Genomic DNA, 46,088 nt, shown 5'->3' with positions numbered 1-46,088 from the left:
GGTCGACGCGGTTGCCCAGGAAGACCAGCTTCCACGGCCACGCCGCCGAGAAAGACCCCGAGCGCACGATGAAGATAGCCGATTCATTAAATGGCGGGGCGTCGTCGGGCGCCAGGCCGTAGAGGTTCAGGTAGTCGAGATCGCGGAAGGTAAAGGTGTCGTCGCCCTGGCGGATCTGCACGCGGTCGTAAAGGCCGCCGCGCACAAAGCCCGACCCCTTGAACGATTCCTTGCCGGCCGTGCGAATCACGAAGATCGCATTTTCTCCAGAACGCAGGCTTTGCCGCAGGTTCTGCCATCCGCGCTCACCCAGCACGCTGCGTCCCACGTCAGGATGGTTCAGGTCACCGAACCAGAGTTCGATGAACGGCTCGCTCGACTTTTCAAGGCCCACCTGGCTGGTGTCGATGCGCAGCGTCTTGACGAGGCCCTGGTCGACCAGGGCCTTCCAGGTCAACTGCGGATTGCCAGCCGCGAACTGTGCGGCTGCGCGCTGTACCGGCGCCAGGATGCCGACCTGCCGCGCCACGGCCGCGCCGGACGTCATCAGCACCTGATTCTGGGCGATGACGGTCACAGTGGCGCCCGAGATGGCATCGACGCCAAGCACGCCTTCGTCCGGGCGCGCACTGCCGATCTCGATCTTGTCGGTGACGGACTTCCCGACGTACTGCGCGTTGAAGCGTGGCAGCGCGGTTTCGGGAATGCCAAGCAGCAGGATCGGCTCGGAGTGCTTGAGCACCTTGATGCCGACAAAGCGGCCCGCGTTGTCCATGCCGATCAGCGTCACCACGGGCTTGCCGGAGTAGGCCGGCGTGTCGGTGATATCGGTCGACAGCATCACGTAGCCCAGCAGCGGGCGCTTGCCATCGGCGCCAGCAGGTCCGTAGGCCTCGACGTATGGCGGCTGGCCCTTGCGTACGGAAAACGTATCCGCGCCAGGAAAGACTTCCTTGCAGGGGGCCCGGGCGCACAGGTCGGGCACGGTGGCCAGGTCGTCGGGCAGATGCGCCTCGTAGGCCGTATCGGCCAGGGCGGGGTGCCACGCGTGGGCGGCAAGCAGCAGCGCGGCCAGCAGGGCCGCGCGCAAGACGGAGAGAATTGACATGGCTCGGGGGCGTCGCCCGTCCGCGCGCGTGGGGACTGCGCGGACGGCGGGGCGGGCGTCAGGCTTCGACGATCATGCGGGTACGCATTTCCAGGTGCAGCGCGTGGCAGAAGTGGGTGCAGTAGCACCAGAAGACGCCGGGCTTGTCCGCGATAAACGTCACGGAGGCCGTTTCCTGCGGGTTCACGATGAAGTTGACGTTGTACTTCGGGATCGCAAAGCCGTGCGTCAGATCCTCGACCTTGTCCAGGTTGGTCAGGATCAGCGTGACCTCGTCGCCCTTCTTCAGCTTGAACTCGCGCAGGCTGAACACGGGCGCCTGCGACGTCATGCGCACCGTCACCTTCTTGCCTTCGCGCGTGACGCCCGACTTGTCCGGGCTGACCGCCAGCGGGAAGTCGTCCATCGCATAGACCTGCTTCGGCTTCACCAGGTCGCGCTTGAAGATGACGAAGTCATGCGGCTCGCCGCGCACCGGGTGGTCGGCCAGCAGCACCATCTTGTCGCCGGAGATGTCCACCAGCTGTTCGTTCTCGGCGTGCAGCGGGCCCACCGGCAGGAAGCGGTCCTTCGAGAACTTGCAGCCCACGGCCAGGTACTTGCCATCGGCCGCAATCGTTTCCGACTGCGAGGCGTTGACGTGGCCGGGCTGGTATTGCACGTCGAGCCGGTCCACCACGTACTTGGCGTTCTTGTCGCCGCCGTGGAAGCGGATGGCCGCGTCGACGTTCCACTTCACGAGCTGGCTGTCCAGGAACAGCGTGGTGTAGGCATTGCCGCGCCCGTCGAACGCGGTATGCAGCGGCCCCAGGCCCAGTTCGACTTCGGCCACGATGGCGTCGTCGATCTTCTCCATCTTGCCGTCGAACCAGTCGAGCACCTTCGACAGCTCGATTACCGTGCAGGTTGGCGACAGCTTGCCGGCGCAGATGAAGTACTTCTGGTCGGGGCTGGCGTTCACGCCGTGCGGGTTCTTCGGCACCGACACATACGCGGTCAGCGCAGTCTTCGGGTCCGGGTTGGCGGCGTGCGTGCCGTCCACCACCGGCACCTTCGAGTCGCCGTAGGTCTTGAACTTGCCGGCCTTGACGGCCGCCTCGATACGGGCGATGTTGAAGAACAGGCAGGCGTCGCGCTCGGCCGACATCATCTCCTCGAAGTGCGCGCCGTTCTCGGTGTTGTACTGGTTGGTAGCGGCCAGCTTGCCGTCATACGACGTGGCCACGAGGTCGCAGTTGCCGTCGATCAGCACCTGCCAGCGCACGGCCATGGTCTCGGCGTCGACGCACGAGAACAGGCTGCGGTACTTCGTGCCGTCGTCGGTCGGCGTGTTGGGCAGCGGAATGGCGAACTCGGCGCCGCAGAACACGCGCGTGGTGTAGTTGATGGCCGGGTCCACCGGGTCGCGCTTGTCCGGGAAGATACCGTGGAAGCCCTGCACATTGGGCAGCTCGGTGATCTTGTCGCAGATGAAGTAGTCGAGCCGGATGCGTGCGATGCGCGAGTTGATCTTATCGTTGATCCACGCGTAGCGGCCGTCGTAGTTGCCGTCCTTGTACGACGCGTGCGTGTGGTGCGTGTCGCCGACGGTGTAGCGCAGCGAGCCGTCCGGCTTGGTGCCCATGACCTTCTTCGACTCGTTGGTGATGCCCCAGCCCACCAGCGCATCGGGCACGAAACACGGGATGCGCAGCAACTCGCGGCCCGACGGCAGGCCCAGCACGCGCATGTCGCCGGTGTGGCCGCCGCTCCAGAGGCCGTAGTACGTATCGAGTTCGCCCGGCTTCAGGTGGATGTTGGCGGCGCTGCCGCCGTGCGCCGTCGCCGGTGCCGCCTTGCCTTCGCTGCTGGCGCTCGCCACGGCGGCGCCCTTGTCGGAACATGCTGCGATACCTGCCAGGCTGGCCATGGCGGCCGTGCCCAGGAACTGGCGGCGACCAATTCCGCCTGCAGCGTTCCTGTTCTCGTTCTGCTTGCTCATCGAGACCCTCGGGATAGTAATGACCGGCAGTTCCGGCCAGAAATGAAATCGCACTGGAATTGACGAGATATTCCGGGCTCTTTCCAAAGAGGGGATTGATGGCGGTCAACGAATCAAAGAAATTATGATTCTCAACAACAGTTTGATTTGTTCCAACGCGCGGGGCTTGCAGCATTTCTAGAATGGCTGTTTTGCGATACGAGGGGAACGGATCATGGAGCAGGCCAACATTTTCCGGCCGGAGACGGCGGGCATGTCCGCGCACGGCGCGGCGCGGCGCCGATGGGTGCAGGCCGTGCCGTTGCTGGCCACGGCGCTGTGGCTGCGCCCAGTGCTGGCGGGCGTGGGCGTGGCGCAGTCATCGCGCACGCTGATGGGGACGCGCTTGGACATCACCGTGGATGGCGTGGACCAGCGCACCGCCGACGCGGCCATGCAGGCGGCCTGGACGGAGATGACCCGCCTGGCGGACATGATGAGCCGTTACCGCCTGGGCAACCCCGTTCACGCGATGCAACTGTCGGCAGGGCTGCAGCCGGTGCCGGTGCCGCCCGAGATGCTGCGCGTGTTGACGATGGGGCAGGCCGTCTCGGCGCGCAGCCGTGGCGCGTTCGACATGACGGTGGGGGCCTTGACCGGATGGCGCTTTGATCGGGCCGAGCCGGTGGTGCCGGCCGCCGACGAGATCGCGCGTGAACTTCGGCTTGTGGATTACCGCGACCTGTTGCTCGACCCGACGCGGCAGACGGCGTTCCTGCGCCGGCGCGGCATGCGGGTCGACCTGGGCGGCATCGCCAAGCTGACCATCCTGCAGGCCGGCATGGCCGTGCTCAAGGCGCATGGCGTGGAAGCGGCAATGATCAACGGCGGTGGCGACGTGCTGGTCAGCGGGCAGCCGCAGGGCCGCACAGGGGCACATCCGGGGAGCCATTCGCACGAGCAGGACTGGCGCATCGGCGTGCGCGACCCGATGGCGCCTGCCACGCTGATCGGTGTGCTGCGCCTGCGCGGCGATGCCGTGGTGGCCGCGTCGGGCGACTACGAGCGCAGCTTCACGGTGGCGGGCAAGCGCTACCACCACATCCTCGATCCCGACACCGGCATGCCGGAACAGCGCATGCGCGGCGTGGTGCTGGTGGCGCGCCATGCGGATGCGGTCAACGGCATGGGCCCGGCGATGATGGTGGCGGGGCAGGGGGCAGGGCAGCGCTGGCTGGGCGCGATGTCGGGCGTGGACGCGCTGACGGTGGATGCGGCGGGAACACGGTGGATGTCCGCCGGCATGCGCGAACGGCTTGGCGCTTGCAGCGGAGAACCTGTCTGCACGACCTGACATGCAAGCATTGTCCCGAGGGGCCGAAATGCCTCGTTACACGGCTTACAGAACGGGCGTCCTCCTGCGGGTGGGCTGCGGCATTACTGGAGGCAGGGCAACGGCCCTGACAACACAAACCAGCAAACGCCATCCATCGGAGGAAATCATCATGAAGCGCCATTCCGTCTTGCTCGCCGGGCTGTTCGTCGCGGCATTTTCCGGTATCGCCAGCGCACAGACTGGCGCGGTCATCCATGACACGCAGCGGGACATCAATCAGCAGCAACGGATCGAGAGCGGCCTGCAATCGGGGGCCCTGACCACGCACGAGGCGGCGGGCCTGGAAAAGCAGGAGGCGCGCGTGGATCGCATGCAGGCCAACGCGGAGCGCAGCGGCCGCGTGTCGCCGCAAGAGCAGGCGCGCATCCAGAACGCGCAGAACCGTCTGAGCCAGGACATTGCACACGACACCCACAATGGTGCGCTCGGCAATCCGAACAGTGTGTCGTCGCAACGGATGCAGGCCGACGTCCAGCGCAATGTCCAGCAGGAAACGCGAATCCGCAATGGCGTGCAGAGCGGCGCGCTGACCAATCGGGAGACCGCGCAACTGGAACGGGGTGAAGCGCATGTGGACCGCACGGAAGCCCGCGCCGGCCGCAACGGCCATGTGGGCGCCGGCGAGCAGGCCGCCGTGTCGCGTGCGGAGAGCCATGCCAGCGGCAAGATCTATCGGGACAAGCACAACGGCCGCGTGCACGGGTAAGGCTGGGCAGGGCCCCTCTGCCGTGCGCCGGGAGAGGGGCTTGCTGGTTAGCTGGCCACCGCCACCTTCACCTGCTTAAGCGCGTGAAACGGTTCAAGCTGGGCCGGCGTGGCCTCGGCGTCGGTGACCAGCGTCCAGGCACGCTCCAGCGGGGTCCAGTGCTGCTGGCGGGCGCGCCCTAGCTTGGTGGAATCGACCAGCACGAAGATGTCGGCGGCCTGGCGGATGATGCATTCCTTCAGGTAGGCCTGCTCCGCGCTGGCTTCGCACAGGCCCACGCCGGCCACCACCCCGTCGGCACCCAGGAACGCCTTGTCGACGCTGATGCGTGACAGCGCCACCTGCGCCAGCGGCCCGAACGTGCCCATGCTCGACGGGCGTACATCGCCGCCGATCAGCGTAACGCGAATTCTGGGCAGGCCCGCCAGCGCGGTCACGGCCAGCAGGTTCGTGGTGTAGACGTGCAGGTCTTCGCGCGCGGCCAGCAGGCGGGCCAGCGCGGCGGCGGTGGTGCCGCTGTCCAGCAGCACCGCATCGCCGTCCTGCACGAAGCTTGCCGCCAGGCGCGCGATGGCTTCCTTCTGGTCGCGCTGCAGGGCCTTGCGTTCCTCGAGCGATGCCTCGGGTTCGTGCCCGCCCACCTGCATCAGTGCGGCGGCGCCGCCATAGGTGCGCACGATGCGGCCTTCGCGCGCCAGCGCGGTCAGGTCGCGGCGCACGGTGGCCTCGGACACGCCAAGGCTGGCGGTCAGGCGGTCGACGTTGGCGTCCTCACCCGCAAGCACGAGTTCGAGGATGGCGCGGCGGCGGTCGGCGGCTTTCATGACGGAGACAAGAAAAAGGGGATCAAAAAACGATCCCCGATCTTACAGCAGTGCAGGCGCGGTCAGATGCGCGCCCCGGCGACCGGGCGCGACCAGACGCGATCAGGCGCGCCGTGTGGCCAGTTCCGCGCCCTGGCGCAGGGCTTCCAGCAGGCTGCGCTCGTCGGCGATGCCCTTGCCGGCGATGTCGAACGCGGTGCCGTGGTCGACCGACGTGCGGATGACCGGCAGGCCGACGGTGATGTTCACGCCGGCTTCCAGACCCAGCACCTTCACGGGGCCATGGCCCTGGTCGTGGTACATCGCCACCACCAGGTCGAAGTCGCCCCGGCCGGCGCGATAGAACAGCGTATCGGCCGGCAGCGGGCCTTCCACATCCACGCCCTGCGCGCGCAGGGCCTCCACGGCCGGGATGATCTTCTGTTCTTCCTCGCCCTGGCCGAACAGGCCGTTCTCGCCGGCGTGCGGGTTGATGCCGCACACGCCAATGCGCGGCGCGGCAATGCCGGCGCGCTTGAGCGTGGTGTTGCCGCGGTCGATCGTGCGCTGCACCAGGCCCGGCTCGATCTTGCGGATGGCGTCCATCAGGCCGATGTGGGTGGTCACGTGGATCACGCGCAGCTTCGGCGCCACCAGCATCATCGATACCTCGGGCGTTCCGGTCAGGTGCGCCAGCATCTCGGTATGGCCCGGGAACTTGTGGCCGCCGGCGTGCAGCGCTTCCTTGTTCAGCGGCGCGGTGCAGATGGCGTCGATCGTTTCCTGCTGCGTCAGTTGCACGGCGCGCTCGATGTAGCGGAACGCGGCGTCGCCGGCCACGGCCGACAGCTTGCCGAAGGGCAGGTCTTCCGGGATCAGGCCCAGGTCGATGCAATCGATCGTGCCCAGCTCGAAGCGGGCTTCCGCAGGCGATGCAATGGCGCGGATCTTGAGCGTCGAGTTGACCAGGCGGCCGGCCTGTTCCAGCCGGCGCGCGTCGCCGATGACCAGCGGGCGGCACTGGGCGTAGACGCTTTCGTGCGCCAGGCTCTTGACGATGACTTCGGGGCCAATGCCCGTGGCATCACCCATCGTGATGCCGATAACCGGAATGTAGTCGCTCATTTGTCCATGTCCCGTTTGGTGGGGAAATCAGTCTTGGCGCATGGCTTGCCAGGCAAGCCATAGCGCGGCGTCGGTGCCGAACGCGCCCGCCTTGGTGGCGATGCGGCGCGTGGGGCCCGTGAGGGTTTCGGATAGCGGCACGCCGGCTTCCACCTCGCGCTTCAGCGTGAGGGCGCCGATGCTGGCAGCCGCCAGCATCGCACGTGCGGTTTCGCCGCCGGTGGCGATCAGGCCGCCGACGTGCGCAAAGTAGGGCAATACCAGCTTGGCCAGCGCAGTGGACAACTGCGGCCCTTCGGCCGGGTCGAATGCGTCGTCGCGGCCGATGCTGACCAGCAGGTCGCGGCCGTCTTTCAGGCATTCGGCAATCGACTGCTGCGACGCGATCCATGCCGCGTGATGCGCGCCGTCGCGCAGCGCCTGCGGCGGCACCACCAGCGCGTCGATGCCGGCCTGCTCGCAAAGGTACGTGGCCTGCCGGCCCGACACGCCGGACATGCTGCCCACCAGCGTCAGCACCGGGCCTTCGTGGCGGGGCGCTGTGGTCGGGGCTTCCACGCCACGCACGGGTGCCGCCGTCGACAGCGCGCGTGCCAGGCCGCCCGAGCCCACCCAGAACACCGGCGTGGCCAGGTCGATGGACGCCTGGGCCAGCGTGAGCAGGTCGGCTTCGATTTCGGCGTCGCAGACCACGGCGTGATAGCCCTCGGCCTGCCAGGTTTCCAGTTGCGACTGCACGGCGGCCATGCCGGCGTGCAGCGTGTACAGCGAAATGCGCGCGGTGCGCAGGCCCTGGGCTTCGAGCAGCGCCACCATGTCGGCGGGGCCGCTCAGGCCTTCCAGGTGCCAGATGTCGGTGTCTTCAAGCGGCTGGCCGTTCACGAACATCCGGCCGTCGCGCGTGATGCGGCCCATGGCCGGGAAGGCCGGGGCGACGATGGCCAGGCCGGCCACCGGCTGCAGCGCGGCCGTTTCGGCGGCCCAGTTGCCGCGCAGGGTGGAATCGATCTTCTTGTAGAGCCGGCGGTGCGCGGCAGTGCCGCAGCGCCAGGCTTCGAGATTGCGTGCCGCGGCGTCGGCCGGCGCCAGGCGGCGGCTGTCGACGTCGGCGGCCACCACATCGGCACCGCCGACTTCCGCGGCTGCCGCTGCATCCAGCGTCACCACCGTGCGCGCGCCATGCGCGGCAAAGCCGATCGCACAGTCTGCCGCGCCGGACAGGTCGTCGGCGATGATGAGCCAGCTCATGCGGCGGTCCTGGCCATGGCGGCGTTGGACTTCTGCGCCACGCGGCGCGCCACGAAGGCGGTCAGCAGCGGGGTCAGCACGGAGGTCACCACCACGCAGGCCGCCACCAGGATCGTGGCGTGCTTGGCGGCCTCGGTGTAGGCCGGGTTGGCCGCCGCTACCAGCGTGGGCACGGCCGCGGCATTGCCTGCGGTACTGGCGGCGGCAACGCCCGCCACGCCGGTGCCGCCGCTCAGGCGGTCGGCGATGTAGAGCGCGAAGCCGGTGATCACCACCACGGCAACGCCCAGGCCCAGGCCCAGCATGCCGGCCTGCCACACCTTGTGCAGGTCCAGCCCGGCGCCCAGCGCCAGCGCGAAGAACGGAATCATCACCGGCACGGCCTTGCTCAGGAATTCACGCATCTCGCGGTCCAGGTTGCCCAGGATCATGCCCAGCATCAGCGGCAGGATGCTGCCGACCAGCGTCGGCCACGGAAAGGCCGACAGGCCCGCCACGCCCAGCGTGACCATGGTCAGGAACGGACCCGATTCCAGCGACATGATCGTGTAGGCGCCCACGTCTTCGGGCTTGCCGTACTGGCCCATCAGCGCCATGTACAGGCCGCCGTTGGTGTCGTTCATCGCCGCCACCACGGCCAGCGTGGACAGGCCGGCGAACATGCCGGCGCTGATCGGCGCCTCGCCAAGGAAGTGACCCAGGATCACGCCCAGCAGGATGGCCGTGCCAACCTTGGTGGCAAACAGCACGCCGCCTTTCTTGACGATGTAGGGGGTGGCCTTGACGCTGATGCTGGCGCCCATGCAGACGTAGAACACGGCCAGGATGGGCAGCGCGCCCGTGAACAGGGCGTTGGTGAACGACCCAAAGAACTTCGGACCATCGGGGGCAAACGTTGCAACCAGCGAACCGATCAGCAACGGCACGATCATCATGCCGCCCGGCACGCGCTCGATGGCGCGCTTGATATGAATCTGCATCATCGTCTCCTGCCGCGTGGGGTGCGGCAACTGTGTGTTTTGCGCAGGCGTTTGATCGAATCGATCAAACGTGGGGCGAAGTGTAGGCCAAACGATCAATCTTGACCAGTTCGGTCACAAAAATGATTGAATTGGTCAATTATGTGCCGTCGGGTCGACCGGTGACGGTCTCATGTGATCGATGCACTGCAACAACACCCCTCTTGCGCAGGCCAGTGCATCACACGTCTTCTCGATAGACTTCGATGCCGGCCGACACAGACGGCCGCGATGACAGCTAAAAAAACAGGGAAGGGTCATGAAAACCAGACATCCGCTTGCCGTGGTGATCGGCAAGATCACGTGCGCTGCCGCCATCGTCCTGGCTTTGCCAGTGTGGGCGCAGATGCCGGCCGATCGCAAGGCCGAACTGGAGCAGGCCTGGCGCGAGGCGTCCGACAAGGCCCAGACCGGGCCGGTCAGCATCAAGCTGCGCGACCAGGCAACGCTGCAGGTGCCTGCGCACGAGGCGTTCATCCCGCAGCCTGCCGCCGGCAAGCTGATACGGGCGATGGGCAACAGCAATGACGAGCGGCTGCTGGGGCTGGTGATGCCCACGGGCGATGCCGACTGGATGGTGATCGCCAAGTACGAGCCGTCCGGCTACATCCGCGACGACGACGCTCGCGACTGGAATGTCGACGATCTTTTCAAGTCGCTGAAGGACGGCACCGACCAAGGCAATATCGAACGCGAGAAGCGCGGCATCCCGGCGGTGGATCTGCAGGGCTGGGTCGAGCGCCCGCACTACGATGCCGCCACGCATCGGCTGGTCTGGTCGATGGCCATGAGCGAGCGTGGCGCGCCGGCCAATGCGCCACAGGGTGTCAACTACAACACCTACGCGCTGGGCCGCGAAGGCTATGTCAGCCTGAACCTGGTCACCCCCCGCCAGAACGTGGAAGCCGACAAGCTCAAGGTGCAGCAGCTGCTGGCGAACCTGGATTTCGACGACGGCAAGCGCTACGCCGACTTCAACGGCAGTACCGACCGCGTGGCCGAGTACGGGCTGGCGGCGCTGGTGGGCGGGGTGGCTGCCAAGAAGCTGGGCCTGCTCGCGGTCATCGCGGCGTTCGTGGCCAAGTTCGCGAAGGTGATTGGCGTGGCGGTGGCCGGATTCGGCTACGCGGTGTCGCGCCGGTTCAAGAAGAACAAGAGCCAGGCATGACCAAGCTGCTGCTGTTGCTGTTCGGTGGGCTGAAGCTCGGCAAGCTGGCGGCGACCGGCGGCACGATGCTGGTGTCGCTGGTTGCCTATGCGTGGATCTACGGCTGGCGCTACGCTACCGGCTTTGTCGGCCTGATCCTGGTGCACGAGATGGGCCACTACCTGGCCGCGCGCAAACGCGGGCTCGACGTGGGCCTGCCGACGTTCATTCCGTTCGTGGGCGCGTGGGTGGAACTCAAGCAGTTGCCGGCCGATGTCGAGACCGAGGCCTATGTCGGCCTGGCCGGTCCCGTGCTGGGTACGGTGGGCGCGCTGGTCTGCTATCTGCTGGCGCGGTCCTACGACAGCCAGTTGCTGCTGGCGCTGGCCTATGCCGGGTGCTTCATCAACCTGTTCAACCTGATCCCGCTGTCGCCGTTCGATGGCGGGCGCGTGACGGCGGTGCTGTCGCCGCGCATCTGGCTGCTGGGGGTGCCGGTGCTGGTGGGACTCTTTCTGGTGCGGCCCAGTCCCATCCTGCTGCTGGTGGCCCTGCTTGCCGCGCCGCAGGTCATGAAGGCCTGGCGCTACGATCCGCAAGCGCCGGAGAATCGGCAGTACTATGCGATCGACGCCGAGGCACGGCTGACCTATATGCTCTGCTATCTCGGGCTCGTCGCGTTCCTGGCGATCATGACGCACGATCTGCACACGTCGCTGGGTGCCGCCCACATTCCCAACTGACACCACAAGGTAATTCCATGAGACTGATCGGCATGCTCGATTCCCCCTACGTGCGCCGCGCCGCGATCACGCTGCGGCTGCTGGGGCTGCCCTATGCGCTGGAGCAGGTGTCGGTGTTTCGCACGTTCGACCAGTTTCGCGCGATCAATCCGGTGGTCAAGGCCCCGAGCCTGGTGTGCGACAACGACATGGTGCTGATGGATTCGACGCTGATCATCGACTACGCGGAGGCACTGGCCGGCCGCAGCCTGATGCCGACGGACCTGGCCGCCCGCCAGCGTGCGCTGCGCATCGTCGGCCTGGCGCTGGCGGCGTGCGAGAAGGCGGTGCAGCACGTGTACGAGCACAACCTGCGGCCCACCGAGAAAGTGCATCAGCCGTGGGTGGAGCGCGTGGATGGCCAGTGCGCCAGCGCGTTCGCGCTGCTGGAGGCCGAGATAAAGGCCGTGCCTGTGCCATCGGCCGAGCAGGATCTCGATCAGGCGGGGCTGACAGCGGCGGTGGTCTGGACGTTCACGCAGGCGTTGCTACCGGGCCGCTTGGCGCCGGCGGCGCATCCGGCGCTGGCCGGATTCACGGCGGCCGTCGACGCATTTCCGGCGTTTCAGGCGTTGCCGCACGCCTGAACGTCAAATGTGATGTGTTGACTGAACAAGTTTGGGCGAGTCATCCGTCTGCTGTGCGATACCCCACCAAATCCCCCACAAACGGGTGATGTGGCGCTAGTCGCGTTGCATCACGATAGGCAACGGGGCGACAGGATCCTTGCCCCGCTACCACTTCAGCCCCGCGACCTCCCCGGCCAGCGGGGCTTTTTCCTTGTGGGGCCGACCGGCACTTATCGCGCCTTCAGGATGGTTTCGATCTGCGCGGCCGCGTGGCGCAGCGGCGGCAGGTAGTGCTGTTCCAGATACGCCTGGTCGCGGCTACCCAGCACCATGCTCAGGCCCAGACCGGCCACGACCTTGCCGGTCTGGTCGGTCAGCGGCACCGAGATGCCTGCGAAACCATCCACCAGTTCGCTGACCAGCGTGCAGTAGCCATCGGCGCGCACTTCTTCCAGCTTGCGTGCCAGCGCGGGGCGGGAGCTGATCGTGAAGGGCGTCAGCTTGCGCAGTTCGGCACGGTCCAGGTAGGCGGCCAGTGCGTCGTCGTCCAGCCCGGCCAGCAGCACGCGCCCCAGCGAGTGCGCATAGGCCGGCATGCGGCGGCCAATCGCCATGTCCACGCGCAGCAACTGGTTGGGCTCCTCGCGCGCCACCAGCACGACGGACTCATGGTCCAGCATGCCGATGGAACAGCTTTCGCCCGCCTCGGCGCACAGGGCCTGCAGATAAGGGCGCGCAAGCTGCGGCAGGTTCATCGACGCAAAGTAGGCATAGCCCAGGTCCATGACCTTGGGCGTCAGCACGAACTGGCGGCCTTGCTGGGCCACGTAGCCGTTGTGCGCCAGGGTCAGCAGCAGGCGGCGCGCCGCGGCCCGCGTCACATCTAGCTGTTCGGCCACGTCCTGCATCGTCAGGCGATCGGTACCGCCGGCGAACAGACGCAGCAGGGCCAGGCCCTTGGTCAGGGAATCGAGCAGTTCTTCCTTTCTGGGCGTCTCGATGGCGTCCTCGGTGACGGCGTCGGTCACGGGTTCGGTGGCTTTGGCGTCGCTGCGCGGCATGTCGGATCGAACGAATCGAAATAGGGGGTTTCTGCGGGTCAGACCTGACTTGCGTCCGGCCGCCCGATCCGTATGATAGATGTTCCGCGAACATTTGTTCGCAAAATGTGGATCGGTAGAAACCACGACAGCAGAAGACTCAGGAGACGGCAATGAAGGTGATCACCACCGCGCAGGCGGCGGAACTCGTCCAGACCGGCTGGACCGTGGCCAGCGCGGGGTTTGTGGGTGCCGGCCATGCCGAGGGCGTGACCGAGGCGCTGGAGCAACGCTTTCTGCGCGATGGCCTGCCGCGCGACCTGACGCTGGTCTATTCCGCAGGGCAGGGCGACCGCGGCGCGCGCGGAGTGAACCACTTCGGCAACGCCGGCATGACGCGCGCCATCGTCGGCGGGCACTGGCGTTCGGCCACGCGCCTGGCCACGTTGGCCATGAACGAGGATTGCGAAGGCTTCAACCTGCCGCAGGGCGTGCTGACGCATCTGTATCGCGCCATTGCGGGTGGCAAGCCTGGCGTGCTGACGAAGATCGGCCTGCACACGTTTGTGGATCCGCGCACGGCGCGGAACCCGCGTTACCACGGTGGCGCCGTCAACGGGCGGGCCCGCGACGCGATCGCGGCGGGCACCGCAAACTGGGTGGAGGCGGTGGACTTCCGTGGCGACGAATACCTGTTCTATCCAAGCTTCCGCATCGATTGCGCGCTGATCCGCTGCACCGCGTCGGACCCGCGCGGCAACCTCAGCACGCATCGCGAGGCGTTTCACCACGAACTGCTGGCGATGGCGCAGGCGGCCCACAACTCGGGCGGCATCGTGATCGCGCAGGTGGAGTCGGTCGTCGACTATCACGAGACGCTGCAGGCGATTCACGTGCCCGGCATCCTGGTGGATTACGTGGTGGTCAGCGAGCAACCGGCGCACCATCAGATGACGTTTGCCGAGCCGTACAACGACGCCTACGTGCGCCCGTGGCGTGGCGAGCGTGCCGATGCCGCCGAGAAGGCGAAGGAAGCCCAGTCGCTGCCGGCCACATCGGCTGCGCTGGACGCCCGCACCATCGTGCAACGCCGCGCCGTGATGGAACTGGCCGCGCGCCGGCCGCGCGTGGTGAATCTGGGCGTGGGCATGCCGGCCGCCGTGGGCGCGCTGGCGCACCAGGCCGGGCTCGACGGCTTCACGTTGACCGTGGAGGCGGGTCCCATCGGTGGCACACCGGCCGATGGCCTGAGCTTTGGCGCGTCGGCCTATCCCGAGGCCGTGGTCGACCAGCCCGCGCAGTTCGATTTCTACGAGGGTGGCGGCATCGACCTGGCCATCCTGGGCCTGGCGGAGCTTGATGGCCACGGCAACGTCAACGTGAGCAAGTTTGGCGAGGGCGAGGGCGCGCTGATCGCCGGCGTGGGCGGCTTCATCAACATCACGCAGAGCGCACGCGCGGTGGTGTTCATGGGCACGCTGACGGCGGGCGGCCTGGAGATCCGCGCCGAGGACGGCACGCTGCAGATCGTCAAGGAAGGGCGCGTCAGGAAGATCGTGCCCGAGGTCTCGCACCTGAGCTTCAACGGCCCGTACGTGGCGTCGCTGGGCATTCCCGTGCTGTATGTGACCGAGCGCGCCGTGTTCGAGATGCGCGCCGATGCCAACGGCGACGCGCGCCTGACGCTGGTGGAGATCGCGCCGGGCGTGAACCTGCAGCGCGACGTGCTCGACCAGTGCGCCACGCCCGTGGCCGTGGCCGACGACCTGCGCACGATGGACGCGCGGCTGTTCCGGTCGGCTCCGATGCGGCTTTGAGCGCGGCGAAAGATTCAAGAAATTACTAGAACGAAATTACTGGAACGATTACGAGAAAAGGTCCGCAGTACCGGGCCGATATTGGAGGAAGCACTGTGCAACACCGTCGTCAATCCCGTCGTCTGGCGCTTTCGGCGCTGGCTCTGGCAGCCGCGCTGCCGTTTGCATCGGCCGCTGCGCTGGCCCAGCAGAACTACCCGGACAAACCGATTCGCCTGGTGGTGCCGTTCCCGGCCGGCGGCCCGACCGACACCGCCGCGCGCATCATCGGCCAGAAGATGGGCGAGACGTTGAAGCAGACCATCGTCATCGACAACCGGCCCGGTGCCTCGGGCACCATCGGCACCGAAACCGTGGCCAAGGCCGCGCCCGATGGCTACACGCTGGTGATGCTGGCCACGCCCACGCTGCTGGCGCCGCACTTGCTGCCGCGCAAGGGCTACGACATCTTCAAGGACTTCACGCCGGTCGGTAACGCCTACGAGCTGCCGATCGTGATGGTCGTGAACCCGCAGTCGCTGCCCGATGTGACCGACCTGCAGTCGTACATCGCCCGCGCCAAGGCCGCCCCCGGCAAGATGAACTACACCAGCGCCGGCAACGGCAGCTTTGGCCATCTGTCGACCGAACTGCTGAAGAACCTGGGCCACTTCGACGTGCAGCACGTGCCGTACAAAGGCAGCGCACCGGCCATTTCCGACTTGCTGGCCGGCCAGGTGCCGATGATGTTCTCGGACATGATCGCCGCGCTGCCGCACATCAAGGCCGGCAAGCTGCGCCCGATCGCGGTGGGTTCGAGCAAGCGCGTCACGTTTGCGCCAGAGGTGAAGACCGTGGCCGAGCAGGGCTTCCCGGGCTTCGACGCGTCGTCGTGGGGTGGCCTGCTGGTGCCGGCCGGCACGCCGAAGGATGTGGTGGCCAGGCTGTCCGACGCGCTCAAGGGCGCGCTGGCCGATCCGACCGTGCAGCAGAAGATGCTGGGCGCCGGCACCGTGGCGTCGTACCTGCCGTCGGAGCAACTCGCCACGCGCATGCAGAACGACTATGCGAAGTGGGGCAAGGTCATCAAGGACAACGGCATCAAGAGCGACTGATGCTCGGGTAAAGACGGTGCGCCTGGTCCCGCTGCGGGGTGCGCGGGCCAGGCGTGCATCGTTAAATCTTCAATTTCAGGCCTGTACCGGCAGCGTCTGCTGGAATTGCGACACACCGTTCAAATCACGAAGGTCCACGGTCAGCGCGCGTGACGCGGGATCGATGTTGACCTCGCCAAAGAACTGGAAGCCGGCAAACGGCGACATGTTCTGGGCGGTGGGTGCCTTCTGGTAGACGACGCGCGGGCCGAACGTGTTGTCCAGCGGATTCGGCCCGAAGCTGCCCGCGTTGAGCGGCCCGGCCACGAATTCCCAGAACGGATCGAAATCCTTGTACACGGCGCGCTCGGGCGAGTAGTGGTGCGCGGCGCAGTAATGCACGTCTGCCGTGAGCCAGACCACGTTCTTCAGCCCGGCCTGCTTGATGCGGGTCAGAAGGCGCGCGGTTTCCAGCTCGCGGCCCAGCGCCGGGCCGTCGCCGTTGGCGATGGCCTCCCATTTGGCACGCCCTTCGGCATCCTTGCCGTCCGGTACGCCCAGGCCAATCGGCATGTCGGCGGCTATCACCTTCCACGTGGCCTGCGACGCCGTCATCTCGGCCATCAGCCAGTCCAGTTGCGCGTTGCCCAGGAAAGCGGTGGCGGCGCTTTCCGTGGTGTCGCGGTTGTAGCCGTTCGGGCCGCGATAGGTGCGCATGTCCAGCACGAACACGTCGAGCAGGGGGCCATAGGCAATCTTGCGGTGCACGCGCTCGGCCAGGCCCTGGCGGTGCCAGCGCATCGGCGCGTTCTCCAGGAAGGCGCGGCTGCCACGGGCCACCAGCAGGCGCACATCCTTTTCCTTGTAGCGGTTGTCGGCCGACAGGTCTTTCGCGTCCGACCAGTTGTTGGTCACCTCGTGGTCGTCCCATTGCCAGATCTGCGGCACCTGGCTGGCGAAGCGGCGCACATTGACATCCATCATGTTGTAGCGATGACGGCCGCGGAATTCCTTCAGTGTTTCGGCCACCTTGCTGACTTCCTCGGTCACCACGTTGCGCCAGATGCGGCCGTCTTCGGCTTTCTGCTCGGCGGTGATCGGGCTGTCGGCATAGATCGTGTCGCCGCTGTGGATAAAGAAGTCCGGGTTGCGCTGGCGCATGGCTTCGTAGATGCGCATGCCGCCCAGGTCGGGATTGATGCCCCAGCCCTGGCCGACGGTGTCGCCGGACCATACAAAGCGCACCGGCTTGTCGGTCGTCATGGCCCGAGTCCGGAAGCTGCCTTCCATCCATGCGCCTTGGCTGCGGCGCTGGCCCGGTGCCTCGAACGCCACGCGAACGTGATACTGCTGGCCCGGCAGCAGGCCGGTCAACTGGGTCCGTGCGGTGAAATCGGTCTCGCTGCTGGCCAAGGGGCCAGAGATGCGCATGGCGTTGCGGAAGCCGGGCGCGGTCGCGTATTCGACGACCATGCGCGCCGGCTGTCCGGCGCGTGCCCAGACCACCATGCCGTCGTCCGATGGGTCGCCAAGCTGGATACCGTCCGGCGCGTCCGGGCGGCCGGACGCCACCACGGCCGGTGCGGCCAGTGCCGACGGGCCGAGTAGGGTCAGGCCGGCCGCCATCCCGGCGCCCAGGCCCAGAAAGCGGCTGGAAGTGCGCAGGAAACTCCGGCGGGTGGCGTCGGAAGGCGGCGTGGCGGGAAGCGAGGGCAGGCGGGTCGTCATGGCGGAAAGCTTCGGATGTCAATGTATGTACATGGCCGGGGCGATATCGTCGCCAGCTTTTGTGACGCGTTGTTGACACGTCATTGACATGTCAAACGCCGATACTGCCCTTCAGTCCCCGTGTGCGTCCCCTGACTCTGGTGGTAGAATCCAAGTCTTTGATTTTCCGGGCAATTCATCTTTTCGCGTGTTTTCCGCCGCGCGCCGCCCGTTGAACCGTACCAGACGCGTGTCCGTTGCCTCGGCTCCGCGCCCTGCACCGACACCTCATTGATGACGATGACCAACACCCCAGACCAGACCCCAGCCGCAGAGCAGACGTTCGAGAGCTTCGGGCTGGATCCGCGCATTCTGCGTGCCTTGTCCGACCAGGGCTACACCAAGCCCACGCCAATCCAGGCGCAGGCCATTCCCGTGGTGCTGCTGGGCAAGGACGTCATGGGCGCCGCACAAACCGGCACCGGCAAGACCGCCGGCTTTGCACTGCCGATCATCCAGCGCCTGCTGCCGATGGCCAACGCCAGCGCATCGCCGGCGCGCCACCCGGTGCGCGCGCTGATGCTGACGCCCACGCGCGAACTGGCCGACCAGGTTTACGACAACGTGGCGCGCTACGCGCAGCACACCGACCTGCGCAGCACGGTGGTGTTCGGTGGCGTGGACATGAATCCGCAGACCGACGCGCTGCGCCGTGGCGTGGAAATCCTGGTGGCCACGCCGGGCCGTCTGCTCGATCATGTGCAGCAGAAATCGGTGAACCTGTCGCAGGTGCAGATGCTGGTGCTGGACGAGGCCGACCGCATGCTCGACATGGGCTTCCTGCCCGACCTGCAGCGCATCATCAACCTGCTGCCGGCACAACGCCAGACGCTGCTGTTCTCGGCCACGTTCTCGCCCGAGATCAAGAGGCTGGCGTCGAGCTACCTGAAGCAGCCGGTGACCATCGAAGTGGCACGCAGCAACTCGACCAACGAGAACGTGCGCCAGATGGTGTATTCCGTGCCGGACGGCCACAAGCAGGCCGCCGTGGTGCACCTGCTCAAGCAACGCGCCGCCGAGCAGCAGTCGAAGCAGTGCATCGTGTTCGTGAACAGCAAGATTGGCTGCTCGCGGCTGGCACGTCATCTGGAGCGCGAAGGCATCAACGCCGCCGCCATCCATGGCGACAAGACGCAGACCGAGCGCATGCAGACGCTCGACGGCTTCAAGAGCGGTACGATCGACGCGCTGGTGGCCACCGATGTGGCCGCGCGTGGCCTCGATATCCCGGCCATGCCGTGCGTGATCAACTTCGACCTGCCGTTCAGCGCCGAGGATTACGTCCACCGGATTGGCCGTACGGGCCGCGCCGGTGCCAGCGGCGACGCGCTGTCGATCCACGTGCCGGGCAACGACGACCGTCTGCTGGCCGATATCGAGAAGCTGATCAAGCGCAGCGTGCCGCGCGGTACGCTGGAAGGTTTCGATCCGACCGGCGAGCGTGCGCGTCTGGAAGAAACCGACCGCCGCCGCCAGCGCGCCGACGTGCGCCGTACGCGTGACAACGGTGCCGCCGGTAATACGGGTGGAACCGGTGGTGCGGGTGGCAACGGTGGTGCCGGTGGCCGCAGCGAGGGCGAGGAATCGGCCCCGCGCCGCCGTCGTACCGAGCCCAATGGCCGGCCGGCGTTCCGTCCGTCGGACGATCCGTTCTTCTCGCGTCCGTACGAGCCGTCGGGCAACTACACGCCGGCGCCGAAGGCCGAGGACCAACTGGCCGCCGCGCTCTCGCGTGGCCGTCAGGCGCCCAAGCGCCCGGTGGCGGCGCTGCTGGGCGGTGCGCCCCGCAAGTCGTAAGGATCGAAGCGCTCGCGGACATCGCCAGCGCTTGAAAAGTACAACGGTCCGCGTTCAGCGGGCCGTTTTCATTCCGGGCGAGGAGCGGATCGGGCTCGATGATCGCGTGGCTGCTTCACCGATCCAGCCACTGTTCCGCCCACTGCTCCGTGGCCGCAGCCAGCCAGGCCGCGACGGAGCCTTCCCCGTTCACGATGCCCAGGTGCGCACCGGCCTGCCGCAGTGGGTCGAGCGGCGCGGCCGTGTCCAGTGCCAGCGCGCCGCTTTGCTTGCTCAGTTTTTCGCCAACTGCGTTGACCACTACGGGCACGTGCAGGTACGACGGCATGGGCAGGCCGAGCAGGTGCTGCAAATGGATCTGGCGAGGCGTGGAGTCGAGCAGGTCGGCCCCGCGCACGATGTGGGTGATGCCCTGTTCGGCATCGTCGACCACCACGGCCAGTTGATACGCCCATAGCCCGTCGGCCCGGCGCAGCACGAAATCTCCAAGCTCCGTTTCCAGGTTCTGGCATTGCTGCCCCTGCCAGCGATCGTCAAAACAGATCGTGGCCGCAGGGCCGTCCGGCACGCGCACGCGCCAGGCGCGCGGCAGCTTGCCATGCAGGCCATTGCGACAGGTGCCCGGATACCCCAGCGTCTGGTGCCGCTCGCGCACGTGGATCAGCGAATCGGCGATTTCCTTGCGCGAGCAGCCGCATGGATACAGGCTTCCGGCGGCATCGAGTCGCCGCAGCGCATCGGCATAGCGTGACTCGCGGCGGCTCTGCCAGACCGGGGGCTCGTCGGGGTGCAGGCCCAGCGCTTCAAGCGTGCGCAGGATGCCAGTGTCGGCGTCCCTCACGCAGCGCGGGTAGTCGATGTCCTCGATTCGCACGAGCCAGTCGCCGCCATGGGCGCGGGCGTCGAGCCAGCTGGCCAGCGCGGTCACCAGCGAACCAAGGTGCAGCGGGCCGGTGGGGGAGGGGGCGAAGCGCCCCCGGTAGCGTTGCGGCATGGTGCGGCGGAGTTACTCCAGCGACTCCGGTTGCTGCGGTGTCTGCTGCATCAGCGCCTGCGCCAGGCGCGGGTCGTCGAGCTTGCTGGACCACCATTGCAGCGCCTTGCCGCGCGTGTTGGTGCGCCAGGCCACCTTGAAGTTGCCGGGTGCCCGCACTTCCACGGTTTCGCGCACCTGCAGCACGCCGCTTTCGATATGGGGCTGCGCCATCGGGGCCGGCAGCCAGCCGCAGCCCAGGCCGCGGATCTGCGCTTCGAGCTTGTCGCGCATGGTGGGCACCACCAGCACGTCCTGGCCGGCCAGCACGCCATGGGTGCGCGCGGGCAGGTTGCGCGAGGTATCGCCCACGGCCACGATGCGGTGCTTGGCGATCTGGATCGTCGTGAGCGGACCTTCCTCGGTGGCCAGCGGATGGTGCGCGGCCACGGCGAAGACAAACGGAATCGTGCCCAGCGGCCGCACCTGGAAGCCCTGGGTGCTCGGAATCTCGTACGCGCCGCCAATGATCAGGTCGGCCCGGTTGCTGACCAGCGCATCCCAGGTGCCGCCCAGTACCTCTTTGGAGAAACGCAGCCGGGTAGCCGTGTTCTCGGCGTAGAAATCCTGGATCACCGGCAGCAGGGCGCGGAAATTGACCAGATCGTCCACGGCGATGTTCAGGTTGGCCTCCCAGCCGGTGGCCAGCCGCTTGACGCGCCGTGCCAGGTCGTCGGCCGCGTGCAGCAGGTGGCGGCCTTCGTCCAGCAGGGCGCGGCCCGCCGGCGTCAGTTCGGCCCGGTGGCGCCGGCGGTCGAACAGCAGCACGTCGAGGTCTTCCTCGAGCTTGCGGACCACATAGGTCAGGGCGGAGGGCACCTTGCCCATCTCGTGGGCGGCGGCGGCAAAACTGCCCTTGCGCTCGATGGCGTCAAGGACTTCAAGGGATTCGAGTGACAGTGGCATATTCAGAATTTCTGAACAAGTGCTTCTAACGCGGTGCCCGCCAATATACTCCCGCTCCCCTAAACTGCCTAGCATCGAAACGCCGCTGAGCCCCGCAGCCAAGCGCTGAGGGGTTCGATTCCAGGCCACAAGGAGGGCCATCAAAATGATTGAAATCCGTAAGTCTGAAGATCGCGGTTATGCGGACCATGGCTGGCTCAAGTCGTACCATACATTCTCGTTTGCCGACTATTACGACCCGCGCCATATCCAGTTTGGCCCGCTGCGTGTGATCAATGAGGACCGTGTGGCGCCGGGCATGGGCTTTGGTACCCATGGCCACCGCGACATGGAAATCATCAGCTATGTGCTGGAAGGTGAACTTGCGCACAAGGACAGCATGGGCAACGGCAGCGTGATCCGCCCCGGCGACGTGCAGCGCATGAGCGCCGGCACCGGCGTGCGTCACTCGGAGTACAACCATTCGGCCGATGCAACCACGCACTTCCTGCAGATCTGGATCATGCCGAACCAGCAGGGCATCGAGCCGGGCTACGAGGAAAAGCGCTTCGACGCCGCCGACAAGCGGGGCCGCCTGCGCCTGGTGGGCAGCCCGGACGGCGCCGAAGGCTCGGTGGTGATCCATCAGGACGTTCGCCTGTTTGCCGGCCTGATCGACGGTGACGAGGCGGCCACGCTGGCGCTGCAGCCGGGTCGCCAGGCCTATGTGCATGTGGCGCGGGGCCGGGTGACGGTGAACGGCCAGCCGCTGGAAGCGGGCGACGCCGCCAAGCTCGCCGGCGAAAATGCCGTGAGCCTGGAAAAGGGCGCCGACGCCGAAGTGCTGGTGTTCGACATGCCGGCGTGATGGCCGTGTCTGGGGATGAGCCGGTGCCACGCGGCATCCGGCTCCACTGCCCCGCAGCCAGACGCCCGCCCCCGTGGCGGGCGTTTGCATGGTGGGGCCGTCATTCGTTTACCGTTTACCCGTAACCAGTGCTTACAGGTACTTGGAATGCTTGCCGCTATGCTATCGTCTGGCCTATCCGCCATGCGACCGCCGCGGCACACGCCGTGCGCCGATTTATCGTCACGCGATGACCTTCGTATCCATTCTCCTGGCGCTGATTGCCGAACAATTCCGGGCGCTCGGCCGGAACAATCCCATCTACGACATCGTGCGTGTGCTGGGTGACCGTGCCGAGCACGCCTTCGACACCGGACGCCCGCGCGATGCCGCGCTGGCCTGGCTCACCGTGGTGCTGCCGCTGACGCTGGCCGTGGTGTTCGTCCACTATCTGCTGGCGTCGATCAGCGTGGCCCTGACCCTGGTCTGGAACGTCCTGCTGCTCTACCTGACGCTGGGTTTCCGGCAGTTCAGCCATTACTTCACCGACATCCACGAGGCACTGAACCGGGACGATCTCCATACCGCCCGCACGCTGCTGCACGAATGGACCGGGCTCGACACGGTAGAAATGCCCGTCAGCGAGATCGTCCGGCACACGCTGGAGGCGGCCATCGTGGCCGTGCATCGGCATGTATTCGGGGTGTTCTTCTGGTTCCTGGTGCCGATCGGCCCCGGCGGCGTGGTGCTGTATCGCACGGCCGAATTCCTGAATCGGCAGTGGAACACGCCGTCGAACGAGCGCAGTCCGGCGCTGGGGCGTTTCGCGGCCCGCGCGTTCTATGTGCTGGATTGGGTGCCGTCGCGTCTGACGGCGATCGGGTTTGCCATCGTCGGCAATTTCGAGGACGCTGTCTACGCGTGGCGCAACCACGCGCGCAAGTGGAACGACGCGGTCAACGGCATCCTGCTGGCCAGCGGAGGCGGGGCGCTTGGGGTTCGGCTGGGCCAGCCGCTGGCCGAAGAGGATTCCAGCGTCATCCTGCGCACCAGCCTGGCCGGTGTGGACTACGCGCCGGGCATGAGCGAAGCCGAGCCGGTGCCCCCAGAATTTGGGGCGGACCCCGGCATCCGCACGCTGCAATCGGCGGTGGGCCTGGTCTGGCGTGCCGTGATCCTGTGGATGCTGCTGCTGGCGATGATCTCGCTGGCGCTCTGGGTGGGCTGACCCGCGACGGACGAAAAAAAGCGCCACGGTTGTGGCGCTTTTTTTTCGTCCTTGACTCGTCCTGAATAAGGTTGACACTTTTCTTGCAGTGATGAGGAGAGTGCCTTGGAGGCGGATCGGAAGCGAACCCAACGTGACTACACGCTGGCTTTTAAGCTGGCGGTGGTGGAGGCAGTAGAAAAAGGCGAACTGACGTACAAGCAGGCGCAACACAAGTACGGAATCCAGGGGCGGTCCACAGTGCTGGTATGGTTGCGCAAGTACGGATTGCAGGACTGGAGCGGCTCGTTGCCACAGGGCGCCCGGTACGCCACGATGAAAAATCAAGACAAGACCAAGCCGGGCACGCCGGAGCAGCGTATCAAGGAACTGGAGGTCCAGTTGCGCGAGGCGCAGGAGAAAGCGCGGTTGTTCGAAGCGGTGATCGACGTGATCCAGAAGGAGCACGGGGTTCGCATGGTAAAAAAGCCTTCGGGCAAGTCCTCGCGCAAGAGCTCGTCCAAGGGCTAAGCGTTAGCAGGGCTTGCCGTTACATTGGCATCAGCCGGCAGGCGTACTACAAGCGTCGCCACAGCGAACTCAAGCAGACCGCTCGGGATGCCAGTATTTGCGCCTTGGTCACCGAGGTGCGGCTGCGCCAGCCACGCATGGGCACTCGCAAGCTGCAGCAGGTCTTGCGAACTCCGCTGGAGAAGGCGGATATCCGGGTGGGCCGTGACGGGCTGTTCGACGTTCTGCGTGCGGCCAGGCTGCTGGTGAAGCCGCTTCGGGCCTATCACAAGACCACACACAGCCATCACCGCTTCCGGCGCCACCCGAACCTGCTCAAGGATGGGCCGCAGAAGGTAGTGCCCAATGCGGCCGAACAAGTCTGGGTTGCCGACATTACGTACCTTCCCACCGCCCGGCAGACGGTCTATCTGAGCCTGGTCACGGACGCCTACTCGCGAAAGATCGTGGGCTACCACGTCCATGACAGCCTGCAGACCGAGCAGGTGAGCCAAGCGCTGAAGATGGCACTGCGCTCGCGCCAGACGCGGCAACCACTGATACACCATTCGGACCGTGGAATTCAATACTGCTCCACTTACTACCAGGCCATCCACGAGCGGCATGGCCTGACCTGCTCGATGACCGACGGCTACGACTGCTACCAGAACGCTTTGGCCGAACGCATCAACGGCATTCTCAAGGGCGAATTCCTGCTGAACCGACCAAATGACCTGCAGCAAGCGACCCGCATGGTGAGGGAGTCTGTCCGGATCTATAACCGGGAACGGCCGCATCAGGCCCTGAAATACAAAACGCCCGATGAGATCCATCGGGCGTCGGTTGCCTTGGCCCAATAGGGGCCGGCCGCAGCCAAAAAAGCTGTCAACCTATGTCAGGACTTGACACCTTGCTCGTCCTGCCCGTCCTTACTCGTGATGGGCGCCGCAGTGCCAGCACGCGGCGAACTGCGCCTCGTGCCATTCCCCGCATCGGTGACATTGCCAGCGCGGCCCCGGCGTGGGATTGGCCGCCGCATTCAGGGCGGCCCAGGCGTCGGCTTCGGCCGCGTCGTCGAAAATCCAGACCTGCGGGGCGCTTTCATTGAGCGGGATGTCGCCCGCCGCGCCGGCAAGCCAGGTATTGCGGACTTCCGCGCGGATGCCCGCAGCATCCAGTACGTTCTGACAATGCGCGGCATGGACCAGCGAAGGCGTCCTTAGCAGCAGTTTCATGATGAAGCCGTGGCAGGCAGGGTGCTTTTACCTTACCACGGCCATTGCCGATTGCCAGCCGGGGCTTACCACGGCTTCTGCTGACGCGATTCGTGCAGCAGCTGCGTATAGAGCTGGTGGCGGCGCGGCGAGATCGTGCCGTTGTCGATGGCGCCCAGCACGCCGCAACCGGGCTCGTTGATGTGGTGGCAGTTGTAGAACCGGCATTCGGTCAGCTGCGGCCGGAATTCCGGGAAGGCGCGCTCCAGCATGCCTTCGCTCAGGTGGTGCAGGCCGAATTCCTGGAAGCCCGGCGAGTCGATCAGGTAGCCGGGCTGGCCATCGACCACAGCCCATTCCGCCGGCAGGTGATACAGCCGCGTGAAGGTGGTGGTGTGCTTGCCGGAGTCGAGCTTCGACGAAATCTCGCGCGTCTGGGCTTCCACGCCTGGAATCAGCAGGTTCAGCAGCGACGACTTGCCCATGCCCGACTGCCCGATCAGGATGCTCGACACTCCGGCCGTGCGCGGCTTCAATGCGGCCAGCGTCTCTTCGGGGCGGGCGTGGACGGATAGCTCCAGCGTGTCGTAGCCCAGGTCCTGGTACAGCTTCAGGCGGCGGCGGGCATCGTCGAGCCGCCCGGTCAGGTCGGTTTTGTTCAGGATCACCAGCGGGCGGATTTCCAGCGCCTCGGCCGACACCAGCGCGCGGCCCAGCAGATCCTCCGAGAAGCTCGGCTCGGTGGCCAGCACGATGATGACCTGGTCGATATTGGCCGCCAGCAGCTTCGACTTGAACTGGTCGGACCGGTAAAGCAGGTTCTTGCGCGGATCGATGCCGGTGATCACGCCCTGGTCCACCGCGGCCAGTTCGATGCGTACGTGGTCGCCCACGGCCGCGTCGCTCTTCTTGCCGCGCGGGAAGGCATGCAGATGGGAACCATCGGTGCGCTCCACCACGTAGTGGCGGCCATGCGCGGCGACGATCAGTGCGGATTCCGTGTGGGCTCCGTTGCCCTTGCCGGAGCCCTTGCCGGCGTTGTGATGGCGTGCGCTGCGGGTCATGCGTGCGACAGCAGGCGGTCGATCCGCTGGGCTGCAGGCGGATGCGAGTAGTAGAACGCGCTATAGATCGGGTCCGGCGTCAGCGTCGACGCGTTGTCCTTGTACAGCTTCACCAGCGCGGAGACCAGATGCCCGGCATTGGTCTGGTGCGCGGCAAACTCGTCGGCCTCGAATTCATGCTTGCGCGACGACTGGCTGGCCAGAGGCCCCAGGATGAACGTGAACACCGGCAGCGCCAGGAAGAACAGCACCAGCGCCAGCGCATTGTTGCTGGCGCCGAAGTTCGGGAGCACGCCCAGGCCCGTGAAGAACCACTCGCGCGTGGCCAGCCAGCCCAGGATGGCCAGGAACACCAGCGACAGCGCAAACGTGACGGCGATCATCTTGGCCACATGGCGGCGCTTGAAGTGGCCCAGCTCGTGGGCCAGCACGGCTTCCACCTCTTCGCCGTCCAGGCGCTCCAGCAGCGTGTCGAAGAACACGATGCGCTTGGTGGCGCCGAAGCCGGTGAAATAGGCGTTGCCATGCGCGCTGCGCCGGCTGCCGTCCATCACGAACAGACCCTTGCTGGCGAATCCGCACTTGCGCAGCAGCGCCTCGATGCGTTCGCGCAGGCCTTCGTCGGCCAGCGGCTCGAACTTGTTGAACAGCGGGGCGATGTACGTGGGCACGATGACCTGCAGCAGCAGGCTGAAGCCCACCCAGAGCAGCCACGTGTAGAGCCACCAGTAGGGGCCGGCGCGATCCATCAGCCACAGCACGGCCAGCAGCAGCGGCAGGCCCAGCACGCAGGCCACCGCGGCCATCTTGGCCAGGTCGGCCAGCCACAGGCCGAAGGTCATCTTGTTGAAGCCGAAGCGCTGCTCGATCACGAACTGGCCATACAGCGAGAAGGGCAGGTCGAACAGCCCGCCGATGACGGCCACGCTGGCGATCAGGGCCACGCCGTAGAAGTAGGGGCTGTCCGGGAAGGTATGGAGCCAGAGCTGGTTCAGCGCGTGCAGGCCGCCCAGCATCGTGAAGCCGATCAGCACGGCGGCGCCGGCCAGCACTTCGAGCATCGACAGCCGCGTGCGGGCAATCGTGTAGTCCGCCGCCTTCTGGTGGGCGGACAGGGCGATGGTGTCGGCAAACCGCGCGGGCACGGCGCCGCGATGGCGCGCCACATGGCGGATCTGGCGCGACGCGAGCCAGAGTTTGGTCAGCGCCATGATGACCAGGGCGGCAAGAAAGATCAGCGTGAACATCGGCAAGCCTTGTAGACGATGGCGCGGCGCAGCAACGGGAAAGCCGGTGTGCGCGGCATGCCATCCGGGGCAGATATGCGAGAATTATAAATTGTTCGCCCCCGGCCACCCGCCGATCCGGGGCAATTCTTCCGAAATCCATATCGAGCCGTACCGCCAGATGACAAGTCCCGCCGCATCCTCCGTCAAAAGTGAAAACAACCTTGTCTGGCTGGACATGGAAATGACCGGCCTGCAGCCGGATACCGACCGGATCATCGAGGTAGCGGTGGTGGTCACCGATTCCGAACTGAACATCCTGGCCGAAGGGCCGGTGCTGGTGATCCACCAGTCGGATGCGGTGCTCGACGGCATGGACAACTGGAACAAGGGCACGCACGGCCGCTCGGGCCTGATCGACAAGGTCAAGGCGTCGACGCTGACCGAAGCCCAGGCCGAGGCCGAACTGCTGGCATTCCTGAAGCGCTGGGTGCCGGCCAGCAAGTCGCCCATGTGCGGCAATTCGATCTGCCAGGACCGCCGCTTCATGGCGCGCTACATGCCCAAGCTCGAAGCGTTCTTCCACTACCGCAACCTGGACGTCTCGACGCTGAAGGAACTGTGCAAGCGCTGGGAACCGGCCATCCACAAGGGTTTCCAGAAGCGCCAGCTGCACACGGCGCTGGCCGACATCCTGGAATCGGTGGAAGAACTGCGCTACTACCGCCAGCACTTCATCAAGACGCCGGCCGAGGCGGCCGCCACGATGCCGGCCCCCGCCGCACCTTCCGCCCCCGCCGCGCCCTCGGCGTAACGCCCGCCTCAAGAACAAGAACCCGGCGGGCAGGCTCCACGACGGACCGGCCACGCCGCCCGAGTCTGTCCAGCCGCCCCCCGCCATGTTCACGCGCATCGTCTCGATCATCACGCCGGTCATCCTGATCATCCTGATCGGGTGGATATACGGGCGGCGAGCCCATCCGGACATGGCGGGCATCAACAAGGCGATGCTCGAGGTGATCGCGCCGCTACTGGTGGTATCGGCGTTCATCAGCAAGGATTTCGTGCTGGCGGACCACCTGGTACTGCTGGCCTGCGCCGTGGCCGTGGTGGTCGGCTCGGGCATCCTGGCCTGGGTGGTGGCGCGCGTGAGCGGCGCCAACCCGCGCACGTTCGTGCCCCCGATGATGTTCAACAACTGCGGCAATATGGGGCTGCCGCTGTCGGTCTTCGCCTTCGGGCAGATGGGCCTGGCGCCGGCCGTGGCGCTGTTCGCGGCATCGAACCTGATGCATTTCACGATCGGGATGAAGATCGTGAACCGGCATGCGTCGATGGCGCAGATCGCGCGCAATCCGATGGTGCTGGCCACCGTGGCCGGCGTGGCGCTGTCGCTGGCCAAGCCGGTATTTGCGCTGCCCGAGCCGGTCTATGAATCGATCAAGCTGCTGGGCGATTCCACGGTGCCGCTGATGTTGTTTGCGCTGGGCGTCCGCATGAAGGACGTGAGCCTGCGCAACTGGGGCATGGGCGTGCTGGGCGCCGTCGTCTGCCCGCTGGCGGGTATCGCTGTGGCGCTGCTGCTGGCGTGGTGGGTGCCGATGACCGACCTGCAGCGCGGGCTGCTGTTCGTCTTTGCGGCGCTGCCGCCGGCGGTGCTGAACTTCCTGGTGGCCGACCATTTCAGGCAGGAACCCGACCAGGTGGCGTCGATCGTGCTGCTCGGCAATATCGCCGCCGTGGTGTTCGTGCCGATCGGGCTGTATCTGGGGCTGAAATAAAAACGCCCTGCTCCCGGTGGGGCAGGGCGCGTTCGGGATCGGGGGGTCAGACCGTCGGGTTCGGCTTCGCGCGCAGCGCGCTTTTCGGCCGGAACGCCTTCACGATGGCTTCGTTGGTTTCGACATACGGGCCACCGATCAGATCGATGCAATAGGGCATCGCGGCAAACACGCCCTGCACGATCACGCGGCCTTCCACGTCGCGCAGGCCTTCGAGCGTCTCGCGGATGGCCTTGGGCTGGCCGGGCAGGTTGACGATCAGCGCGGCGCGGCTCGGCGTTTCTCGAATCACCGCCACCTGGCGCGACAGGATGGCCGTCGGCACGAAGTGCAGACTCACTTGTCGCATCTGCTCGCCAAATCCCGGCATTTCCCGCGTGCCTACGGCCAGCGTGGCCTCGGGCGTCACATCGCGGCGGGCCGGGCCTGTGCCGCCGGTGGTCAGCACCAGATCGCACCCGGCCACGTCGACCAGTTCGATCAGCGTGCGAGAGATCAGCGGCGCTTCATCGGGAATCAGCCGTTCCACGGCCTGCCACGGCGAGGTCAGCGTCTTGCCGAACCAGTCGCGCAGGGCCGGGATGCCTTCGTCCTGATAAGTGCCGGACGACGCACGGTCGGAAATGGATACAAAGCCGACCACCAACTCGTCGGCGTGGTGACGGGGGACGGGGGCGGTCAGCGGCGGGTTCATGCTTCGGGTTCCTTTGGAGTATCTGATGCAGCACTTTCGTCGCCATCATCGTCACTTTCCAGTGCCGCCTTGATGGCCTGGAACAGCTCGCGGTAGTACTTGGGCGGCTTGCCCAGTTCCTTTTCCTTGCGGGCGTTGCGGATGATGTTGCGCACCGACTGCACGTCGATGCCCGGGTGTTCGCCCAGGAACTTGGTCAGCATGGCGTCGTCGGCCAGCAGCAGGTCACGCCAGCGCTCCATCAGGTGCATCTTGGCCGTTTCGGCCTTGCTGGTGCCCTTGAAGCCTTCCAGGGCCGCGCGGATGGCGGCCACTTCGTCGTCGTCCAGGCTGCGCATGATCTTGCCGACAAACTGCATCTGGCGGCGCTTGCCTTCGTGGCTGGTGATCTTGCGGGCGGCCAGCACGGCGTCCGACAGCGATTCGGGCATCGGCACGCGTGCCAGGCGGTCTTTGGCCAGCGCCTCGAGTTCGGCGCCAAGGTCCTGCAGCTCGGTCATGTCGCGCTTGCGCTGCGACTTGCTCTTGGGCAGGTCGTCGTCCTCTTCCGGGCCGAAGGCGCCCGGGAAACGGCCGTGGGAGTTGTTACGGGTATTTCGCGTCATGGCCGCCATTTTATCTTGCTATGATTCCCGTTTGGACTTTTGATCACGCCCGCCCATATGAGCCAGACTGCCGAAAAGACCGCGCATTTCACCTATACCCAGGATCAGCTCAAGGCCATGGCGGCTGATGTGCTGCGCGTGGCACGCGAACTTGGCGCGACGGATGCCGCCACCGAGATCTCCGAAGGCGGTGGCCTGTCGGTGACGGTGCGCAAGGGGCAGGTGGAAACCATCGAGCAGAACCGCGACAAGGTGGTGGGTGTGACGGTCATGATCGGCCAGCGCCGCGGCAATGCCAGCACGTCCGATTTCTCGCCGGCCGCCCTGCGCGCCACGGCCGAGGCGGCGTACAACATCGCCCGCTTCACAGCCGAGGATGACTGCGCGGGCCTGGCCGAGGAAGGCCTGCTCGAACGCAATCCGCAGGACCTGGACCTGTTCCACCCGTGGGACATCGACGCCGAGGGTGCCATCGACATCGCGCGCCGTGCCGAGGCGGCGTCGTTCGCGGTGTCGCCGAAGATCAAGAACAGCGATGGTGCCAGCGTATCGGCCCAGCACTCGCAGTTCGTGCTGGCCACGTCGCGCGGCTTCGTGGGCGGCTATCCGTATTCGCGCCATTTCATTTCGGCGGCGCCGATTGCCGGCTCCGGCGGCGGCATGCAGCGCGACGACTGGTATTCGTCCAAGCGCTCGCCGCTGGCGCTGGCCGAACCCGAGGCCATTGGCCGCTATGCCGCCGAGCGCGCACTGGCCCGCCTGAATGCCCGCAAGCTGTCCACGCGCAAGTGCCCGGTGCTGTTCGAGGCGCCGCTGGCGGCCGGCCTGCTAGGTGCCTTCGTGCAGGCGGTGTCGGGCGGTGCGCTGTATCGCAAGTCGACGTTCCTGTACGACACGCTGGGCAAGGCCGTGTTTTCGCCGGATATCCAGATCCATGAGCAGCCGCACGTGCCAGCCGCCATGGGCAGCGCCCCGTTCGACGAGGAAGGCGTGCGCACGCAGGCCCGCGACGTGGTGCGCGACGGCGTGGTGCAGGGCTATTTCCTGTCGACCTATTCGGCGCGCAAGCTCGGCATGAAGACCACCGGCAATGCGGGCGGCTCGCACAACCTGACGCTGACCAGCTCGCGGACGCAGCCGGGCGACGACTTCGCCGGCATGCTGAAGAAGATGGGCACCGGCTTGCTGGTGACCGAACTGATGGGGCAGGGCGTGAACTACGTGACAGGCGACTATTCGCGCGGCGCGTCGGGCTACTGGGTCGAGAACGGTGTGATCCAGTACCCGGTGGAGGAAATCACCATCGCCGGCAACATGGTGGAAATGTTCAAGCAGATCGTTGGTATCGGCGCCGACGCCCTGGTGCGCGGCACCAAGGAAACCGGGTCGATCCTGCTCGAGCAGATGACCATTGCCGGCAACTGAGCTTCCGGCACTCGGCAAAACGGAAAACGACGCCCTGGGGCGCCGTTTTTCGTGGTCAGGCCGGCGTGGTCATTCCTCGCCCGAAGGCGGGCGCTCGTAGGTCACGAACGCATAGTCGAACGCGTTGGCCTCCGAATGGTGGGTCTCGCGCGAGACCTCCAGCCACGTCGACCGGTCGACGGCCGGGAAGTGGGCATCGCCCTCCACGTCGGCATCGATCTCGGTGACGATCAGGCGATCTGCGCTGGGCAGTGCTTCGGCATAGAGCTGCGCGCCGCCAATCAGGAACACCTGTTCCACGCCCACGCACAGGCGCTGGGCATCTTCCAGCGACCCCACCACCTCGGCGCCTTCCAGCTGCAGGTCGCGGTTGCGGCTTACCACGATATTGCGGCGGCCCGGCAGCGGCCGGCCGATCGAATCCCAGGTCTTGCGGCCCATGATGATCGGGGCGCCCAGCGTGGTGCGCTTGAAATGCTGCAGGTCCTCGGGCAGGCGCCACGGCAGCGTGTTGTCGCGGCCGATCACGCCGTTGCGCGCACGCGCGACGATCAGGGTCAGCAGCGTCATACGGCCACCGGTGCCTTGATGGCAGGGTGCGATTCGTAGCCCACCAGCTCGAAGTCGTCGTACTGGTAGTCGAAGATGCTGTCGGGCTTGCGCTTGATCTTCAGCGTCGGCAGCTTCATCGGCGCGCGGGAAAGCTGCGTCTGCACCTGCTCGAAGTGGTTGCTGTAGATGTGGCAGTCGCCGCCTGTCCAGACGAAGTCGCCCACGCCCAGGCCGCATTGCTGCGCAATCATGTGCGTCAGCAGCGCGTAGCTGGCGATATTGAACGGCACCCCAAGGAAGATGTCGGCGCTGCGCTGGTACAGCTGGCAGCTCAGCTTGCCGTCGGCCACGTAGAACTGGAAGAACGCGTGGCAGGGCGGCAGCTTCATCTGCGGGATTTCGCCCACGTTCCAGGCCGACACGATCAGCCGGCGCGAATCGGGGTTGTTGCGGATCTGCTGCACCACCTCGCTGATCTGGTCGATATGGCGGCCATCCGGCGTGGGCCAAGCGCGCCATTGGTAGCCGTAGACCGGACCGAGTTCGCCGTTGGCGTCGGCCCATTCGTCCCAGATCGTGACGCCGTTGTCCTTCAGGTACTTGATGTTGGTCGATCCCTGCAGGAACCACAGCAGTTCGTGGATGATCGACTTCAGGTGCAGTTTCTTGGTGGTGACGACCGGAAAGCCTTCGTTCAGGTCGAAGCGCATCTGGTAGCCGAACACCGAGCGCGTGCCGGTGCCGGTGCGGTCGGGCTTTTCGGTGCCATGCTCAAAAACATGGCGCATGAAGTCGAGATACTGTTTCATCGGCGCGGGGTAGAAATGTGATGTCGGCTGCGGGCCGTAAAGCGGGGATTTTAGCCTGAAAGCAAAAAGCCGCCCGAAGGCGGCCTTTTGCATTTCCGGCAATTCCGGTCAGCCGGGTCAGTGGCTTTCCGCCGGCTTCTGGTTGCCTTCGCGACGCTTCTGGGTCAGGTAGCCGGCACCCAGCACGCCACCGACGATCACCAGGTACAGGCCCCACTTGATGGCGGGCTGCGCCTCGAAGAAGGTCTTGGTGATCGGCTCGCCCAGGATCATCTTGACGGCGGTGAAGGCCAGCACGCCGGCACCGATGTAGATGATCGACGGGTAGCGCGACATCAGCTTGAGCACCAGGCTCGAACCCCAGACCACGATCGGGATACTGATCAGCAGGCCCAGCACCACCAGCAGGAAGCTGCCGTGGGCGGCGCCGGCGACGGCCAGCACGTTGTCCACGCCCATCACCGCGTCAGCGATGATGATGGTCTTCATGGCGCCCACCAGCGTGGCCGCGCCAGCGCCGTGCCCGTCGCCGTCTTCCTCGGCGGCCAGCAGTTTGTAGGCAATCCAGACCAGCGCCAGGCCACCAACCAGCAGCAGGCCGGGGATCTTGAGCAGCCAGACCACGCCAATCGTCATGGCCGAACGGACCACCACGGCACCGATGGTGCCCCAGACAATGGCTTTCTTCTGCAGGTGCGGCGGCAGGTTGCGCGCCGCGAGGGCGATCACGATGGCGTTGTCGCCAGCCAGGACCAGGTCAATGACGACGATGGACAGCAGCGCTGTCAGAAACTGCATCGTGAACAGATCGGTAAGCCACTCCATGTACGCTCCTCAGGTACGAAAAAAAGCTGCAGGCCATCGAGCCAGCAAGGGTTTTTTGTTGCACCTGGGATTTACGTCGAGCGCCGGAAGTGATCGGGGTCGCCTTTGCAAACCATAAAAACCAGGTGTGCAAAGGTCTTGCTCGACTGACTGGCGCGGAATGCGCGCCAGGGTCAGCACAACCGGAGACGAGCGATGCGTCTCGGAATGACGATTGTGCTAAGGGCATCGGATGCCCCCAAGCTACTCCCCTTTTACTTCCCTCTTTGGAAGGGATCGCGTCCGCCAGAAGCTCCGGCGATCACGTTGGAGGCGATTATAAGGGAACTACGAAAAAAATGTTGCGCTGCCGGGGTGGGGTTTGTATGTATCAAGTTTCAGACATGAATGCCGTGCAGTGCTGTTTGTAAAGTGATGCAACGTATCACGCACGCATAAGCGTATGCACCTATCCTATTTGGATCGGTTCGGCAGGTGTGCCCCAGACCTGACAGGCGCGCACCCCGAACCGGCCGCAGGCCCAGCGCCATCGCGGACGCTTTGAGAGGGATTCACCGTAGTGCCCATCGACAACAAGGAAACGTCATGCCGGCCCCCACTACGCTTCAGACGCCCGACACCCATTCGACCCGCAACAACTCCCATAACAACTCCCATCACCAGAACGGCCACGCCACGCCGGAGATTGCGCCGGAGCCGCGTATCGTCGTCGGCAATGGCCATGCCCGGCCCGGGGCGGCCCTGCACCCGGAATTCGTACAGCAATACCGCGAGGACAACGGCGCGCTGCGCGCCGAAATCGAGCAGGGGCTGCGCCTTGGGCAGGCGCGCATCAGCCCGAAGTTCTTCTACGACGTATTGGGCTCCCGGCTGTTCGAGGCCATCACCGACCTGCCCGAGTACTATCCCACCCGCACCGAAGCGTCGATTTTTGCCACGGCGGCGTCCGCCATCGCCGCACGGGCGGGCAGCGGCTGCGTGCTGATCGACCTGGGCGCCGGCAACTGCCAGAAGGCCGCGCGCCTGTTCCCGAGCCTGCAGCCGGCGCAGTACGTGGCGCTCGATATTTCGGTGGAATTCCTGCGCGGCACCCTGGACGCGCTGCAGCAGCAGAATCCCCAGATTCCCATGCTGGGGCTGGGGGCCGACCTGTGCGGGCCGCTGGACCTGCCCAGCAGTGTCAAACGCGGCCGCCGGCTGTTTTTCTATCCCGGCTCCAGCATCGGCAACTTTGCGCCGATCGATGCCTTGGCGCTGCTGCAACGGCTGCGTGCCGCGGCGGGCCCGGGCGACGGCGTGCTGATCGGCGTGGACCTGTACAAGGACCCGGACACGCTGGTGGCTGCCTATGACGATGCGCTGGGCGTGACGGCCGCGTTCAACCGCAACGTGCTGCGCAACGTGAATCGCATCGTCGGCAGCGACTTCGCGCTGGCCGACTGGCGCCATGCGGCCACGTTCGATACGCAGGCGTCCCGCATCCAGATGCATCTGCAGGCCGAACGCGATGTGACCGTGCGCTGGCCCGGCGGCGAGCGGCGGTTCGCCGCCGGCGACCGCATCCATACCGAGGACTCGCACAAGTATCGGCCGGACGACTTCGCGATTCTGCTCGAAGCGGCCGGCTTTACCGACCCGGTCAGCTGGACCGATCCGCGCGGCTGGTTCGCGGTGTTTCACGCGTGCGGCTGACGGATCGGAGGAACTGGCCGACCGAGGGGCAGACTGGCGGTAAGCCGCGCCGACAGCAGGGTGAAAGGGTGCGGGCCGGAACGCGTTGGCGCGCGGTGTCATAATGCGCGCAGCCGGCCGGGCCGGCACCGATTCCCACCCTATGTCACGGATACCTCGATGAGCGGCTTCTCCATGCTTCCCGATCTCCACTTCACCGGCGGCACCGCGGCCTGGCCCGACGCGCGCCGGTTGCCGCGCGAGGGGTTGGCACAGGCACTGGTGGATTCACGCAACCGCACGCTGGCATGGCTGGGTGCCTTCGGGGTGACCCGCAAAGGCTGGACGGTGCAGCGCCAGTACGATGCCAATCCGCCGCTGTGGACGCTGGGCAATATCGCGTGGCACGCCGAATGGTGGTGCCTGCGCGGTGTGCGGCACCTGGAGCAGGGCGGTATCCGCCTGCCGGTGGCCAGCGAGCCGTCGCTGCTCGATGGCGCCGACGAGTGGTTCGATCCCGAGCGGATCGGCCCCGATGAGCGCTGGGAAATCGCGCTGCCTGACGTGGCCGTGGTGAAGCAATACGCCACGAAGGTGCTGGATGGCCTGCTGCGCCGCATCGCGCTGTTGCCCGACGATGATGACACCACGCTGTATCCGTTCCGCCGCGCGCTGTACTACGAGGACGTGCAGGGCGAAACCGTGGCCACGCTGCTGCAGGCGCTGGAAGTGGCGCCGGTCGAGCCCGCATCGATTGCACCGGCGATGGCCGTACAGTCGTCGGGCACGCTGCATTTCCCGGGCGGCAATTTCACGCAGGGCTGGCAGGACACCGACGGCTATGCCTGGCCCGACGAATTGCCGGCACAGAAGATCTACGTGCCCGCGTTCGAGATGGACGCCGCGCTGGTCACCAACGCCCAGTTCCTGGAGTTTGTGGAAGACCACGGCTACGAGCATCCGTCGTACTGGTCGGCCGCCGGCCGGCAATGGCTGATGACGCAGGAGCGCTCGGCCCCGCGCTACTGGTCGCGCCACGCGGTCAGCCGTAGCTGGGTGGTGTCGCGCTTCGGCACCGAGCGCACGCTCAATCCCGACGAGCCGGTGCGTCACGTCACGCTGTTCGAGGCGCAGGCGTGGTGCGTCTGGGCCGGGCGCCGCCTGCCGCAGGAGGTGGAGTGGGAACTGGCGGCCGCGCAGAATCGCGGGCTGCAGTGGGGCACGTTGCGCGAATGGACGGCCACGCCGTACGAGCCATACCTGGGCTTTGCCGCCGAGCCGACCGATGGCGAGATCATCGGCCGCTTTGGCACGCACCAGGCCGTGCGCGGCGTGTCGTTCGCCAGCCCGTGGCGCCTGCGCCACGTGCGGGCCCGCACGGCCTTGTTGCCGGAGGACGACGTGTCGTTCGTGGGATTCCGGACGTGCGCGATCTGACCTGACGCCGGCGGCAATAAAAAAGGCACCCTCGGGTGCCTTTTTTTGCGTCCTGCCACCGGCTGGCCGGCGGCAGGGAGATCAGCGATTAACGCTCGAAGCGCGAACGGCTGTTGCCGTTGCGTTGGCCGCCAAAGCCGCCACGATCGCCACCACGGTCGCCGAACTTGCGGTCGCCAAAGCTGCGCTCGCCACCGAAACCACGGTTGCCGTCGCGCTGCTGGCCGTCACGGTTGCCGTACGAGCGTTGCTCGCCGCCGAAGCTGCGTTGCTGGCCTTGACCCTGACCTTGACCTTGACCCTGGCCACGGTAGCCACCGTTGCCACGGTCGCCGAAGCCGGCGCTGTTGCCACGGTCGCCGAAGCCGCCGCCGTTGCCACGGTCGCCGAAGCCGGCGCTGTTGCCGCGGTCGCCGAAGCCGCCGCCGTTGCCACGGTCGCCGAAGCCACGGTTGCCGTCGTTGCTGAAGCGGCGCTCGCCAAAGCTGCGCTCGCCGCCTTCGCGGTTGCCGCCATTGTTGCCACGGTAGCCACCACCGTTGCCGGCGCCATTGCCGCTGCGATAGCCGCCGCCGCTGTTGCCACGGAAGCCATCACGGCCGCCCGACGGCTTGCCGCCGAAGTTCGAACGCGGCTTCGGCGAACGGCGCGGCTCCAGGCCTTCGATCACCGACGCGTCAATGCGGTTGTTCGTGAAGCGCTCGATACGGCGCCACTGGAACATGTCGCCATGGTTCACCAGGTTGATGGCGATACCCGAGCGGCCGGCACGGCCCGTACGGCCGATACGGTGCACGTAGTCTTCCGCCTGCTTGGGCAGGTCGAAGTTCACCACGTGGGTGATATCGGGTACGTCGATGCCGCGTGCGGCCACGTCGGTAGCCACCAGCACGCGCAGGTTGCCGCGGCGCAGGGCCGTCAGCGTGCGGTTGCGCGCGCCTTGGGTCATGTCGCCGTGCAGGGCGCCAGCGGCAAAGCCGGTATCCGACAGGCGCTCGGCCAGCGAATCGGCGTCACGCTTGGTGGCCGTGAACACGATGGCCTGCTTCAGCGACGAATCGCGCAGCAGGTGATCGAGCAGGCGCTCCTTGTGCGACATGTCGTCGGTGAAGTGCAGGCGCTGTTCGATGTTGCTGTTGTCGGCGCGTGCGGCGGCGATCTCGATGCGTTGCGGGTCGCGCAGCTGACGCGAAGCCAGCTGGCCGATACGGGCGTCCAGCGTGGCCGAGAACATCAGCGTCTGGCGCGATGCCGGCGTGGCGGCCACGATGGCGTCGATGTCGTCGGCAAAGCCCATGTCGAGCATGCGGTCGGCTTCGTCGAACACCAGCATGTCCAGCGCGGACAGGTCGATGCGGCCGGCTTCGATATGGTCCAGCAGACGGCCCGGCGTGGCCACCAGGATGTCCGGCATGCGCGACAGCATGGCCAGCTGCTTCGGATAGGGCATGCCGCCCAGGATGCTGGCGCACACGATGCGGCGCAGATGGCGGCCGTACTTGGCAGCAGCTTCGGTCACCTGCAGGGCCAGCTCACGCGTCGGCGTCAGCACCAGCAGCGACGGCTGGGCGGCGGCCGGACGGGGGCGCTTGCCCTTCATGCGCTTGGCCGGTTCGGTCGGACGATTCGTCGCGGGCTTTTCGCTGATGCGCTGGATCGCCGGCAGCATGAACGCGGCGGTCTTGCCCGAACCGGTCTGGCTCGAGACCAGCAGGTCGCGGCCAGCCAGGAAGGCGGGAATGGCCTGGGCCTGAACCGGGGTGGGGTTGTTGTAGTTGGCTTCAGCCAGGGCGCGCAGGATGGCGGCGTCCAGGCCAAGGTTTGCGAAACCACTTTCCGTGGCTTCCGACGCTTGCGCTGCCGGGGCGGCATCGGCGTTGAGCATGGCGTCGAGCTTGTCGAGCGGGCTCACGGCAGCGGCGGGCGTGGCAATGGTGTCGGCGGCGGAAGCAAAAGGCTGCTCCGCACGGAAGTCTTCGTGCTGGGTCATGTCGTACGTATTAAATATGCATGGCACCCCCGGGCATTGTGCGCAAAGGGGTGGGCGCAAGTGCAAAGTCTTAAAAAGGCTTCGGCGCCAATCGGTAGGCCGTACGACAGACTCAGCTGGCAATACGGCGGCAGGCAGGGTGGGGCGGCTGGCGATTCAAACAAACCGGCCGATTATCCCTGGCAGGCAAACAGCAATTCAGGCTGTTATCAGGATCGGAGACGAGGCAGCGTCAGGTGAGCGGTGCGTTCTGGCCAGGCACCTGTCTGATACTTCGTGTGATGACAGAGGCAGGGAGCAGATCTTGGGAGGTAGCGGATACGCCACGGCAGATTGCCTTGAGGCGTGGTGCGGGACTCACAGTGCGAAACTCACGGCGCGAAGTATAGCAGAACGCTGAATTTTTTGTTGCACCGCGCAAGCGGGAAAAACCCGGGACATCGTAAGCAAACGTAAATGAAAGCGGCCGGGGCATTGCTTGCATGTCGGGGCAACGTGCCTATACTCCAGTGCGCGGGCATTGATGCCCGTACGGGGCGGACGACAACATGTCCCGCTGAATTTGCCTTCGGCAAGGTTCGCTTGCCGCTCGCCTCCGGCCTTGCGGTCATTGATGCCACTGCCAGATTTCCTCCGACTGTCCGGGTGGTCCGGATGGGCGTCCGCTTCATGGGCGGAATCCATGGGAAATATGCTTGGCACAGGAATGACCGGAAGCAGCCGGTGACGCAGACCCAGGAAGTCCGGGCCCGTCCGCAACCAAAGCCCGCCAATTGCTTGGCGGGCTTTTCTTTTTCTAGTTATGTGACCAGTGGCGTCGCGCGCTTACTTGCGCGCGGGCGTGGTCTCCCGTTCCTGCCCTGCAATCTGCGATGTGCCGGGGAATCCCTCCGGATACTGGACCAGCCGCGTAAGCGTGGGGCGTCGGTGCGCCTGCCAGCGGTAGCTGCCGGCCAGCCGCGCGCCGCCGATGATGGCGGTCATGGCCTCGCGGTCGAGGTCCATGTTTTCCGACAAATCCTTGATGACGATGACTGCCATGGCGATCTCCAGCTTGCGGGCCTTGCCGCGGCCGGCCGGAATGGCGCCGGTCGGGCGGCGCCAGGGCAGGCGCGGGCCCGATTCAGTATAGGCGAGCGGTCCTGCCGCATGCGCTGCGCACACGACAGGACCGCCCCCGGACGCGCGGCGTTCAAGCCACCGCCGCCCAGTTGCCGCCCTTTTGCACCGGATTGACGTTGAGCGCGAGGTTGCCCAGGTCGACGCCAACGATCTTGTTGTTGTTGAAGGCGGCAACGTTCACCTGCTGGAACTGCTGCACGCTCTGGTTGATGTTGACGTTGACCAGCGGGCCGGCAGCGGCAATCCTGCCGAACCAGTCCGTGCCGCCGCGGATGGCGCACAGCGATTGGTGGTCGAGGTCCTTGCTGACGGCAAGGTCGCGGACGATGATCGATGACATGGTGGACTCCTTGATGCGAATTCAGCGGGTTCGGTGCGCGGCCGGCGGCTGGCTCGAAGCCTGCGCCCGCCGCTGGCGACGGACTCAGGCGTTGTTCTGCGCGTGCTGGTTCGTCGTCACGTTGTTCGTCATGTGGTCCTGGAAGGCCGAACCGTTGCCGAAGTAGTTGGCCACGTCCTGCAGTTGCTGGTTCGACTGCGTGATCTTCGTGTGCGAGTCGAACGACAGCTTCACGGGGGCGTAGACGCTGGTCCACGGGGCGATCAGGCCCAGGCCGCCGCGTACCGACTTCATGCGGGTGGCTTCGAGGGTGGTGGTGCTGGACAGGTCGAGGATGGTCAGGGTGCTCATGGCAGTCTCCTAATGGGCGAATGTGCGGGTGCGATGCGTGGATGCGAGGGGTGATGCTCAGACCGGGTGGTACACGTTGTTCTGCGCGGACTGGTTCGTCGTGACGTTGTTCGTCATGTGGTCCTGGAAGGCCGAGCCATTGCCGAAGTAGTTCTCCACCGACTGCATTTGCTGGTTCGACTGGTTCACGTTGAACACCTTGTCGACCGACAGCTTGAACGGGCTGTAGACGGTGGTGATCGGCATGATGGCGATGCCGCCGCGTACGGCCTGCAGCGCCTTGGCGTCGAGGGTTTCGGTCGAGGACAGGTCCTTGATGGTCAGCTTGGTCATGATGATCTCCTGGATGAGGAAGGTGCTGCGTTGGGTCTGGGTGATGAGCATCGGGTTGGTGTCGCGCTCGGACCAGATATCGCAGCAAGCGTGCCAGCGCGTGCCACGGAGCCGAAAAAAGTTGGCGGATCGTTGTGGGGAAAGGGCTGGCGGGGAACGATGCGATGCGCGCCGGTAGGGCGGGGGATGCCTGGGGCCTGCGGAGTGGTGGGTCGGCGCCAACAGAAAGGTGTCGGGTGTCGGGCGGGCGGCAACGTCCCGGGCGGCGCCGGACCATAGGGCGGCATTGCGGATGGCCGGAGTGCGCACTAGTATCCATCGAAGGCAGTGTGCCGTGACGCAACGGTTCCGCCTGCAGTGCCGCCTCCAAAGCGCCACTTGCCAGCGCCACCAGTCGGCAACCACTCGTCGGATGCACCGGATGTCCAGCCTGACCGAACTCATACGGAATTTTCAGCGCGGGGGCCTGAGCCGCGACGAATTCCTTGCATCGGTGGATACGGCCCTGAAGGACGATCAGACCGACTCCACACAGTTTGCCCGCGTGCTTTCCGAGGAGCACACGCGCTTTCCGTTGCCGCCCGCCGTCTACGCCGAAGTCATGCATCGCATCGACTCGCACGTGGCCACGCAGTTCGACCCCATTGGCCCGGCGCAGCACGACGTGCGCAGCGATGGCCGCACCGAGTTGCCTGGCGAGGAAACCCGCATCGAGCCCGAACCCGTGGATCGCCCGCTGCCGTTGCCGGCGTTCACCGGCACGACCGGCATGACCGGTAGCGGCATGACGGGCGGGTACACCGGCAACACCGGCAGCGGCACCGGCAATATGGGTAGCAATACCGGCAGCAACACGGGCAGCACCACCGGCGGACAGAGCGGGCATTTCACCGGCGGCTTCATCCCGTCCGGCCCCACCAAGGGCGTGGGCGATACGCTGAACGGTCGCTTCGTGCTCGAGGAATGCCTGGGCGTGGGCGGCATGGGCACGGTGTACAAGGCGCTCGACCTGCGCAAGCTCGAGGCGTCGGACCGCAAGCCCTATATCGCGATCAAGGTGCTGAACATGCAGTTCAGCGGGCATCCGAAATCGCTGATCGCGCTTCAGCGCGAGGCGCGCAAGGCCCAGCAGCTGGCCCACCGCAACATCGTCACGGTGTACGACTTCGATCGCGATGGCCCCACGGTCTTCCTGACGATGGAATACCTGCAGGGCAAGTCCCTGAACCGTGTGCTGCGCTCGCCGGAATTCCAGGGGCTGCCCTATGTGAAGGCGATGCCGATCATCGTCGGCATGGGCAATGCGCTGGCCTACGCGCACGAGCGCGGCTTCGTCCATTGCGACTTCAAGCCGGCCAATGTGTTCCTGACCGATCGCGGCGAGGTCAAGGTGATCGACTTCGGCATCGCGCGCGGTTTCCAGCAGCCTGCCGACGACGCGGACCAGACCGTGTTCGATCCCGGGTCGCTGGGTGGCATGACGCCGGCCTACGCCAGCCCGGAGATGTTCGAGCACCGCGAGCCCGATCCGCGTGACGACATCTACGCGCTGGGGTGTGTCAGCTACGAGCTGCTGACCGGCCGGCACCCGTACAACCGGGTGGCGGCCACGGAGGCGCGCGCAAAGAACCTGAAGCTCGAGCAGCCGAAGACACTGTCGCGCGGCCAGTGGAAGGCGCTGCGCCAGGCACTGTCGCTGGATCGGGCCACCCGCACGCCCACGGTCAAGCAGTTTCTGGCCGGGCTGGGGGGCGAAGCGCAGAGCACCAATATTCGCCTGCCCGTGATCGCCGGTAGCGTGATCGCTGGCGTGGCCCTGGCGACCGGGGTACTGGTGTACATGTGGCGCAGCCATATGCCATCGACGGAAGGCACGCCGCCGACCCAGGCCGCGGCACCGGCGACACCAGCGCCGTCCGGTGCGCCTGCACCGCCTGAAGAAGCCGTACCCGTCAAGCCCGAGGCCGTGGCGCAGGTGATCGCCGCCACGCCCTGCTCCTTGCTGACAGCCAAGATCGATGGCAACACGCTGCAGGTAGGCGGCTATGTGGGCGAGTCGGCGCTGGGCGGCCTGCGCGACAAGCTGGGCAAGATCGCTGGTGTACGCACGCTGAAGATCGACGCCCAGCCGCTGACCAGCGACAAATGCGACGTCGTGAAGCTGGTGGCGCCGTACTGGTCAGGCAGCCGGAAGGCGGGCGAGCCCGCGGGCGCGGTACTGCACACGCGCGGCGGCACGCAGCTAACGGAAGGCACGCCGCTGGTGATGGACATCAACACGCCGCCGCACGAATCGTATGTCTACGTCGACTACTTCTCGGCCGATGGCAAGGTGGCGCATCTGGTGCCCAGCGGGCGCATCCAGGGCAACCAGGCGCCTGCCAGCTACAACGCCACGGTGGGCGACAGCGGTGACTGGGTGATCTCGAAGCCGTTCGGCACCGAGCTTGTGGTGCTGCTGACCACGCCGACGCCGCTGTTCACCACGCGGCGGCCCGAGTTCGAGACCCGCCAGGAATACCTGAAGGCGTTGGAAAAGCCGCTGGCGCTGATGGCCAGCAAGCACGGCCGCGAACAGATCAGCGCGGACGTCGTGCAGATTGCCACGCACGCCAGGTAGCCGCCAGCGCAACCGCCTTCGGTCTGTTCTTTGGGCCTGCCTTCGCGCTCAGTCGCCTCGCCGCTACTTCGCCTCGCGCACCACGCGGAAGCCGTTCTGCGACTGCCGCACGCTGGTGCTGTACTTGAAGCGCGTGGAAGACACCATGTAGCTGGCCCCCTCGCGCCACGAGCCGCCGCGTATCACGCGCGCCGTGCAGGCGGGCTCATCCCACGCGCGGCCGTCGGTCGGCGCGTTCTTGTACGAGCTGTGCCAGCAGTCGGCCACCCATTCCCAGACGCTGCCGTTCATGTCGTGGAGGCCGAACGGATTGGGCGCGAACGATCCGACATTGGCGGGCGCGGCATCGCTCCACGGATCGCCACAGTCCTTGCAGTTGGCGTTGCCCTTGCTCATCCTGTCGCCCCACCAGAATGCGGTGCTGGTGCCGCCGCGCGCCGCGTACTCCCATTCGGCCTCGGTGGGCAGCCGGTAGCTCTTGCCGGTGGTCTTCGACAGCCAGGCCACGTACTGCTGCGCGTCGTCCCAACTGATGTCGCGCGCCGGTGCCGTCTTGGCCTCGGGCGGGTTGGTGGCAATGCGCGGGCAGGCGTTGGCATCGACGCAGGCATTCCATTGCTCGACCGTGACCTCGTATTTGCCGATGGCGAACGCGTGGCCCACGTTCACGTGATGCGGCGGCTTCTCGGCCGGGTCGCTGGTGTTGCTGCCCATCGTGAAGACGCCGGGATTCAAGCCGACCATCACCGGACACTGCGGACAGTCGCGCGATTCGCCGCCCTTGGCTTCGGCGGGCCTTGCCGCGCCGGACGCGGGGGCTTCCTTGCCTTCTGCCGGAAAGGTGACCGTGCCCTGGGCGATGGCCCCGCCGGCGCGCGTACGCGGCTGGCCCGGGGCGGGGGCTGGTGGCGTCGGGGCGGCGGGCGGCTTGACGGCCGTCGGTGGAGGCTCGGTCTTCGCCTGGGGCTTCGGTTCGGGCTTGGGCGGGGCCGACGACGTTGCCGGCGCCGACGCAGCTTGCGCGGGCGCACCGGCCTTGATGCGATCGAGGCGCGACTTGGCCAGCGCGGCAAAGCGTCCGTTCGGATACTGCTTCAGGTAGGCCTCGTAGTCGGTCGCGTAGTTGCTGTTCTTGATCGAGTCCCAGAACGACAGTTCGTACTGCTCGTCGCTGTTCTTGGGCAGGATGCCCGCGGTGGCCGGTGGCAACAGCGCGTTACCGGCCAGGGCGATCCAGGCGCTGCCCCGGAAGCTGCCCGAAGGTGGCCCGTGCGATGCGGCTTCCATGGCTTCCATCCCTGCGCCACCCATTCCCGCGCCGATTCCCAGCAGCGCCAGCAGCGACACGACGATTGCTTTCCGCCACATATTCACCCCCTTCAGAGTCGCCGTGCTGCGCGGTGTGGAGTTGCCGTGACGCGGTACCGGCCGTTTCAAGATAGCACAGCGTTTGTGGCGTGAAAGTTCGCTTTTTGGAGCCTTCCGACCTACGCTGTAGGACACATCGCCGAGCGCATCAAGAACATCGACCAAGAATCCGCTCCCGCGCGGGGTACCGTGTGCAGCGGACAGTTCTCCGGGAGGAGCCGCCATGTCCAGACGATCCCTGCTGCACGCGCTCGCGGCCGCATCCCTGGCCACTTGCCTGGTCAGCTGGACGACGTTCGCGATACCCCTGACGCCGGCCCCCAAGGGCGCCGAGGTCTACATCATCTGGCCCGGCGACGGCGCCGTCATCGACGGCGGCAAGCTCTGGGTGCGCATGGGGCTCAAGGGCATGGGCGTCTGCCCCAAGGGCATCGAGCGGCCGAACTGCGGACACCACCATCTGCTGATCGACGCCGACCTGCCGCCGATGGACAAGGAAATCCCGAACGATCGCAATCACCTGCACTTTGGCGCGGGAGAGACCGACGCGCGCATCGAACTGCCCCCGGGCAAGCACACGCTGCAACTGCTGCTGGGCGACAGCAAGCATGTGCCGTTCGATCCGCCGATTTACTCGAAGAAGATCACGATCACCGTGCGCTAGGCACACAGGCGCGAACGGGGGGAGCCATGACCCATTTCAGACCGATGCTTCTCGCGGGCATGACGTTGCTGTCCGCCGCTGCCTGGCTGCCGGCGGGCCTGGCGGGTGCAGCCGATGCGTCGGCGCCGGCCGCGCATGCCGGTCATGCCTCGGCGCCC

Annotated in this window: 42 protein-coding genes; 18 read left to right on the top strand and 24 right to left on the bottom strand. The window is 66.2% G+C overall.

The annotated features are described in order from the left end of the window. Nucleotides 1-1,108 (bottom strand): FMN-binding protein (locus CYJ10_RS32775; RefSeq protein ID WP_146002168.1); only part of this gene is annotated, 1,108 nt, incomplete at its 3' end. A 58-nt stretch (nt 1,109-1,166) separates the two neighbouring features. Continuing rightward, nucleotides 1,167-3,089 (bottom strand): TAT-dependent nitrous-oxide reductase, encoded by a 1,923-nt coding sequence (nosZ, locus tag CYJ10_RS32770; RefSeq protein WP_101685599.1) that lies wholly within the window; start codon nt 3,087-3,089, stop codon nt 1,167-1,169. Between the two features lie 214 nt (nt 3,090-3,303). Between nosZ and CYJ10_RS32765 the strand changes: the two genes are divergently transcribed. Both CYJ10_RS32765 and CYJ10_RS32760 read left to right on the top strand, forming a co-directional pair. Next, on the top strand, nt 3,304-4,422 hold the full coding sequence (locus tag CYJ10_RS32765; RefSeq protein WP_257993638.1) for an FAD:protein FMN transferase: 1,119 nt from the start codon (nt 3,304-3,306) through the stop codon (nt 4,420-4,422). A 151-nt stretch (nt 4,423-4,573) separates the two neighbouring features. Next, a complete protein-coding gene (locus CYJ10_RS32760; RefSeq protein ID WP_101685598.1) occupies nt 4,574-5,170 on the top strand; it encodes a hypothetical protein in 597 nt (198 codons plus the stop codon). A 47-nt stretch (nt 5,171-5,217) separates the two neighbouring features. On the opposite strand, the gene CYJ10_RS32755 is transcribed toward CYJ10_RS32760, so the two are convergent. From CYJ10_RS32755 to CYJ10_RS32740, 4 genes are all read right to left on the bottom strand, one after another. After that, on the bottom strand, nt 5,218-5,994 hold the full coding sequence (locus CYJ10_RS32755) for a DeoR/GlpR family DNA-binding transcription regulator (protein ID WP_101685597.1): 777 nt from the start codon (nt 5,992-5,994) through the stop codon (nt 5,218-5,220). Between the two features lie 102 nt (nt 5,995-6,096). Beyond that, a complete protein-coding gene (pdxA, locus tag CYJ10_RS32750; protein WP_101685596.1) occupies nt 6,097-7,098 on the bottom strand; it encodes a 4-hydroxythreonine-4-phosphate dehydrogenase PdxA in 1,002 nt (333 codons plus the stop codon). A gap of 27 nt (nt 7,099-7,125) precedes the next feature. After that, nucleotides 7,126-8,346 carry a four-carbon acid sugar kinase family protein gene (locus tag CYJ10_RS32745; RefSeq protein WP_101685595.1) on the bottom strand — a complete coding sequence of 407 codons (1,221 nt, stop codon included), beginning with the start codon at nt 8,344-8,346 and terminating at the stop codon, nt 7,126-7,128. After that, on the bottom strand, nt 8,343-9,329 hold the full coding sequence (locus tag CYJ10_RS32740; protein WP_101685594.1) for a 2-keto-3-deoxygluconate permease: 987 nt from the start codon (nt 9,327-9,329) through the stop codon (nt 8,343-8,345). Before CYJ10_RS32740 ends, CYJ10_RS32745 begins: the two co-directional genes overlap by 4 nt. Nucleotides 9,330-9,624: 295 nt before the next feature. Here CYJ10_RS32740 and CYJ10_RS32735 point away from each other — a divergent pair, with 295 nt between their 5' ends. From CYJ10_RS32735 to CYJ10_RS32725, 3 genes are read left to right on the top strand one after another with little or no spacing between them, the layout of a single operon-like run. Further along, nucleotides 9,625-10,533: a DUF2167 domain-containing protein gene (locus CYJ10_RS32735; RefSeq protein WP_101685593.1), complete on the top strand. Its 909-nt coding sequence runs from the start codon at nt 9,625-9,627 to the stop codon at nt 10,531-10,533. After that, nucleotides 10,530-11,255, top strand: a complete 726-nt coding sequence (locus CYJ10_RS32730) for a site-2 protease family protein (RefSeq protein ID WP_101685592.1) — start codon at nt 10,530-10,532, stop codon at nt 11,253-11,255. The genes CYJ10_RS32735 and CYJ10_RS32730 overlap by 4 nt, the downstream gene beginning before the upstream one ends. Nucleotides 11,256-11,272: 17 nt before the next feature. After that, nucleotides 11,273-11,881 carry a glutathione S-transferase family protein gene (locus CYJ10_RS32725; RefSeq protein ID WP_101685591.1) on the top strand — a complete coding sequence of 203 codons (609 nt, stop codon included), beginning with the start codon at nt 11,273-11,275 and terminating at the stop codon, nt 11,879-11,881. Between the two features lie 212 nt (nt 11,882-12,093). On the opposite strand, the gene CYJ10_RS32720 is transcribed toward CYJ10_RS32725, so the two are convergent. After that, nucleotides 12,094-12,924 carry an IclR family transcriptional regulator domain-containing protein gene (locus CYJ10_RS32720; protein WP_101685590.1) on the bottom strand — a complete coding sequence of 277 codons (831 nt, stop codon included), beginning with the start codon at nt 12,922-12,924 and terminating at the stop codon, nt 12,094-12,096. Nucleotides 12,925-13,076: 152 nt separating this feature from the next. On the opposite strand from CYJ10_RS32720, the gene CYJ10_RS32715 reads away from it, so the two are divergent. Next, the gene (locus tag CYJ10_RS32715) at nt 13,077-14,720 is read left to right on the top strand and encodes an acyl CoA:acetate/3-ketoacid CoA transferase (protein WP_101685589.1); all 1,644 of its coding nucleotides are present in this window, start codon (nt 13,077-13,079) and stop codon (nt 14,718-14,720) included. 95 nt (nt 14,721-14,815) lie between these two features. After that, nucleotides 14,816-15,814: a Bug family tripartite tricarboxylate transporter substrate binding protein gene (locus CYJ10_RS32710; RefSeq protein ID WP_101685588.1), complete on the top strand. Its 999-nt coding sequence runs from the start codon at nt 14,816-14,818 to the stop codon at nt 15,812-15,814. A gap of 75 nt (nt 15,815-15,889) precedes the next feature. Here the strand turns inward: CYJ10_RS32710 and CYJ10_RS32705 are convergent, their stop codons facing one another. After that, nucleotides 15,890-17,521 carry an alkaline phosphatase D family protein gene (locus CYJ10_RS32705; RefSeq protein WP_101685587.1) on the bottom strand — a complete coding sequence of 544 codons (1,632 nt, stop codon included), beginning with the start codon at nt 17,519-17,521 and terminating at the stop codon, nt 15,890-15,892. A 273-nt stretch (nt 17,522-17,794) separates the two neighbouring features. Here CYJ10_RS32705 and CYJ10_RS32700 point away from each other — a divergent pair, with 273 nt between their 5' ends. Beyond that, on the top strand, nt 17,795-19,357 hold the full coding sequence (locus tag CYJ10_RS32700; RefSeq protein WP_101685586.1) for a DEAD/DEAH box helicase: 1,563 nt from the start codon (nt 17,795-17,797) through the stop codon (nt 19,355-19,357). Nucleotides 19,358-19,472: 115 nt separating this feature from the next. On the opposite strand, the gene gluQRS is transcribed toward CYJ10_RS32700, so the two are convergent. Both gluQRS and CYJ10_RS32690 read right to left on the bottom strand, forming a co-directional pair. Further along, on the bottom strand, nt 19,473-20,351 hold the full coding sequence (gene gluQRS, locus CYJ10_RS32695) for a tRNA glutamyl-Q(34) synthetase GluQRS (RefSeq protein WP_101685585.1): 879 nt from the start codon (nt 20,349-20,351) through the stop codon (nt 19,473-19,475). 12 nt (nt 20,352-20,363) lie between these two features. Continuing rightward, nucleotides 20,364-21,296 carry a LysR family transcriptional regulator gene (locus CYJ10_RS32690; RefSeq protein WP_101685584.1) on the bottom strand — a complete coding sequence of 311 codons (933 nt, stop codon included), beginning with the start codon at nt 21,294-21,296 and terminating at the stop codon, nt 20,364-20,366. Between the two features lie 145 nt (nt 21,297-21,441). Between CYJ10_RS32690 and CYJ10_RS32685 the strand changes: the two genes are divergently transcribed. The 3 genes from CYJ10_RS32685 (at nt 21,442) to CYJ10_RS32675 (ending at nt 24,699) form a co-directional block, all read left to right on the top strand. Beyond that, on the top strand, nt 21,442-22,143 hold the full coding sequence (locus CYJ10_RS32685; protein WP_101685583.1) for a pirin family protein: 702 nt from the start codon (nt 21,442-21,444) through the stop codon (nt 22,141-22,143). A gap of 229 nt (nt 22,144-22,372) precedes the next feature. Beyond that, nucleotides 22,373-23,350 carry a CobD/CbiB family protein gene (locus CYJ10_RS32680; protein ID WP_101685582.1) on the top strand — a complete coding sequence of 326 codons (978 nt, stop codon included), beginning with the start codon at nt 22,373-22,375 and terminating at the stop codon, nt 23,348-23,350. A gap of 105 nt (nt 23,351-23,455) precedes the next feature. Further along, nucleotides 23,456-24,699 (top strand): IS3 family transposase gene (locus CYJ10_RS32675; protein WP_219621416.1). Its coding sequence is split into 2 segments (ribosomal slippage): nt 23,456-23,809 and nt 23,812-24,699, totalling 1,242 coding nucleotides; the frame shifts between segments, so codons are not numbered across the junction. 69 nt (nt 24,700-24,768) lie between these two features. Here the strand turns inward: CYJ10_RS32675 and CYJ10_RS32670 are convergent. From CYJ10_RS32670 to CYJ10_RS32660, 3 genes are all read right to left on the bottom strand, one after another. Further along, nucleotides 24,769-25,074, bottom strand: a complete 306-nt coding sequence (locus tag CYJ10_RS32670; RefSeq protein WP_101685581.1) for a putative signal transducing protein — start codon at nt 25,072-25,074, stop codon at nt 24,769-24,771. Between the two features lie 65 nt (nt 25,075-25,139). Beyond that, nucleotides 25,140-26,117 carry a ribosome small subunit-dependent GTPase A gene (gene rsgA, locus CYJ10_RS32665; RefSeq protein WP_101685580.1) on the bottom strand — a complete coding sequence of 326 codons (978 nt, stop codon included), beginning with the start codon at nt 26,115-26,117 and terminating at the stop codon, nt 25,140-25,142. Beyond that, complete coding sequence (locus CYJ10_RS32660) at nt 26,114-27,364, bottom strand: M48 family metallopeptidase (RefSeq protein ID WP_101685579.1); 1,251 nt, start codon at nt 27,362-27,364, stop codon at nt 26,114-26,116. The genes rsgA and CYJ10_RS32660 overlap by 4 nt, the downstream gene beginning before the upstream one ends. A 160-nt stretch (nt 27,365-27,524) precedes the next feature. On the opposite strand from CYJ10_RS32660, the gene orn reads away from it, so the two are divergent. Together orn and CYJ10_RS32650 are read left to right on the top strand one after the other, a co-directional pair. Next, nucleotides 27,525-28,157: an oligoribonuclease gene (gene orn, locus CYJ10_RS32655; RefSeq protein WP_101685601.1), complete on the top strand. Its 633-nt coding sequence runs from the start codon at nt 27,525-27,527 to the stop codon at nt 28,155-28,157. 85 nt (nt 28,158-28,242) lie between these two features. Then, complete coding sequence (locus CYJ10_RS32650) at nt 28,243-29,124, top strand: AEC family transporter (RefSeq protein WP_101685578.1); 882 nt, start codon at nt 28,243-28,245, stop codon at nt 29,122-29,124. Nucleotides 29,125-29,170: 46 nt separating this feature from the next. Here CYJ10_RS32650 and mog read toward each other — a convergent pair whose 3' ends face one another. Then, a complete protein-coding gene (mog, locus tag CYJ10_RS32645) occupies nt 29,171-29,818 on the bottom strand; it encodes a molybdopterin adenylyltransferase (RefSeq protein WP_101685577.1) in 648 nt (215 codons plus the stop codon). Further along, entirely contained in the window at nt 29,815-30,423 is a 609-nt protein-coding gene (yjgA, locus tag CYJ10_RS32640; RefSeq protein ID WP_308303030.1) for a ribosome biogenesis factor YjgA, read from the bottom strand. The genes mog and yjgA overlap by 4 nt, the downstream gene beginning before the upstream one ends. 57 nt (nt 30,424-30,480) lie before the next feature. Between yjgA and pmbA the strand changes: the two genes are divergently transcribed. Beyond that, nucleotides 30,481-31,848, top strand: coding sequence for a metalloprotease PmbA (gene pmbA / locus CYJ10_RS32635; RefSeq protein WP_101685575.1), 1,368 nt, complete (start codon nt 30,481-30,483; stop codon nt 31,846-31,848). Between the two features lie 69 nt (nt 31,849-31,917). Here pmbA and CYJ10_RS32630 read toward each other — a convergent pair whose 3' ends face one another. The 3 genes from CYJ10_RS32630 to CYJ10_RS32620 form a co-directional block, all read right to left on the bottom strand. After that, nucleotides 31,918-32,418, bottom strand: a complete 501-nt coding sequence (locus tag CYJ10_RS32630; protein ID WP_101685574.1) for a dihydrofolate reductase — start codon at nt 32,416-32,418, stop codon at nt 31,918-31,920. Continuing rightward, nucleotides 32,415-33,209, bottom strand: coding sequence for a thymidylate synthase (locus CYJ10_RS32625; RefSeq protein ID WP_101685573.1), 795 nt, complete (start codon nt 33,207-33,209; stop codon nt 32,415-32,417). The genes CYJ10_RS32630 and CYJ10_RS32625 overlap by 4 nt, the downstream gene beginning before the upstream one ends. 117 nt (nt 33,210-33,326) lie before the next feature. Beyond that, nucleotides 33,327-34,034, bottom strand: a complete 708-nt coding sequence (locus CYJ10_RS32620; protein ID WP_101685572.1) for a TerC family protein — start codon at nt 34,032-34,034, stop codon at nt 33,327-33,329. Nucleotides 34,035-34,619: 585 nt separating this feature from the next. Between CYJ10_RS32620 and egtD the strand changes: the two genes are divergently transcribed. Next, on the top strand, nt 34,620-35,726 hold the full coding sequence (gene egtD, locus CYJ10_RS32615; RefSeq protein WP_101685571.1) for an L-histidine N(alpha)-methyltransferase: 1,107 nt from the start codon (nt 34,620-34,622) through the stop codon (nt 35,724-35,726). A gap of 159 nt (nt 35,727-35,885) precedes the next feature. Continuing rightward, nucleotides 35,886-37,142, top strand: coding sequence for an SUMF1/EgtB/PvdO family nonheme iron enzyme (locus tag CYJ10_RS32610; protein WP_101685570.1), 1,257 nt, complete (start codon nt 35,886-35,888; stop codon nt 37,140-37,142). Nucleotides 37,143-37,230: 88 nt separating this feature from the next. On the opposite strand, the gene CYJ10_RS32605 is transcribed toward CYJ10_RS32610, so the two are convergent. The 5 genes from CYJ10_RS32605 to CYJ10_RS32580 all read right to left on the bottom strand — a co-directional run bounded on the left by CYJ10_RS32605 (nt 37,231) and on the right by CYJ10_RS32580 (nt 41,278). Then, nucleotides 37,231-39,132, bottom strand: coding sequence for a DEAD/DEAH box helicase (locus CYJ10_RS32605; RefSeq protein ID WP_101685569.1), 1,902 nt, complete (start codon nt 39,130-39,132; stop codon nt 37,231-37,233). A gap of 825 nt (nt 39,133-39,957) precedes the next feature. Next, nucleotides 39,958-40,173: a hypothetical protein gene (locus CYJ10_RS32595; protein ID WP_101685600.1), complete on the bottom strand. Its 216-nt coding sequence runs from the start codon at nt 40,171-40,173 to the stop codon at nt 39,958-39,960. 151 nt (nt 40,174-40,324) lie between these two features. After that, on the bottom strand, nt 40,325-40,594 hold the full coding sequence (locus CYJ10_RS32590) for a hypothetical protein (RefSeq protein WP_101681694.1): 270 nt from the start codon (nt 40,592-40,594) through the stop codon (nt 40,325-40,327). Nucleotides 40,595-40,678: 84 nt separating this feature from the next. Further along, complete coding sequence (locus CYJ10_RS32585; RefSeq protein ID WP_101681695.1) at nt 40,679-40,945, bottom strand: hypothetical protein; 267 nt, start codon at nt 40,943-40,945, stop codon at nt 40,679-40,681. Nucleotides 40,946-41,002: 57 nt separating this feature from the next. Then, nucleotides 41,003-41,278, bottom strand: a complete 276-nt coding sequence (locus tag CYJ10_RS32580; protein WP_101681696.1) for a hypothetical protein — start codon at nt 41,276-41,278, stop codon at nt 41,003-41,005. Between the two features lie 421 nt (nt 41,279-41,699). Here CYJ10_RS32580 and CYJ10_RS32575 point away from each other — a divergent pair, with 421 nt between their 5' ends. Next, nucleotides 41,700-43,898 (top strand): serine/threonine protein kinase, encoded by a 2,199-nt coding sequence (locus CYJ10_RS32575; RefSeq protein WP_101685568.1) that lies wholly within the window; start codon nt 41,700-41,702, stop codon nt 43,896-43,898. Between the two features lie 63 nt (nt 43,899-43,961). On the opposite strand, the gene CYJ10_RS32570 is transcribed toward CYJ10_RS32575, so the two are convergent. After that, complete coding sequence (locus CYJ10_RS32570; RefSeq protein ID WP_101685567.1) at nt 43,962-45,266, bottom strand: formylglycine-generating enzyme family protein; 1,305 nt, start codon at nt 45,264-45,266, stop codon at nt 43,962-43,964. Nucleotides 45,267-45,489: 223 nt separating this feature from the next. Here CYJ10_RS32570 and CYJ10_RS32565 point away from each other — a divergent pair, with 223 nt between their 5' ends. Continuing rightward, a complete protein-coding gene (locus CYJ10_RS32565) occupies nt 45,490-45,930 on the top strand; it encodes a DUF4399 domain-containing protein (protein WP_101685566.1) in 441 nt (146 codons plus the stop codon). Nucleotides 45,931-46,088: the final 158 nt, after the last annotated feature.

Source organism: Cupriavidus pauculus (assembly GCF_002858765.1).
Classification (GTDB): domain Bacteria; phylum Pseudomonadota; class Gammaproteobacteria; order Burkholderiales; family Burkholderiaceae; genus Cupriavidus; species Cupriavidus pauculus_B.
This window is presented reverse-complemented; position numbering and strand designations above follow the sequence as displayed.

Coding starts and splice junctions, on each gene's coding strand:
- nosZ (WP_101685599.1), bottom strand. CDS start 3,089: ATGAGCAAGCAGAACGAGAACAGGAACGCTGCAGGCGGAATTGGTCGC.
- CYJ10_RS32765 (WP_257993638.1), top strand. CDS start 3,304: ATGGAGCAGGCCAACATTTTCCGGCCGGAGACGGCGGGCATGTCCGCG.
- CYJ10_RS32760 (WP_101685598.1), top strand. CDS start 4,574: ATGAAGCGCCATTCCGTCTTGCTCGCCGGGCTGTTCGTCGCGGCATTT.
- CYJ10_RS32755 (WP_101685597.1), bottom strand. CDS start 5,994: ATGAAAGCCGCCGACCGCCGCCGCGCCATCCTCGAACTCGTGCTTGCG.
- pdxA (WP_101685596.1), bottom strand. CDS start 7,098: ATGAGCGACTACATTCCGGTTATCGGCATCACGATGGGTGATGCCACG.
- CYJ10_RS32745 (WP_101685595.1), bottom strand. CDS start 8,346: ATGAGCTGGCTCATCATCGCCGACGACCTGTCCGGCGCGGCAGACTGT.
- CYJ10_RS32740 (WP_101685594.1), bottom strand. CDS start 9,329: ATGATGCAGATTCATATCAAGCGCGCCATCGAGCGCGTGCCGGGCGGC.
- CYJ10_RS32735 (WP_101685593.1), top strand. CDS start 9,625: ATGAAAACCAGACATCCGCTTGCCGTGGTGATCGGCAAGATCACGTGC.
- CYJ10_RS32730 (WP_101685592.1), top strand. CDS start 10,530: ATGACCAAGCTGCTGCTGTTGCTGTTCGGTGGGCTGAAGCTCGGCAAG.
- CYJ10_RS32725 (WP_101685591.1), top strand. CDS start 11,273: ATGAGACTGATCGGCATGCTCGATTCCCCCTACGTGCGCCGCGCCGCG.
- CYJ10_RS32720 (WP_101685590.1), bottom strand. CDS start 12,924: ATGCCGCGCAGCGACGCCAAAGCCACCGAACCCGTGACCGACGCCGTC.
- CYJ10_RS32715 (WP_101685589.1), top strand. CDS start 13,077: ATGAAGGTGATCACCACCGCGCAGGCGGCGGAACTCGTCCAGACCGGC.
- CYJ10_RS32705 (WP_101685587.1), bottom strand. CDS start 17,521: ATGACGACCCGCCTGCCCTCGCTTCCCGCCACGCCGCCTTCCGACGCC.
- CYJ10_RS32700 (WP_101685586.1), top strand. CDS start 17,795: ATGACGATGACCAACACCCCAGACCAGACCCCAGCCGCAGAGCAGACG.
- gluQRS (WP_101685585.1), bottom strand. CDS start 20,351: ATGCCGCAACGCTACCGGGGGCGCTTCGCCCCCTCCCCCACCGGCCCG.
- CYJ10_RS32690 (WP_101685584.1), bottom strand. CDS start 21,296: ATGCCACTGTCACTCGAATCCCTTGAAGTCCTTGACGCCATCGAGCGC.
- CYJ10_RS32685 (WP_101685583.1), top strand. CDS start 21,442: ATGATTGAAATCCGTAAGTCTGAAGATCGCGGTTATGCGGACCATGGC.
- CYJ10_RS32680 (WP_101685582.1), top strand. CDS start 22,373: ATGACCTTCGTATCCATTCTCCTGGCGCTGATTGCCGAACAATTCCGG.
- CYJ10_RS32670 (WP_101685581.1), bottom strand. CDS start 25,074: ATGAAACTGCTGCTAAGGACGCCTTCGCTGGTCCATGCCGCGCATTGT.
- rsgA (WP_101685580.1), bottom strand. CDS start 26,117: ATGACCCGCAGCGCACGCCATCACAACGCCGGCAAGGGCTCCGGCAAG.
- CYJ10_RS32660 (WP_101685579.1), bottom strand. CDS start 27,364: ATGTTCACGCTGATCTTTCTTGCCGCCCTGGTCATCATGGCGCTGACC.
- orn (WP_101685601.1), top strand. CDS start 27,525: ATGACAAGTCCCGCCGCATCCTCCGTCAAAAGTGAAAACAACCTTGTC.
- CYJ10_RS32650 (WP_101685578.1), top strand. CDS start 28,243: ATGTTCACGCGCATCGTCTCGATCATCACGCCGGTCATCCTGATCATC.
- mog (WP_101685577.1), bottom strand. CDS start 29,818: ATGAACCCGCCGCTGACCGCCCCCGTCCCCCGTCACCACGCCGACGAG.
- yjgA (WP_308303030.1), bottom strand. CDS start 30,423: ATGACGCGAAATACCCGTAACAACTCCCACGGCCGTTTCCCGGGCGCC.
- pmbA (WP_101685575.1), top strand. CDS start 30,481: ATGAGCCAGACTGCCGAAAAGACCGCGCATTTCACCTATACCCAGGAT.
- CYJ10_RS32630 (WP_101685574.1), bottom strand. CDS start 32,418: ATGACGCTGCTGACCCTGATCGTCGCGCGTGCGCGCAACGGCGTGATC.
- CYJ10_RS32625 (WP_101685573.1), bottom strand. CDS start 33,209: ATGAAACAGTATCTCGACTTCATGCGCCATGTTTTTGAGCATGGCACC.
- CYJ10_RS32620 (WP_101685572.1), bottom strand. CDS start 34,034: ATGGAGTGGCTTACCGATCTGTTCACGATGCAGTTTCTGACAGCGCTG.
- egtD (WP_101685571.1), top strand. CDS start 34,620: ATGCCGGCCCCCACTACGCTTCAGACGCCCGACACCCATTCGACCCGC.
- CYJ10_RS32610 (WP_101685570.1), top strand. CDS start 35,886: ATGAGCGGCTTCTCCATGCTTCCCGATCTCCACTTCACCGGCGGCACC.
- CYJ10_RS32605 (WP_101685569.1), bottom strand. CDS start 39,132: ATGACCCAGCACGAAGACTTCCGTGCGGAGCAGCCTTTTGCTTCCGCC.
- CYJ10_RS32595 (WP_101685600.1), bottom strand. CDS start 40,173: ATGGCAGTCATCGTCATCAAGGATTTGTCGGAAAACATGGACCTCGAC.
- CYJ10_RS32590 (WP_101681694.1), bottom strand. CDS start 40,594: ATGTCATCGATCATCGTCCGCGACCTTGCCGTCAGCAAGGACCTCGAC.
- CYJ10_RS32585 (WP_101681695.1), bottom strand. CDS start 40,945: ATGAGCACCCTGACCATCCTCGACCTGTCCAGCACCACCACCCTCGAA.
- CYJ10_RS32580 (WP_101681696.1), bottom strand. CDS start 41,278: ATGACCAAGCTGACCATCAAGGACCTGTCCTCGACCGAAACCCTCGAC.
- CYJ10_RS32575 (WP_101685568.1), top strand. CDS start 41,700: ATGTCCAGCCTGACCGAACTCATACGGAATTTTCAGCGCGGGGGCCTG.
- CYJ10_RS32570 (WP_101685567.1), bottom strand. CDS start 45,266: ATGTGGCGGAAAGCAATCGTCGTGTCGCTGCTGGCGCTGCTGGGAATC.
- CYJ10_RS32565 (WP_101685566.1), top strand. CDS start 45,490: ATGTCCAGACGATCCCTGCTGCACGCGCTCGCGGCCGCATCCCTGGCC.